Source organism: Sphingomonas sp. (genome assembly GCF_017304635.1).
Classification (GTDB): Bacteria; Pseudomonadota; Alphaproteobacteria; order Sphingomonadales; family Sphingomonadaceae; genus Sphingomonas.
In genome coordinates this window covers 222,779-277,614 of sequence record NZ_JAFKMA010000004.1, presented here as the reverse complement: position 1 = coordinate 277,614, position 54,836 = coordinate 222,779, and the positions used below count along the sequence as shown (strand labels likewise).

Below are 54,836 nucleotides of genomic sequence, written 5' to 3'. Positions count from 1 at the left end.
CCGGCGGAAGCCCGGCGGACGGCATGTCGATGACGGCGGTCGCGGCCCGCGTCTCGGTGTTGAGCGTCGGCGTGACCGCGCGCACGCGGCCTTCGACCGTCCGTCCATCGGGGAGCTCGATCACCGCGCGGTCGCCGGCTGCGAGGCGGCTCGCGTCGAGCGATCCGATCGCCGCCTCGATCTGCACCTCGCGCGGGTTGGCCACGCGGAACAGTTCCGTCTCGGGCTGGACGAAGGCGCCCAGCTTGGCGGTGATCGCGGTGACGCGCCCCGAGATCGGGCTGGCCACGATCACGCCGCGGCCGTCGGCCGTCACGTTCGCGGCGCCCGCCGTGGACCGGGCGCGCTGGGCTTCCGCCGCGGCCGTCGCGGCCTCGGCCTGCGCCTTCTCGTAGTCCGCGCGCGACGAGACCTTCTGCTCGTATAGGTAGCGCTCGCGCGCCAACGCCTTCTGCGCCAGCGTCGAGCGCGCGGCGGCGACCTTGATGTCCGAGGAGAACTGCGCGGCGTCGCGGCTTTCCACGATCGCGAGCGCCTCGCCCGCCCGCACCGGATCGCCCAGCCGCTTGAGCAGCCGAACGACCGCGCCACCGGCGCGTGCCGTGACGACGGCCTCGCCGGTCGGCGACGCCGACACGGCCGCCTGGGCGACGATCTCGGCGGACAGGCCGCCGGCGCCGACGGTCTCGGTCGCGATGCTCGCATCCTTGATCGCGGGGTCGGTCATGGTGACGGTGTCCGACGCCGCCTTCCCGGCCTCGGCGGGAGCTTCCGTCGCTGGCTTGGGCGCGGCGGGTGCGGTCAGCCGGGCGGTCAGGAACCCGCCCGCGGACGCGACGAGCGCGACGGCGGCCGCGCCGCCGAGCAGGCGCTTGTTGGTCTCGGTCATCGGTAGTCTCCGGATGGGGTGGCCGACGGCGCGGCGCTCGTCAGGCGGCGCAGGCGCGCGGTGGCGGTATGGAAGGCGATGAGGGCGTCGGTGGCCGCCGCGCGGGTCTCGGACAGGGTGCGTTCGGCGTCGAGCAGCTCGATCTGGTCGAGCTTGCCCTGGCCGTAGCCGATGCGCGCGATGCGCGCCGCCTCCTGGGCGGCCGCGAGCGCCGGGCCATTCGCCGCCCTCGCCGCGGTCGCGGCGTTGGCGACGTCCGCCATGGCGCTGGCGATCGCCCGGTCGGCATCGAGCCGCGCGAGCCTGAGCTGCGCCGCGAACTGGTCGCGTTCGGCCGTGGCCTGGCCGATGGCCGCCCGGCCGTTGTTGAACAGCGGTATCGGGATCGACACGCCGACGACCGCGGCGGTGTCGCGCGACGACTGCAGCCGCCGGGCACCCGCGCTGAGCGTGATGTCGGGGATGCGATTCGCGCGGGCCAGGCGGACCTGGGCTTCGGCGGTCGCCAGGTCCGCGGCGGCGACGGCGAGCGCCAGCGTGCCATCGGAGCTCGGCGCGATCGTCGGCCCGAACCCGCCGACGCGGTCGAACCAGGTCGTGTCGAGTGGCTCCGTGACCGGCCGCCCGATCAGGCGCGACAGGTTCTGGCGCGCCACGTCGGTCGAGCGCTCGGCGCGTTCGACCGCCACGTTCGCGTTGATAGCGATGACGTCGGCGCGCTGCTCGTCGATCGGCGAGGCCGCGCCGACCATCACGCGGTCCCGCGCGACGCGCAGGCCTTCCTTGGCGATCACGGCCTGCTGCCGCGCGACCAGCAGCCGTCGTTCGGCACCGACCGCCTCGACATAGGTCTCGGTGACCAGCAGCTCGAGGTCGGCGAGCGCGACGACCGCGCCGAGCTTGGCGCGGCCGATGCGCGTGTCGGCGACGGCCACGCGGGCCGACCGTTTTCCGCCCGTCTCGATCGGCAGCGAGAAGCCGACGGTCGTCTCGGAGCCTGACAGACCGCGATAGGGTCCGGTTCCGGCGACGTTCTCGGCCTGGCCTTCGAACGACGGGTTCGGCCTCAGGCCAGCCACCGTTCGGCCGGCCGTGGACGCACGGATGCTGGCTTCCGCCGCCTCCATGCCGGGGGAGTGCGCGCGTGCCGACGCCAGCGCGTCGTCGAGCGTGAGTGGGGCCTCGGTCGATGCGACCGGGGCCGTCTGCGCCACGGCGGTGCCGGCGCAGACGGTCGCGGCGAGCAGCGCCGCGAGAGTTCGGGACATGTTGGTTGGTCTCCTGACGTTCGCTTGGAATCCCGCGCCGGGGCGCGGGAGCGGGCGAGGTCAGGCGATCGGTGGTCTCAGGTCGCGGAACAGGTCGGCGGCGGCAGGCGGCACCGCGGCGCCTTGGCCAGATGGGAGCGTGCGTGCCTGCAGGTCCAGCGACGCGACCTCGGCCGCCGGGACGGCGAGTTCGTGGCTGTGGCCGACGCTGTGGTGGTGCGGCGTCGCCTTGTCGGAATCGCCGGGCACCTCGTCCGCGTCGCCCGCGGAATGGCCGGGAGCGTTCTCGTCGACGATCGTCTTGCTGCAGCCGTCGATCTCGGCCGCGTAGGCGGCCGACGACTGGAATCCCGAGCACAGGGTCAGGACCAGCATCAGGCTTGCGATCGAGGCGAGCAGCTTGCGCATTCCCGGCGCTCGTAGACGAAGCGCGGCGCGCGGCCAACCGTTTCCGCGACGTGCACGGGCGAGGCCGCGCGGGGCCGGCCGTCGGGGCGGCGTCAGGTTTGGCGACGGCGGCATGCTACTCGGCGGCGGCGTTTCTGAGCGCGGCAGGGTCCGGGAGCATGGACGCCTCGGTTTCCGAAGTCAGTTCCCCTCTAGCCTGGCGGATGATCTGCAGCCCGCCCGATACGCCGAGCGCCGCCATGATCGCGGCGACGGCGAGGTCGGGCCAGTGCGTGCCGGTGCCCAGCACGCCGACGGCCGCGGCAACCACCGCGAGGTTGCCGATCGCGTCGTTGCGCGAGCAGATCCAGACCGACCGCATGTTCGCGTCGCCCGTGCGGTAGCGGAACAGCATCAGCGCGACGGTGCCGTTGGCGACGAGCGCCAGGATGCCGACCGCACCCATGGTCTCGCCGTGCGGCACCAGCGTCCCGAATGCCGCGGCGAGCGTCGTGACGAGCACGTAGAGGCCGAACGCCAGGATCGTGCCGCCCTTGAGCAGCGCGGCGCGCGACCGCCAGCGAAGGGCTAGGCCAGCGACGCCGAGGCTGATCGCGTAGTTGGCGGCATCGCCGAGGAAGTCGAGCGCGTCGGCCTGGAGTGAGCGCGAGCCCGACGCGATGCCGGCGAATATCTCGCCGGCGAACATCGCCAGGTTGACCGCGAGCGCGATCCACAGCACGCGCCGCCAGCGGGGGTCCGGCTGGGCGGGTGCGTCGCTCGGGCAGCTGCTACAGGCCATGGCGGATCGCTCGTTTCGACGTCATGTGTCGGCCATGCACCCTGTAGCCGCTACAGGGTCAAGCGCTAACTGGTCTTTCGCCACGCGATGTTTCATCGCGCGGTGGCGACGGCCCGCCGGCGGTTGAGGGTGAATCCCGCTGCCACCGCGACGAGCATGGCCAGCTGGGCTGCGACCGACTGCCAGGTCGGGAAGATGCCGAGCATGCTTATGCGCAATCCGCCGGCGAGCGGCGCGATGTCGATGATCCCGGCCTCCTGCAACGCGGCGACGCCCTTTCCGGCCAGCACGACCGTCAACGCCGCCATGAGCCAGGCGCTGTAGGTGAAGAACTTGGCGATCGGAAGGTCGCGGCTGTAGCGCAGCATGGCCCAGGCGATCAGGCCGAGCAGCGCGATCGCCGATCCGGCACCGGCGAGCAGCATGCCGCCGTTACCCTGCGTCCACAGGGCGGCATAGAACAGGATCGTCTCGAACACCTCGCGGTAGACGACGACGAACGCGAGGCCGAACAGGAACCAAGAGGATTGTCGCGACAGCGCGTGCGACATCCGCTCGCGGATGTAGCGCTGCCACTGGTCCGCCTGGGCCTTGCCGTGCATCCAGATGCCGACCGACAGCAGGACGACGGCGGCGAGCAGCGATCCGAAGCCCTCGGTCAGCTCGCGGCTCGCGCCGCTGATCCCGATGGCGTAGGTCGCGACCGCCCAGGTGGCACCGCCGGCGAGCAAGGCGCCGATCCAGCCGCCATGGACGTATGGCAATGCGTCGGTGCGATCGCCTTTGCGCAGGAACGCGATCATCGCGACGACGATCAGAAGCGCCTCGAGGCCCTCACGCAACAGGATCGTGAACGCGCCGAGGAAGGTCGATGCGCTGCTCGCGGCGTCCGGCGACAGCGCGGCGTCGGCGTCGTCGAAGAGCCCGTTCAGGACCTGGACGCGCGTGGCGAGCTCGTCGGCAGGCCGCCCCTGCTGGATCGCGGCGCGGAACTCGCCCATCGCGCCTTCGATGTGGCCCATCAGCGTGGCGTCGCGGGCGGTGAGCGTCGGCTCGATCGGCTCGAAGCCGTCGAGATAGGCGGAAAGTGCGAGCTCCCGCGCCGTCAGGCGGTCGCCAGCCCTGTATGCCGCCACGCTCTGCGCCAGCTTCGCACGGGCGACCGTAAGCGATCCGGCCGCAGGCTGCGTCACCGCCTCCGGATGGCGCCTGAGATAGGCGATCACGGCGTCCGCCTCAGGCTGGCCGAACTGTCCGGCGAGCGCCTGCGGCGTCAGGCCCGCCAACGTGGTGAGGTCGGGGACGCGCGCACGGACCGAGGCGTCGCCCTTCCAGATCCGCTCACCCACGGTTGCCATCGCATCGGTGAATGCGAAGCGCCCCGCATAGAAGGCTAATGCCCAGCGGTCGTCGGACGGCAGCGATCCGAAGCTCTGCATCGCGGTGCCGTCGATGCCCTGCAGGATCACCTGGTAAAGCGCGAACGGGCTGCGCTGACGCGCCCGGCCGATGTCCGCGAAGGCGATGGGCGGCGTGGCGAGCTTCGCGGCGTCGGCGCCGCGCCCGTCGCCGTTCATGCCGTGGCAGCTGGCGCAGTTCTGCGCGAATAGGGTGGCGCCGCGCGACAGGTCGGGCGCTCGCGCCGGCGCGAGCGGGATGGGATAGGCTTTGAGCAGGTCGGCCGCGAGGCCATGCGCTAGCCAGGCGACGTCCTCGGGCTGGCCCTTCGCCGCGATCAGGGACCTGAGGCGTGCCGCGCCCGCGACAAGTCCGCCCTTCGCCGACGATGGCGGCAACGCGGCGATCCGCTCCGAGATGGAGGCGCCGAACTCTCTCATCTCGGCGTATTCGGACGCGCTCTTAACCTTGCCGTCGGCGACGGCGCCCGCATAGTCCACCGCGACATAGTCGAGCAGGCGCCAGGCCGTCGGCACGTCGGCGCCTTGGGCGTGGGCGGCACCGCCGCCGAGCATGCCGACGGATAGGGCTAGCATGGCCATCAAGCGAAAGGCCAAGCGCCGTGCGGACGATGGCAGGCTGCGGATTCGGGGGCGGACGAACGATGGCATCCGCGTCCGATAAAGGTTCTAGCGACTAGAGGGTCAAGCGGTATTTGCAAGTTAGTTGCAATAGCGTCTTAATCGTGAGCTAGGCATTCTCCTTCGCGCCCTGCGGCCCGAGCGACTCGATGATGCGGCATTCGGACACCGTCCCGTGACCGCACTGCACGATCAGACTGTCCAGTTCCGCACGCAACATCGTGAGGTCGGCGAGCTTCCGGTCGATGTCGGCCAGATGCTCGCGCGCAATCAGATCGACGGCCGAGCACGACCTGTCCTTCTGGTCGGCGAGCCCGAGCAGCGCCTGGACCTGTTCCAGCGAGAAGCCGAGCGAACGGGCACGGCGGATGAAGCTGAGCCGGGCGAGATGATCGGGCGAATAGACGCGGTAGTTCGCGGCAGTTCGTTCGGGTGCCGCCAACAGGCCGATCGACTCGTAGTATCTGATCGTCTCGACCTTGGTGCCGGTGGCTGCGGCGAGCTTGCCGATGCTCAGTGATGCAGAGGCCATTTCAGTCCGATAGGTTGGAGTTTCGGATCACGGGATTATTGGCGGTCGGAAGTCGCCCCTTCCTTAGCCGGGATCATCTCAATGCGCATGGCCAGCAGGTTCGGTCATCGCGAAGGGCAGTGCCTCCGCACGCCCGCCTTCGGCCAGTTCGAGGACCGCCTGGAACTCGTGCGGCTCCTTCGGTGCCACCGTGCTCTCGAACACGCGCGACCGGTTGGTCTGAACGAGGTGGAGCGTCTCGTATTCGCCACCGGGCCGGTCGATGACGACCTCGGCGACGATCTCGCGGGACGCTCGGGTGAATGTGACCCGCATCCGCTCGCCTTCGGGCGTGTCCACGATCTCCAGCACGCCCTGGGCCAGCTCTCCGCTGAACCGAAACGGGGCCGGGGCGTGGTGGTGACCCGAGCCGCCGGCCGGTTCCGACGCGGGCACGAATAGGTCCGAAGCGTCGAACGTGACGTTCGCGCTGCGCAGCGCTGGGATGTGCTCGAGCAGTTCGGCCTTCAGCCTGCGCGAGATCTCGACGCCTTCCGACATCAGCGACGCGTCGTCGACCGCGATGGCGACGTCGGCATGGAGCCGGTGTCCCATCCAGCGAGCCCTCGCGTCGAGCACCTCGACGATGCCAGGCACGTGCTCCGCCGCATGGCGGATCTCCGCCGTGATGCCCGGCTCGACGCCGTCGAGTGTCCGGGTGATGACCGCCCGTGCCGACTGCCAGACGATCCCCAGGATCGCGATCGTGATGAGCAGGCCGATGATCGGGTCGGCCAGCGGATAGCCGAACCACACGCCAGCCGCGCCGAGAACCACTGCAAGCGAGGTGAGGCCGTCGGTGCGGGCATGGTATCCGTCGGCGATCAATGCCGCACTGTTCATCTGCCGGCCGACCCGGATGCGGAAAACCGCGACGACCTCGTTGCCCACGAACCCGATCACGCCGGCAGCTGCCAGCCAGCCGAGATGCGTGACCGCCTGCGGATGGATGAGGCGACTGACCGCCTGGTAGCCGGCGACGATCGCGCTGAAGAGGATGATCAGGACGATGAGGATGCCGGCCAGATCCTCGACGCGACCCAAGCCGTAAGTGAACGTCCTGGATGGCTTGCGGCGCGCGAGGACGAACGCGAACCACAACGGGATGGCGGTGGTCGCGTCGCCGACGTTGTGGATCATGTCGGCGAGCAGCGCGACCGAACCCGACAGGATCACGACGACGAACTGCAGCGCCGCCGTGATCGCCAGAATGACGAACGACCATTTGATCGCCCAGATCCCGCGGTCGGTGGTCGTGAGCGAGGGGTCGATGACGCCGTGCGTGTGGCCGTGCCCACCGGCACCGCCGTGGTCATGACCGTGTCCGGCGTGACCGAACGCCTGCTCGCCGCCGAACCCCAGCCATTCGCGGACGCCCGTCATTCGGTCTTCCTCAAAGATACTTGGTGAGCGACTTGAGCTCGCGCAGCGCCTGCTCCGCGCTCATTCCCCCTTCCGCCACGGCGTCCGCCACGCAGTGCTCCATGTGGTCGTGGATTAGCGCACGCTTGACGGTGCGGATCGTGCTCTCGACCGCCTGCAGTTGCTGGGCGAGATCGAGGCACGACCGTTGTTCGGTCAGCATCGTGAGGATGGAGGCGAGGTGGCCCTGGGCCTGGGTCAGTCCGCGGCGGACTTCGGGATCGGATGGGTGGGACATCACCCCCCCCTACCCCCTAGGGGGGAGGGGGTCAATAAGGGCAGGTCTGGTCGGAGTGATGAAGTTCGACCGTCCGAAACGAACGTGGCAGCGGAACAACCGACATTCTGCATCGACAGCATTCGCGCGTCGGGGATTAACGCTGCCAACTTAGGTGGATTGGCCGAGCCGATGGTCGATCACCTCGTCTTCCGGCGTAAGCGGCTGATAAGTATTTTTCTCGCAGGCGCCCCCACATCTGCGGCGCCGCGCATCTAGCGCGCAACCAATCCGGTCCGACGCGCACGCGGCGTTGCCGTGCGGATGCTCGGCGCAAATCACCGTTCTGACGCGGCGCGGTATTACGATCGTCAGTGTCCTGGGCGTGGTTTGCGCCTCTTTAACCTATTTGCTCGATCACCGTTCAAACGACGGAGAGTTTAAGAGTGGCCAAGGAAAGGGATCTAAATGGGGACTGTCCCGGCTGCGGCAGACATCTCCGGCTTGTAAAGCATCACTGCCACACACAAGGCGTAGTTCGAGAAGGTCTCGAGGACGGCCTTCTAAAGCTGGGCGTAGAACCGACCGTTGTCGCGAAGGTGCTGAACGACAACCGCATGTGGGCCGAGGATCCAGTTACGGTGGCCGTCCGCCGCTTCGAGTCCGATTACATATGTGCGGGATGCAATCACCTCGACGGCCTCGACCCTTCTTCAATCCCGGAACCAGGTTTCTCGCTCACGCTCGCCGAAATAGCTGAGGTTCGCGAAAAGGCCGGCACATCGGAAAACAGTGGCGCTCGGTTCATCGAGGCGTTGCGCGAGGTTCGATATCGCGCTGGCTACGGCTTCAGGTATAAGTCCCGCTTGGCGCAGGCTGCCGGACACTCGCTTGCATTGCGGTTTTGGAGCGAGGGTAAAGTGGAGGCAGCACGCCAGAAGGTGGAGCAATAAGCCGGGGCTTCGATTATCACGGGATCGCTCACATGCGCCGGAGAATCGCCTTCATCTCATTGATCTCGTTGCGCTGGGACTTGATGATTCCCTCGCACAGCCGTTTGACCTCGGGATCCTGCAGCTTCGCCTTTTCGCACATGAGTATGGCACCCGAGTGATGCGGGATCATTGAACGCAAAAAGGCGGTGTCGCCAATCGTGGTTTGCGTGCGGATCAAGGCAAATGACCCGACGAACACGAGCACCGACACAGCGAGGATCGCGACATTCGCCCGTGTAGAGGGGAACATGTCTTTCATCGCGATGACCATCATCGTCATCGGAGCTGCCATCATAAGGGTCATGTAGACCATATTGAGGTTGTTGTAGAAGCTGCCGAGCCCATCAATCATGACGAACATCACCAGATACATTATCACGCCGCTGACGGCGGTCTGGACAGCCAGGCTGACGTAGCCGTTCTTCATACCCTTCATGTCTTCCAAGTCGCTTCTCCTGTTTTTCTCGCCCCCGCGTCACTTCATGCCCGGCATGTCCTTCATCATCTCGTCATGGTCGGCGGGGGCGCTGGCGACGAGCCGCTTGTATTCCTCGGGGGTCATGCCCGGCAGCTTGCGGACGAACGCGACCATGTCCCAGATCAGCGGATCGGGATGCGTCTTCCCCCACGCAGGCATCGCGCTCAGCTTGACGCCGTGCTTGATCACCCAGAACTGCTGGCCGGCGGTCAGGTCCTGCGCCTCGGCGAGGACGGGTGCCGGTGGATAGAGGCCCTTGCTGAGCTCGGACGCCTCGACGCCAGGCCCCAGGTGGCAGGACGAGCACATCTCGTTGTAGAGGCCTGCCCCCACCGCGACCCGCTGGGGCGACGCCAGGTCCGCCGGTGGCTGGATGCCGCGCGCGTGCACCGCGATCGAGCGGTCGCGCAGATTCTCGATCAGCGCGTAGACCGGCCGGGTGTGCGGCGCGTCGGCGGCGATGTTGTAGATGCCGAAGTATAGGAATGCGGCCGTCGCGACGACCAGCATGGCCGAGCTCGCGCCGACGAAGGTTACGCTTGGAAGGTGGCGTCGCCAGTCGATGCGCTTCATCCCCGTTCCTCCACGTTGGAATCCCAGATCCCTGTCTTCTAACCCGCCGGGCGGCTGCAACGTCAGGGCGCCTTCGGCCGCCGCGCGCTGTTGTGCATCGACACGATGCGCCATGCCCCGCCGGCTTTGCTGAGCACGCTTGTCGCCACGCCCAGCCGCTCGGCGGGATCGCCGACCTTCGGCGCGATGCGGAACCGGTAGGTCTCGGTCGCGAGCGCGACGGGTCCGACGAAGCGGACGTCGATCCGATAGTCGGAGAAGCTGAACGAGCGGAATTCCGCGAGTTCCGGTGCGAGGTGGTGCGCCAGGTATTCGGCGTAGGTCCCTTCCGCGCCGCCCGATTCGAAGATCTGGGAGTCCGGAGCGAAGAGCCGCTCGGTCCCCCGGACGTCGAGCCGCTCCATCGCGGCCTTGTAGGTGGCCAGGACGCTCGTGACGGCGCGCAGGTCCGACGACCGGTCGGCCGGCTGCGCCAGCGCTGCGACCGAAAGGGAGATGGTGCCGCCGATCGCGGTCGCCGCGATCGCGATGCGTCGCCGCGCGGCGGCCATCGTGGCCCGCGGCATTCCGGTCCGGTCGGTCGGGATCCCGTGCATGGCGGTCAGAACCCGAACCGGATGCCGGCGACCAGGCTGGCCGACCTCGGCTTCTGCCCATCGGCCCGCGCGTAGTCGGCGGTGCGGCCGGTCTTCGCCTCGTAGGACACGCCGACGTAGGGCGCGAAGCGCCGCGTGATCTCGTATCGCAGCCGTAGCCCCAGCTCGGCGTCGGTCAGCCCCGCGCCGATGCGCTGACGAGGCATGTCCTGCGCCGACAGGTTGATCTCAATGCGCGGCTGCAGGATCAGCCGCTGGGTGATCCGCTGGTCGTAGTAGCCCTCGAGCCGCCCGAGCACGTCGCCCTGCGGCGAGACGAACGCGGCGCCCTCGACCTCGAACATGTAGGGCGCGAGCCCCTCGAACCCGATCGTCGCGTAGGTGCGCGTGGGGCTCGGCTTGAAGTCGTGCCGCACGCCGGCCTGCAGGTTGAAGTATGGGCCGATCGCGCGGCTGTAGAGCGCCTGCACCTCGGCGCCGTCGATGCCTTCGCGGATCGTACCCTCGCCCTCGGTCTTGAGCGTGAACCGGTTGATGTCGCCACCGAACCATCCCTCGCCGTCCCATCGGTATCCGTCCCTTCCGCGCTTCGCCTGGAATTCGGCGAGGTTGAACAGCACGGTGCCGAACGGCCTGCCGCCCTGCTCGCGCATCATGTCGCGGCGCGAGCGGGCCATGTCGGGTGCCGGGAAGAAGCGGTCGGCGTAGTGGTCCGTCGGGGCGGGCGGTGCCGGCGCGTCGCCTGCCGAAAGGGCCGTGCCGGTCATCTCCATGCCGGTCATCTCCATGCCGGTCATCGCCCCGCCGGGCATCGCCATCCCGGGCATCGCTCCCGGTGTCTGCCCCTTCCCGGACATGTCCATGCCGGGCATCGCGTCCGCCGCGCTCGGCTTTCCGCCGCTCATGTCCATGCCCGGCATGGCGCCCGACGTGGCGGCCCCGGGCTTTGGCGGACCCATGTCCATACCCGGCATCGAGTCGGCGCGCGGGCTGGCTTGTCGTGGGGTCGGCTTCCTGGCGGCAACGCCCGGCTTCGCCTTGGCGGCGGGCTTACCGGCCTTCGCCCTGCGCGGTGCCGGCTTTCTGGCCGCCGGCTTCTTGGCCGGCATCGGCATCTTCATGCCCGGCATGCTCATGCCGCCCATGTCCTGCGCGGACGCGGGCGAGGTCAGGCCGAGGGCGGTGCCGGCGGCAAGGGTCGCGAGGAGCCGGCTCATGCCGCCGCTCCCTTCGGGCGCACGCTGACGGTGCGCATCATCCCCGCCATCATGTGGTAGAGCAGGTGGCAGTGGAACGCCCAGTCGCCGACCGCGTCGGCCGTGAAGTCCCAGGTCACCTTGCCGCCCGGCTGGACGATAACGGTGTGCTTGCGCGGCGCATGGTCGCCATGCCCGGTGACCAGCTCGAAGAAGTGCCCGTGAATGTGGATGGGATGGCCCATCATCGTGTCGTTGATCAGGTTGATCCGCACGCGCTCGCCCTCGGTGAACGGGAACGGCTCCATCGTGTCCGACATCTTCACGCCGTCGAACGACCACATGAATCGTTCCATGTTGCCGGTCAGGTGGATGTCGAGGCTGCGCGACGGCGCGCGAACGTCGGGATTGCGTTCGAGCGCCATCAGGTCCTTGTAGACGAGCACGCGGTGGCCGACGTCCTCGAGACCCTGGCCGGGTTCGCCGGTGCGGTCCATCGGCATCGGCGAGATCGTCTGGACCCCTGGTCCCTTCTTGACCTCTGGCGCGTAGGAGAAGTCGCGCATCTTCATGCCGCCCATGTCCATCCCCGCCATGTCGCCCGAGCCCGACATGCCCGCCATCTTCGAATGGTCCATGCCCGCCATGCTCGGCGGCATCCGCTCGACGCCGCCCAGCGCGGCCGAGCGGTTCTGCTCACTCGTCGGGTCGACGCCGCGCGCCTGCGGCATAGCCATGCCCGGCATGGCGCCGCCGGAACCGCCCGACATGTCCATGCCCGGCATCGGCTTCGACATGTCCATGCCGGCCATCTTGGAATGGTCCATGCCGGCCATGCCGCCGTTTTCGCCGCCCATGCCGTCCATCGACGACATGTCCATGCCCATGTCCTTCATCGTGGCGATCGGGCGCGGGCGTAGCGGGGGCACCACGGCGGCCATCCCGGCGCGCGGCGCGAGCGTGGCGCGCGCCATGCCCGAGCGGTCGACCGACTCACCGACCAGCGTGAAGGCCTTGTCCTCGGTCGGCGTGACGACCGCGTCGTAGGTTTCGGCGACCCCGATCTGGAACTCGTCCACCTCGACCGGCATCACGTTCTGCCCGTCGGCCTGGACGATGGTCAGCCGCAGACCCGGGATGCGCACGTTGAAGGTGGTCATCGACGAGGCGTTGATGACGCGCAGCCTGACGCGCTCGCCGGGCTTGAACAGTGCCGTCCAGTTGTCGGACGGGCCATGGCCGTTGACGAGGTAGGTGTAGGCGGCACCGGTCGCGTCCGAGACGTCGGCGGGGTCCATCCGCATGCCGCCCCACATGACGCGGTCCTTCAGCTTCTGGTCACGCCCCGCTAGCAGCCCCGCCAGCGTCTGGCGCTGGTAGTTGTAGAAGCCCGGCATGGTCTTCATGTTGCGGAAGATCGCCTCGGGGCTCGACTGGCTGTGGTCGGACAGCACGATCACGTGCTCGCGGTCGAACCTGACGGGATCTGCGCCGGCGGGATCGATGACGATCGGGCCGTAGTGGCCGAGCTGCTCCTGCATGCCCGAGTGGCTGTGATACCAGTATGTGCCGTTCTGCCGGATGGGGAATTCGTATAGGAACGTCGAGCGCGGCTTGATGCCGGGGAACGAGACGCCCGGCACGCCGTCAAACTGGGTTGGGACCAGCAGCCCGTGCCAGTGGATCGAGCTGTCCTCGTCCAGGTCGTTGATCACCTTGAGGCGGACGTTCTGCCCCTCGCGCAATCTGATGAGCGGCGCGGGCACCGTCCCGTTGATGCCGATCGCCCTCGACGGCCGCCCGTCGATCATCATCGTCTGGCGCGCGATCCTGAGCGTGATGTCTTCGCCCGAGACCGTCGGCAGGTCGGGGACGAGGCCGGCCGAGACAGTCTGCGCCCAAGCGGGCATCCAGGCTGCCAGCGCGAGTCCGCCGGCTCCGAGCCCCGCGCCTCGCAGAAGCGCGCGTCGGTCTATCGTGTTGTTCATTTCGGCCCCTGGCATGGAACGGCTTCCTTTCAATCCTCTACGCGGCGGTCCGGCTCACCCCTCAAGGAATCTGACGATGTTCTCGCGGTCTGCCGTTTGACATGGTGTAAGGGTCAAGCGCGCGGCGCCGGCACATGCGGGCGATCATGCCCGGCGCGGCCGACCTCTACCTGGGCGACGCGGTCAACCCGAAGTCATTCGCGGACGGTCGTGTCTTCCGGCCACTGCAGGTTGCGCGTCGCCATGATGCGCCCGCCGCTCCTGAACCTGTTCATCGTCGCCAGCAGCGGGCGTGCCAGCTTGCGGTCTTCATCGCGGATGAGGCCGACCGGCCTTACATAGACGTCGCTCCGGTGGATCATGAGCCCGCGCAGCGGAAGCCAACCCGCTTCGCCCAGGTTGCCGACAAGGCCGCGGCGCAGGGCGTTCGTCACGATGTCGACCAGTTCGAGCCCGGGTTCCGGATCGCACGAGAAGCGGAAGCTCTCGCCATACATCAGCTGGAGATCGACGCCGGCGCCGTAGGTCCGGTCGCCCGGCGGAGCGACCTCGCGAAGATAAGCCGGCAGTTCAGGCAGGATGAACCGCTGGAAATGCCGATAGTCCCCGCCGGGCAGCATCGCCCCGGGTCGCTGGAGCGACATCGCCTGCAGCCAGATGACGAGCGTCTTCGACCACCAATCCTCCCAGTCGGTGACGACGGTCGGGTCCTTGGCGTCGACCACCCAGTGGAATTCGGCGAGTTCCTTCGGGAAGCGCTGGCAGTGATAGACGATCATGTCCTGCATGACCCGGTAGAGCAGGTCGATCATGACCGCGCCCTGCACGTAGAGCTGGTCCGAGAAGCCGGCCATCCGGTCCTGCAGGGCGGCCACGCCGGCGCGCAGTTCCGGCGTGTGGCCGTCGGTGAGGTTGGCGGCCAGGCTTTCGCGGCGGCGATCCCGGTGTCCGGCGATGTCGTCGGCCGTGTGCGCGGCCAGGTCGATCATCGACGCGCAGAAGATCGCGCCGTTCCTGCGCAGAAGTTCGACGACGGCCGCGACCTGCGCTTCGCTGAGCAGGCTGCCCTTCACCTCGCCCTTGCGCTTCGGCAGGTTGGCGCGCAGCCGCTCGTATCTGCGGAGGAGCTTCGGAAGGCTGTGCGAGGTGAGGATGAGCGCGCCGATGGTCGAGACGGCGGGCGTCTCGCCGCCGATCCCGGTGAACGTGCCCGATTCGTCGATGAAGATGTGCAAGGGCAGGTCCCGCAGAGGCGTCCATCGGTATTGAGATCGAGCTTTAAGGCATCGAGACGCGGCCTGTCGCCATCGGATCGCAACTATGTTTGTCGGACCCGACGCCCTCTGGTCAGCGGCGGAGGCGCTCCGCCAGCTTGATCCGGGCGCGTCGCAGGCGCGTCTCGACCGCCTTCTCCGTGATGGCGAGGACGGCCGCGGTCTCGGCCTGGCTCATCCCCTCGACCGCGTGCAGCACGAGCGGTTCGCGCAGTGTCGCCGGCAGTTCCGCGACCGCGCGGCGTAGCCTGTCCAGCTCCTGCCGGTCGGCCGCGATGTCGTCATGTCCGGGGATGTCGGCGGGCACCGCCTCGGCGACCTCGTCGATCGGGCGCGCGAAGGTCAGGAAGCGCCTGACCGCGCGCCGCCGCCCCCAGTCGCGACACTTGTTGATGGCGATCGCCGCGAGCCATGCGCGCATCGGTCGCGCGGGATCGTAGCGACGCAGCGCGCGGTGCGCCGAGACGAACGTCTCCTGCGTAAGGTCGAGCGCCTCGTCCGGGTCGCCCACGTTGCCGACGACGAGGCGGTAGACGTGGCTGCGGTGACGGCGCAGGATTTCCGAGAAGGCGGCATCGCCCCCCGCCACGGCGAGCGTGGCGAGCTCCCCGTCGGGGAGCGAACCGTAGTCGGGCCTCACTGCGCGTCGGCGGTGAGCGACTTGACCACGGCCCGGTCGAACGCCGGCGCCTGGTCGGGCCGCAGGATTCCGCGCATCGCGAAGATGTGCGCGAGCGTCTCCTTCTGCAGTTGGCCCATCGCGGCATGCGATGCGTCCACGGCGGAGGTGACGCGCGGGCCGATGCCGTGTTCCGCCTCGATCGCGTCCGCCAGCCGAGCGTTGTCGGATCTGAGCTCGAGTTCCAACGCGCGGCGCCGGACGGCGAACCGCTGCTCGAGCGTCTCGAGCTTCGCCTTCTGGGCGTCGTCGAGGTTAAGTTGGTGGTGCAGCACCTCGTGCAGCTCGGATCCCTGCTGGCGGTGCGGCGGGATGAACGTGCGGCCGACCCACACGCCGGCGACCGCCGCGACGAACGCGATGACCGCGACGATCGCGGCGAGCCTCGCGGTCCTCACCGGTCGGCCGTCAGCAGGGTCGACGGGGCGAGCGGTGCCGCCACGCCGAACGGCGCGAGCGGCGCGGCGGACGCGGGCTGCGCGCCGGGGCCGGCCGCCACCGTCCCGAGCGCGATCGCGCCGATGCCTGCGATCGCCGCCATCCTCATCCCCGTGCGCGTCTCGCGCCCGGCGCGCACGCCCGTCATCACCGCGCCCTCGATCCCCCCGAGGCCGGGATGGTCGGTCGCTGATAGCCGGCGCAGCGCCGTGTCGATGTCGGTGTTCATCTTCAGCTCCAGTTCCTGTGGATGGCGATACGCACGCGGGCGCGTCCGCCCTCGGATTTTCCCATGTCGACCTTCCCGCGCTTCCTTGTGTCGAGGACCTTCTCCTTCCTGGCCCGCGCCCCGGTCAACATCGATCGAGGGGCGATGCCAAGTGCCGCGTATCCATCATGTCGGCGACTGGCCGGCCAATGGAGAACCCACTGATGCGTTTCGGCCTCGTTGCGGCGACCGCCGCCCTCTTTGCGGCAGCCCCTGCCGTCGCCCATCCCAAGCTGGTCTCGGCCACGCCCGCGCCCAACGCCGTCGTCGCCTCGCCGGCGAAGCTGCAGCTCACCTTCTCGGAAGGGCTGGTCGCCAAGTTCTCGGGCGTCGATCTGGTGATGACCGACATGCCGGGCATGAAGATGTCATCGCCGATGAAGATGACCGTCACGGTCGCGCTCGCGGCGGACGGCAAGACCGTCGTGGTGACGCTCGCCAAGCCGTTGCCGCGCGGTGCCTACAAGCTCGACTGGCACGTCGTCTCGACCGACACGCACCGCGTCGAGGGAAGCTACGCATTCAAGGTGAAGTGACCTTGCCCACGCTCGACGTCCTCGTCAGGTTCGCGCTCTACCTGGATCTGACCCTTGCGTTTGGCGTGGCGTTCTTCGCGCTCTGCGCGCCGCAGGTCCGTGGCGCGCTGCCGCTGCCGGGCGCGCTCGCATCCGCCGGACTGGCCGGGATCGCGCTGTCGGTCCTGGGTCTGGCGGTGCTCTCCGCATCGATGGCGGGCGTCCCCCTGTCCCAAGTCGATGCGGAGAGCGTAGCGGCGATCCTGACCGGCATGTCGCTCGGCAAGGCCTGGATGGTGCGAATCGGAGGGCTGGCGCTGTTGATCGCGGCAGCTGCCTTCCTGAGAAGCCGTCCTGTAGCCGCCTTGTCCGTCGCTTCCGTCGGCGGCGCGTTGGCGCTCGGCGGCCTCGCCTGGGCGGGCCACGGCGCGATGGACGAGGGTGCGGTCGGCTGGCTGCATCTGATGGCCGACATCGCGCATCTCCTGGCGGCGGGGATCTGGGTCGGCGCCCTGACGTGCCTCGTCCTGCTCGTCGCGCGCCCTTCGCACCGGGCGGACGCCGCGCACCTGTGGGCGACCCATCGCGCGCTCGACGGCTTCTCGCTGATGGGGACGACCGTCGTCGCCGTCATCACGGCGACGGGCTTGGTCAACGCTTGGCTGCTCGTCGGGCCGACCAACGCGATGTCGCTGCCGACGACGGCCTATGGCCAGCTCCTGATCGCCAAGCTGGCGCTGTTCGCTGCGATGCTCGGCTTCGCGGCGGTCAACCGCTACCGACTGACGCCCGCGCTCGCCGGCCGCATCGACGCGGGGGACCATCGCGGCGCGATCGTGGCGCTCCGCGTCAGCGTCGCGCTGGAAACGGTCTGCGTGGTCCTGGTTCTGGCATTGGTCGCGTGGCTCGGCATCCTGCAGCCGCCCGCGTCGGCGATGTGATGCAAGGGCCGGATCGATGCCCTCCATCGCATCGTGCCCTACGCGCTGATGGATGGGCCGGCGCTCATCGGCGAGACCGGCAGGATGCTCGTGGTCCTCGGGCTGATCTCCATAGTCCTGCTCGTCCCGATGATGATCGTGGGGCTGGTCGTCGGCATCGTGCAGGCGGCGACCTCGATCAGCGAGCAATCGCTTAGCTTCGTCCCCAAGCTGATCGCGCTGATGCTGTGCATTTTGGTATTCGGGGCGGCGGTTGTCGAGCTGCTCACGTCCTTCACCGCCGAGGTGTTCGACCTGATCGGGCACATGGGGCGCTAGCAGCGCCGCCGATCGGATGGCATTGCGGCGTTGTGCCACATCGCGTCGCTGTCGGCGGTGCCGGTCAAGCACTGCCCATACCAAGGTCCTCCGGCATTTCGGGTTGATCCACCTGTTGGCAGCCCCGTAGCCGGATCTCGAGCGCCGGATTGAGCCGGCGACGAGGGTTCCGGGAGCACGCACGCCGTGACCGGCCACGTTTCGCTCCCCGCGGGGTCAGACCCCCGCGCTCGCCTCAAGCGAGGCTAGGCCGCGCGCCAGGATGTTCCTGGCCGCGTTGACGTCGCGGTCGAGTGTCAGTCCGCAGGCTTCGCATGCGTGGGATCGGACGACGAGCGCCTTGGCCACCCGCACGCCGCACCCCGAGCAGTCCTGCGACGTGTCATGCGGATCCACCTTGATCAGCCGGCCCCCGGATCGCTCCGCCTTGTAGGTCAGCATATGTATCAACTTGCCCATGCCGGCGTCGAGCACCGAACGGTTCAGGCCCGACTTCGCCGCCACGTTCGTGCCAGGTGCGTCCGCCATGCCCTTGGCTGAGCGCGTCATGTTACGAAGGTTCAGATCTTCGACGACGATCGTCGAATACATCCGAGCGGTGATGGCGCTCACACGGTGAAGATGCGTGGCGCGGGTGTTGGCGACGCGCAGGTGCAGCCGCCCCAAGCGCGCGCGAACCTTCTCGCGCCGCCGCGACCCGCGCCGGCAGCGCGCCAGTGCGCGCTGCGCACGCCGCATTGCGTCAGCATGATGCCGTCCCGGAGCAACTTTTAGGAACGTGATGCCATCAGAGAAGGTCGCGACGCTGGCGACGCCAGCGTCGACGCCGAGCGCTCCGCCTGTGCCGGTGTGCCGCTCGACGATGGCCTCGCTCTCAATCGTAATGTTGGCGAACCAGCGCCGCCCCTTGCGGGTTATCGACGCGCACTTCGGCACCGCGTCGGCCGGCAGCGGGCGGTGCATGTTGATGCGGATTCCACGCTCTAAGCCCTGGATGCGCAGCCTGTCGCCGACAAGCCGAATGCCGGACCACTCGGCGAACCCCAGACTGTGCCAACGCTTATAGGAGCGAAAGCGCGGGAAGCCGGCGCCAGCCTTCGAACTCTTCACGCGACGGAAAAAGCCCTTCATCGCGTCATCGAGGCGCTTCAGCGTCCAGCGCGACATCGCCACTGACGCAGCGCCATAGCCATCGATGTCGTCGGCTCGGATCAGGGTAAGCGATTTCATCTGGTCGTATAGCGAGATCGAAAGGCCGAACTTGCGCCACGCGTCGATCCGCTCCTCCAGTGCCGCGTTGTAGAGTTGCCGTTGCAGCTCCAGCGCCCGTTCGAGCAGGCGATGCTGCGCGCGTGTCGGACGCAATTTCCAGGACCAGGTCAGCAGCACTCGGCCAGCGTTGCGACGGAACGGTTAACGACTCACCCAAGCCAATGCATCAACCCGATATACCGGAACCCCTGTCCAAGGCGCCGGTCCGCCGCCCGCGGCGGATCGGTTTCAGCCGACCTTGGTGGCGGTGAGGATGCTGATCGAGCCCGAAGGCGTCGGGATGACCATCGATTCGGCGACATCGGCGAAGCCGGCCCCGGCGATGAGCCGGGGCAGGACGCCGTCCGCGTTGGGCTGCGTGTCCTCGCGCCCATCGATGCGCTGCACGGTCAGGCGGAACAGCGCGCGCATCAGCGGCAACCGCTGTTCCGAATAGTCGGCCAGCACCAGCCGGCCGCCGGGGCGCAGCGCCGCTTGCATTGCCGACAGGCCGACGGCCTTGCCGGCGAGCGGCACCTGGTGGAGCACCAGTGTGCACGTGACGACGTCGAACGCGCTCGCGCGGCCGTCGAGGGCGGCATCCGATGCGAATCCGATCCGCCAGGCGATGCTTTGCCGAACTCCGGCGGTCTTTCGCGCGGCGATCGCGAGCGCCTCGGTATCCGGGTCGAGGCCGGTGACCAACGCGCCGGGAATCCGGCTCGCCATGCCGATGGCCAGCGTCCCGGTGCCGCAGCCTACGTCGAGCACGGTCCTCGGGTTCGCGGCGGCGACCGCGTCCATCACCGCGCCGCGCCAACGGCGCTCGCGCGTGAAGACGCGGAGCGCGGCGTCGTAGAGCCTCGTCGGCCCCCGGCCGAGCGCCGGCGTGAATGCGCGGTCCTGTCCCTCTTCGGTCGGCATGGTTTGTTTGCCCTTCGCAAGGGGATACGCGCCGCGATGCGTAGTCCCTCATGGGCGGGTGCGCGGAATGCCTCTTGACCCTGACACGATGTCAAACGCCATTTGGGGTGCCGGAGGACCGATATGCACGATCACGGACACGGCTCGATGAACGCGGGACACGCCTGCTGCGCCGGACACGGCACGGCCAAAGGCGAGACGGTGAAGGATCCCGTCTGCGGCATGGACGTGGACCCGGCGGCGACCGGGCATCACGCCCGGCACGACGGCACCGACTATCACTTCTGCTCGGGCGGTTGCCGCGCGAAGTTCGTCGCCGACCCCGGGCGCTACCTGGGCGACGGACGCCTGGTGGCGCCGACGGCTGCCCCCGGCGCGATGTGGACGTGCCCGATGCATCCAGAGATCCGCCGCGAGGGCCCGGGCACGTGCCCGATCTGCGGCATGGCGCTCGAGCCCGAGGAGCCGTCGCTCGACGACGCGCCCAATCCCGAGCTGGTCGACTTCACGCGCCGGGTCTGGGTGGCTGGCGCGCTGACCGTGCCGCTGCTGGCGGTGTCCATGGTCGCGGAGATGCTGGGCGTGGCGCTCGTGCCAGCGGCATGGAATCCCTGGGTCCAGCTGCTCTTGGCTGCACCGGTCGTGCTGTGGGCAGGGCTGCCGTTCTTCCAGCGCGGCTGGACGTCGATCGTCACCTGGCACCTCAACATGTTCACGCTGGTGTCGATCGGCGTCGGCGCGGCGTTCGCCTACAGCGTCGTGGCGACGGTCGCGCCCGGCCTTTTCCCGGATACCTTCCGCATGCACGGGATGGTGCCGGTCTATTACGAGGCGGCGGCCGTGGTGGTGACGCTCGTCCTGCTCGGCCAGGTCCTCGAGCTGCGCGCGCGCGCCGCGACCGGGCGAGCCATCCGGGCGCTGCTCGACCTCGCGCCCAAGACGGCGATCAGGATCGGCGCCGATGGGGCCGAACAGGAGGTGTCGCTGGACGACGTCGCCGAGGGCGACCGCCTGCGCGTCAGGCCCGGCGAGGCGGTGCCGGTCGATGGCGTCGTCGTCGAGGGCCGATCGTCGGTCGACGAGGCGATGCTGACCGGTGAGCCGGCACCCGTGCTGAAGGAGGCCGACGCGGAGGTGACGGGCGGCACGGTCAACGGGACCGGGTCGCTGCTGATCGAGGCGCGTGCGGTCGGCTCGGACACCGTGCTGGCGCGCATCGTGCGAATGGTCGCGCAGGCGCAGCGCAGCCGTGCGCCGATCCAGGCGGTAGCGGACCGCGTTTCCGGCTGGTTCGTGCCGCTCGTCGTCCTGGTCGCGGTCGCGACGTTTGTCGTGTGGAACCTCGTCGGGCCGGAGCCGCGCTTCGGGCACGCCCTGCTGAACGCCATCGCCGTGCTGATAATCGCCTGTCCTTGCGCGCTCGGGCTGGCGACGCCGATGTCGATCATGGTCGGGACCGGACGCGGGGCGCACGCCGGGGTGTTGGTGAAGGACGCCGAGGCGCTGCAGCTGCTCGAGCGCGTCGACACGCTGGTGATCGACAAGACGGGCACGCTGACCGAGGGCCGGCCAAGCCTCGTCGACGTCGAGGTCGCGACCGGATTCTTCCGTGCGGACGTCCTGTCTGCGGCGGCGGCCGTCGAGGCGCGGTCGGAGCATCCGCTGGCGCGCGCCATCGTCGACGCCGCGCAGGACGATGGGTCGGAGGTGCCCGAGGTGCGCGATTTCGAGTCGCAAACCGGACTTGGGGTGACCGGAAGGGTCGATGGTCGGACGGTTGTGGTCGGCAGTGCCGACCAAATGGTGCGGGTCGGCGTCGACGCGGCTCCGCTCCAGTTCGCGGCCGAGCGTCACCGGGGCACCGGCGCCGGCGCGATGTTCGTGGCCATCGAAGGTCGTCTCGCCGGGCTTCTCGTCGTCGCCGACCCTGTGAAGGAATCCGCGGCACCGGCGATCGCCGCCTTGCACGGGGAAGGGTTGCGGATCGTCATGCTCACGGGCGACGCCGAGGCGACCGCCAAAGCGGTGGCAGCGTCGATCGGCGGCATCGACGAGGTGCATGCCGGCCTGAAGCCCGAAGACAAGGCGCGGATCGTCGCCGAACTACGCGCGAACGGCGCGGTCGTGGCCATGGCGGGGGACGGCATCAACGATGCGCCGGCGCTCGCGGCCGCGGACGTCGGCGTCGCCATGGGCACCGGCACGGACGTCGCGATCGAGAGCGCGGGCGTGACGCTGACCAAGGGTGACCTAGCGGCGATGGTGCGCGCTCGCCGGCTCGCGAAGGCGACGATGCGCAACATCCGCCAGAACCTGTTCTTCTCGTTCCTGTTCAACGGCATCGGCGTGCCGGTCGCCGCCGGTGTGCTCTATCCCGTCGCCGGCATCCTGCTGTCGCCGATGATCGCCGGCGCCGCGATGGCGCTGTCGAGCTTCACCGTGGTGACGAACGCCCTGCGGCTGAACGCCACGCGGCTCTGAAGCGGGACGGCGCCGCGACCTTGGCCGTCGGCATCGCCACCCCATATCGGGCGGCACTGGAGGAAGTCATGGCCTACACCATCCTGGCGCAGGGGCCAGGTTACACCGTCGCGCAGGACGACGAGGCGCACTCGTCCATACCCTATGGCGCCGTCGATCGCGAGAACGGCGACCGCAACCACGGCTTCGTCGACCTCGCCGACCGGCCCGAGCTCGCGGCCGAGATTCCCGAGGCGAAGCGCTCGGTGGGCCTGCGCACGCTGCTGGAGACGGTCAACGGGCGCGGGTCGCCACTCATGACGCTCGGTTGCGAGTGCGGGATGTTTACTCGGGAACCGGAATCGGAAGGCGAGCCGGACCGCTACGTCGGGTCGTATGTCGCGATCGCCTTCCGCGCGGCCGGGATGAACACCGCCGCACGCATATACGAACTCGCGCGCGCCGTGCTGGGCCGCACCGCCGGCAGCGACGCGCACCACTACACCTTCGAGATCACGATCACGCCGCTGCGGACGTTCTTCGGGAATGCGGGGTGCCTCGAGATGCACACCAATGCGATCGGCTACGGCCGTGACGACGCCCAGGCGTGGGCGGCCTTCGACGCGGCGTGCCTCGCGCTGTCGTCGGCCGTCGAGGGCGTGATCGCGCTGCCGCCGGACGACGCACTTTTCCAACCCTAGCTCCGGGCTGCGCCTCGACCCGATCGCACCATCCCGGACCGGCCCCCTTGACTCGCGGCGGCGATCCGCGACGATCCTGCCATTCGGGGGGATTTCAATGCCTAAGGTCATATACCTGACCGGCGCGCCGGCGTCGGGGAAGAGTTCGACGACGAGGATGCTCGCCGAGCGTGTGCCCGGGCTGCAGGTCTGGGAATACGGCGCGCGATTGACCGAGCATGTCCGCGCGCGCAGCGATGGATTGGTTGACCAGGACGAGTTGCGAACGCGCTCGGCCGGCGTAGTCACGCCGGGCGACGTCGACGAGGTCGACGATGCCCTGATCGCCTTCGTCGAGGATCACCGCGGCCGCAGCGACGTCCTTATCGACAGCCATCCGGTCACCAAGGAAGAATACGGATACCGCATAACGCCATTCTCGCTCGCGCGCTTCGCGCAGCTCGCGCCTGACGAGATATGGGTGCTCTACGCCAGCCCCGAGGAGACCCGGCGGCGCATCGCGGAAGACGCGGGCGGGCGACCGATGGTGACGGTGGAGGAGGCGAGGACGCACACCGCGTTGCAGTCGTCGGTGGCGGCGACCTACGGCATGTCCCTCGGCCGGCCCGTCTTTCTCTTCGACACCGCGGCGGAACGCGGCGTGCTGGTCGACCGCCTTGCGGCGAGGCTCGCATGACCGGGGTGCTTGGGTGGATCGGCGGCATCGTCCGCGGCGGCGGTCAGCAGCCGGAACAGTTGGTGCAGTCGGCGCCGCAGGAGCGGCGGCGAGTCGATCTCCGCAAGGCGATCAATGCGGTGTCGGACGTCGTGCAGAACCGGCCTCGGCCGCTGCGCGTGTTCGACCAGATCCACATGAAGACCGGCGACATGGTGCTGCAGAGCGAGATGATCGCCGACTGGGCCGACGGCAAGCGCCTGGCCTTCATCGGCGACGGCGATGCGATCAGCGTCTGCGTCGCCTATTTGCGCGCACGCGACGTGCTGAACTTCGGACCGTCGCACATCACGGTGTTCGACTTCGACGAGCGGACCGTCGAGGCGGTGATGAACTTCGCCGACCGCGAGCGCATCGCGAACCTCGACGCGCGGCTCTACAACGTCCTCGACGCGATGGAGCCGGGCGAGCTGTTCGACTGCTTCTACACCAACCCGCCCTGGGGCGCGTCGAACAACGGCGAGAGCGTGAACGTCTTCGTCGAGCGCGGGATGGAGGCGACCGGCCACGCCGGCGAGGGCGTGGTGGTCATCGCCGACGACGATGATCTCGACTGGCCCAAGCAGGTTCTCGCCAGCGTCCAGGGGTTCGCGGCGCGCCAGGGCTTCTACGTGTCGCGCATGCAGCGCAAGCTGCACGAATACCATCTCGACGATGCGCCCGAGCTGAAGTCCTGCAACCTCTACCTCGCCGCGCTACCGGGCAATCCCGCGCGCGCGGCGAGCGTCGGGATCACCGATCCCGCCCGCCTGGAGCACTTCTACGGTCTGTCGCAGGAGCCGCGGGTCCGCTACGTAAGGGCACGCAAGCGGCTCGACTACGGGGTCGCGCACGAGGACGAATACGAATTGGAGTTGCTGGACAGTGGCCGTGAATGACATCGTAAAGCCCGGGGCGGGTCTGCTCTTCATGAAGATCGGGACGCATGCCCGCGAGGACCTCGCGGCGATCATCGCGCGCAAGACCGAGGAGATCCGTCAGACCGGGTTCGGCATGTGGGGCTATGGCGGCAACACCTGCCACCCGTCCTCGATGGTCCAGCCGTTCGCCAGGTCCTTCGCCTCGCGCGACCGCACCATCCACCTCTGCATGGAGCAGATGGAGTCGAACCATTTCGCCGAGCCTCTGTGCGCGGCCGAATATTCGCCCGACGGCGTGACATGGAAGGAAATACCGGAGACGATCCAGGTCAGAGGGTCGCGCTACGCGCTCGTCATAGATCGGCTGCACGAGGAGCGCTTCATGCTTCCGCTGGATCAGACGCGGGTGCCGGTCGGGCCGAGCACCGGCCGGCTGGGCAGCCGCTACATCAAGGGCCGGGTCGACAAGGCCTGCCTCGAGGTGCTCGACGCGCCCGAGCTCACCAACGACGTCGATCCGCGCGAGATCGAGATCAACCTGGTTGCGACGCTCCAGGCCCCTTACGCGGTGTTCCTTCGGGGCCAGCGCTGACCGCCTGGATTGTGTCGCGGGCGTAGAGGCGATCGAACGATGCCGAGCCTAGCCGGCCCGGCAGCAGGGGTCCGCGCCCGAGATGCGCGATTCCTGGATCGGTGGACACGGCACCGTTCCGAAGGAGCAGAAGACGCAGCAGTCGTCCGCGTTCGGGCGGAGCACCGCCGCGCAGCCCTTGCAGTCGTAGAAGAACTGGCAGGCGTTGGTGGGCATCGTCTCGGTCTCGACATGTCCGCACTTGGGGCAGGTCAGGGTGGATTGGGGTATCATGGTCGGCCCTTCGTCGGCGGCCGGTCGCCCATCGCACCGATGGGCCACGCGGCACCGTGGTTCAGGTCAATGGTTTCGCCGGGAATCCGACGTTGGTCGACGCTGCCGCGATCGTGGACGGGTTGGCCTTGGTCGGATCGTAGGTGACCGTGGCGGTCTTCGCCGCGAAATCGACGGTGACCGTCCTGACCCCCGCGACGCGGCTCATCGCGGTCTTCACGGTGATCGGACAGGTCGCGCAGGTCATGTTGCCCACCGCGAACGTCCGGGTAACTTCCCGCGCGGGCGCGCTCGCGGTCGCTGGTGCGAGCGTGAGCGCGGCGACGCTGGCGGATGTCGCCAACAAGACGGCGAAGACGAGCGTGCGGTTCTTCATTTGCTGTTCCTAGTAGAAGAGGGGCGCCCACCACGACATCGTCATCGCGGCGAGGACGAGGGCGGTCGCCGTCCACAGCGCCGCCTTGGTGAATATCGCCGAGCTTGGCCGTGCGCATTGGCTTCCCGGCGGGCAGGCGGGCCGGGGGCGTAGATACACGTGCCAGAAGCCGCCGGCGAGGCAGGCCAGCGTCATCGCGACGAAAAGTGGATTGTATGGTGCTAGCGTCGACAGATTGCCGATCCAGGCACCCGACACCCCGAGCGTGACGAGGACGAGCGGCAAGATGCAGCACGACGAGGCGAGCAGCGCCCCGACGATCCCGCCGGCCGCCAACCACCGCCCGCCGCCGGCGGGCGTCTTCCTGGTCGGTGCCGCGTCCATCCGTTCCATACTCGATCAGCCTCCGACGATGGTATAGTTCCTGTAGCTGCTACAGGTTCAAGAGGTTTTTTTTCATGGGTTTCGTCGCCACCGGCCAGGCACTCAAGCGGGGCGCGCTCGCGAAGCTCTTCTCGTGCAACATCGAGACGATCCGCTACTACGAGACGATTGGCCTTCTCGCGGCACCCGACCGGACCCGGGGCGGCCACCGCGTCTATGCGCCGCAGGATCAGGCGCGGCTGGGGTTCATCCTGCGGGCGCGCGAGCTGGGATTCTCCGTCGACGAGTTGCGCAGCCTGCTCGGGCTGGCCGATTCGCACCGATACACCTGCGGGGAGGTGCTGGCCTTGACCGAGCGGCACTTGCAGGACGTGCGTAGGCGCATCTCCGACCTGCGCCGGCTGGAGCGCACGCTCGCCGACATGTCGTCGCGCTGTGCGGGTGGCGACGTCCCGGAGTGCCCGATCATGGATTCGTTGAACGCCGCGTAGCCGATATGGGCGGCGGCGATGTCCGTCGCCCCGGCCGCCCGCCCCCGCTAAGCGCGGACGTTCCGCAGGTCGGTGCCTGGAAGCAGCACCCCCGGGGCCGTGCGATCGAGGTGGGCCGAATAGCTGGCCAGCCCATCCAATACGTCCTCGTCTCGCGGGGGAGCGGTCGTCGAGCATCCGAAGCAGGCGGTGATCGCTCGATCCACCTGCGCCTCGGCACATACGCGTGCGCGCGTCACAGCGGCACCGGTGCCGGTCACGATGTGCGCCATCAACTGCTCCAGGCAGGCAACCCTGCCACCCGCGACGCCGACGGCGACGATCGCCATCGCCGCGATCGCGCGCTTGTCGCCGGTGATCAGCAGCTTGCATGCGCGGTTCGCGAGCATCGCAAGGAGCTGACTCTCGCCACCGTCTAGCTCGAGGTCGCGGCGGTTGGCCTCGGCTTCCAGGTCGGCGGCCGCCGCCATCTCGGCATCGTCGGGCTCGACGAGCAACATCGCCGCCAGCATGCGCTCGAACGCAGCGGTCGCGCGTGCGCGATCGGCGATGTTCGGGGCGCGGGCGAGCCTGCCGCGGACGACGAAGCGCCCGACGCCCAGCATCGCGGGCGGGATGTCGTCGATGGTGGCGGCGGCGACCGTCTCTTCGACCAAGGCGTAGCACGCGACCTTGAGGACCACGTCGTTGTCCAGCAGGACGCGCTCAGGCATTGTCGCCGATCATGACGTTCCGCAGATAGTGGGCGGCCTCGTCGCCCAGCGCGTCCCAGTCGAGTTCGCCGTCGGCGATCCCGTTCACCTCGCGCCAGGCCGGCTTGCGTTCGCCGTAGATGAAGCCGAGCGCGGACATCGCGACCGGCCACAGGCCGCGGCCGTGCGCGAGGCAGAGAGCCAGCGTGCCGGGCTCGACCCCGTATTCGCCCGACGCGCGCAGCACCGCCGCGGCGAGCGTCGGGGCGTTGAAGTGGTCGATGTCGGTCTGGATGTCGGGTTCGGGCGAGCCGGTGAGCAGCGTCAGCGCGAACCGGTCCGCCTCCTCCTCCTGCTCGTCGCCGTCGCGCGCGAGGGCCGGATCCTCCAGGTCGATCAGCGCCGGCGCGTCGGCGAGGTGGCCGAGCATGACGTGGCCCAGTTCGTGCGCGAGGGTGAAAGCCACCGGTGCCGGATAGGCCGCGTCGCGCCCGAGCAGGATCGCGAACCGCCCGTCGACGCCCACGACCATGGCGTGCATCGACTTCGCCTCGAGCGGGAAGACGCGCAGGTGGATGACCGGGATGCGCAGCGCCCAGCAGGTGCCGAGCAGCGATCCGAGATCGACGAACGGCGACCCGGCCATGATGGCGTCGCGCAGCGCTTCCGCCGCGATCCGATCGGTCGGCCCGGCTGGCGTGGCGCGCAGCAGCAGCCGGCCGACCGACATCCCGAACGACGTCAGCGCGGCCTTCTGTGCGTCGTCGTGGGTGGACAGGTGCTTGAAGCGCGCCTCGTCGTTCCAGACGAACTCGACGCGTTCGCCGAGGAGCGGCTTGGGTTCGAGGCCGAGCCGGCGCGCGAGCGCGAACCGCAGCTCGGCGCGGCCCGACGGGGTCTCGCCGGCCTCCTCGGTCCACCACGACGGCCATGCCGCGCGAATCGCGGCGCGGCTGAACCCCGCCTTCCGCAGCCGCTCGATCAGGTTGTCATCGTCTCCCGCCACCGTTCCCCCTGGAGCGCCAGCTCCCCGGCTAGCACAACGCGAGTCCGTCGCGAAGGACGGTCGTCAGACCAGCCTGCCGGGCGCGACGGCGACGGCGGCAGGTGCACCGCGTATCCGGGCGACCAGGTCGCACCAGCTGTCGAGCGGCTGGCGCGGTATGTCGGCGAGGATGGCGAGCCGGTCGGCGTCGAGTTCGTCCGGATCGGTGAGGCGGACCCAGTAGCTGTCCGCCAGCCAGGCCGTCAGATTGGCCTCGTAATCCGAGCGGTCGTGGTCGAACTGCACGCGCCGCAGCAGGGCGGTCACCTGCGAGAAGCCGACGGGCGCGCCCGACCCGCCGGCGTTCCTGAATGCCGCCGGATCGAACGCGTCGCCGCGTCTGATGGCGAGGGGCGTGTCCGACCTGCACATCAGGGCGTGATGGACGCGCTTGGCTCCGCCCGCGCTGTCGCCGCGGCTGGTGACCAGCGCATGCGGCGGTAACGGCCGCTCGACACCCTGAGCGTCGACGTAGCGGCGCCAGATGACGGTGCGCGACGGCGAGACGTCGACGGCCTTCGGCCGCGTCTTCATCACCGAGAACACCGCGCGGACAGGTATGCCGGCCCGCGCCAGCACGTTCGTCACCTGGGCGGGCGCGTTGCCCACGCCCCAGAGGAACGAGCCGCCGCCGGCCTGACGCTCGCGCTCCTTGCGTTCGACGATCGCGTCTAGCCCCTGGCCGGCCTCGGCCTGCATGCGCGACCAGCAGACGTATTCCTCCCGAGGGGGAATATCGGTTCGGGGCCGGACCGCCGCGGTCGGTGCGGCCTCCATCGTCAGGGTCATCGTCCAGTCCTCATGATGGTCCCTGTCGCATCCCGGCACGCGCGGCTCAACGACGGTGATGCCCTTCCGCGAATTAGCGGTGGAAGGAGCTGTGGACCACGTTGTGGATGAACATTCCGGCGGGATCCGCGGTTGCCCCGTTCGACCGGTCACCGATTCATCTCGACGCGTTCCCATCAATACGTTCCTGTTATGTTCTAGCGCAGGTCGCGGTTGACCGCAAGCATCGCGCTCACCCTGTTCTGCGGATCCGTTCGTAGAGGTGCGCGACGTGGTCGATCGGCGATCGCCGCAACGCGTCCGGCGACAACGGCAGCCATCGCGCCAAGCGGCGGTCCGATTCCCGCGCGCGCGCGCCCACATCGATCGCCACGGCTGGAGGGCCAGCCTCATCTGGCCCGTCCATGGGAGCGGACCCCGCATCGCGCGGCCGAGCCCGATCAAGGCGTCGGCCAGGCGGACCCTGACCTCGTCTTCCGAAATCCCGCATCGCAGCGCGATGTCGTCGTAGGGCATGTCGTCGATGGCGCTCAGCAGAAGGACCGCGCGGGTCAGCTTCGGCAAGCTGTCCGCCGCACGCTGGAAGCGGACCGGATCGTCGGCCGGTGTCGGCGAGGCCGTCGGATCGCCGGCGGTCACTGGCGGCGTCCGCGATGGGCGCGACGGGGATGCCCGGTCGCCTGCCTGACGTGGTCGAGCAGGCGTCGGGTCGTCGCATGCGCGATCGCCGCCATCGCGACCTCGCCGGCGTTCGGATCGGCCGGGGCCGGGTCGCGCCATTTCGAGTATGGCGACAGCGCGGTCGCCAGCCTGCCTATGTCGCCATCCGTCGCCGCCAGGCCCGTGGCGTTCGCCAGGCGCAGCGCCTTGCCGACGTCGAGCCCGACGTTCCTGCGGCACCAGTCGTCGTCGAAGCCGACGTCGAGCAGGTGCGAGCTGATGGCGAGCTGGAAGACGATCCTGGCGCGGTAGAGGCGGTCATTCGGACGCATGCCGACGGCCGGGTCCAGACCCAGGAAGAAGCCCTCTGCGTTACGGTAGCGAAACCGGCTCAGCGCTCGCTGTTCGCGGTTCCGCGTCAGCGTGGGGACCGCGTCGCTATCGGTGGTCTTTTGGGCCGCCGGGTTACCGGCGGCGGGCGCCGCCACCGCCACGGCGGCGGGCACGGACGCCAGGCCGACCAGCATCGACCTGCGGGAGATCGCGGCCAGACGGTCGGACGGATCGATCGGGCTTACCGCGTCCCGCGCCGGATAATGGTCGGACGGGGTGGGCGGCCGGGTCGTTGGAACCTGATTCATGACTGGTCCTTTCAGGCTTGTCGGCTGGGGAAGAGACACGCCCTCTCTGGCCCCGCCATTCCCAGAAAGGGGGATATTATCCGGTATCGGTATGTGCAGGTGCACGCGGCGGCGGCGCTTTCGGCCGGCGGCTGCGGTGCGGGCTAGGACGCGGCTCGGCGGCCTGCCGGGGTAGGCGCGTCGTGCATTCGACTGGCACCCGCGTCGTCGGCCCGCCTGGGGCCACGGGCGATTCCCTGGACGGCGCCGGTCGCGATCCGGCCCGTGGTCATCGGCGACCCGCCGCGTTCAGGCCTGATGGATTCAGTCGCCCGTCGCGCCTGCACCGATGGCGATGGCGGAATGGTCCTCGGCGATCGCCCGCAGACCGGCGCCCTTCCGTTCCGAATACCGGTCGACCAGCTGGTCGGCATGGGGCCGCACTAGAACCGTAAAGCGGACGAGTTCCTCCATCACGTCGACGATGCGGTCGTAGTAGCTCGACGGGCGCATCCGGCCAGCCTCGTCGAATTCCTTGTAGGCCATCGCGACCGACGACTGGTTGGGGATCGTGACCATCCGCATCCAGCGGCCGAGCAGCCGCAGCGTGTTGACGGCGTTGAACGACTGCGATCCGCCCGACACCTGCATCACGGCGAGCGTGCGCCCCTGCGTCGGGCGCATGCCCTTCATCTCGAGCGGCAGGTGGTCGATCTGCGCCTTCATGATGCCGGTGATCTGGCCGTGGCGCTCGGGACTGCACCACACCATCCCCTCGGACCAGAACGCGTGCTCGCGCAGTTCGTGGATGGCGGGATGGTCGTCGTCCTGTACCTGATCGGGAAGCGGAAGGTCCGACGGGTCGAAGATACGCGTTTCTGCGCCGAACAGCCGGAGCAGCCGCGCGGCTTCCTCCACCGCCAGCCGAGAGAACGAACGCTGACGGAGCGATCCGTAGAGAAGGAGGATGCGCGGTGGCGGCTGGTCGTCACCGAGCCCCGCGGCCGGGCGGGAGATGACGAACGCCTGGTCGAGCGCGGGCATGACGTCCGCGTCGACCAGCTGGCGGAGGCGGGTCATGCGATTCCCTTGACGAGATAGGCCGCGCTTCCGGGGCACAGCGATGAGAATTGCGCCGTGGACCGTATCGCTACGGGCGCGGTGGCACGGTCGGCGTCGCGGTAGCCGCGCGCGCGGAAGAAGTCGGCGACGGTCGTCGTCAGCAGGTGGAGGCGCTCGACGCCGTCCCGGTGCGCCACCGCCTCTGCGTGCGCCAAGAGGACGGATCCATACCCGAGCCGCTTGCGGCTCGGCAGCAGGACGAGCGAACGCAGCAACCGGTCCGGACCATCGCCCTCGATGCCGACGAAACCGATCGGCCCGTCGGCGTCGGACAGCTTGAAGAAGCGACGACCGGGATCGTTCAGGTCGTCGGTCGGGAGCCGCGCCGCGTCCAGCGCCAGGCGCAGGACGTCGTCGCGCGCATCGGGCATCGGCGAGAAGGCGACCGTCATTCGCCCTCCCGCGCATGGTGCGCGAAGAACGCGTCGGCGACCAGGTGGGCGGCGAGCGCGCCGGCGATCTGGGCGGCGACGAAGGCGGGCACGCAGGCCGGCGCGATCCCCGCGAACGTGTCGCTCATCGAGCGCGCCACGGTGATGGCGGGATTCGCGAAGCTGGTCGACGACGTGAACCAATAGGCGGCGGTGATGTAGAGCGCGACGCCCGCCGGCACGGCGGCGGGCCGGGCCTGCGTCGTTCCGAGGATGGTCAGGAGCAGGCCGAAGGTCGCGACCGCTTCGCCGATGAGCTGCCCGGCCCCGCCGCGCATCTTGGTGGACAGCTCGAGCATGGGCACGTCGAACATGGCGTGCGCCAGCCAGACCCCCACGACGCCGCCCGCGAGTTGCGCGGCGACATAGCTCAACGCCATGCGCGTCGTTAGGTGGCCGCGCAGCCTCATCACCAGCGTGACCGCCGGGTTCAGGTGGGCGCCGGAGACCGGCCCGAACATCGTGATCAGCACGAACAGGATGGCGCCCGTCGCGAGCGTGTTCCCGAGCAGCGCGATGGCGACGTTCCCGCCAGCGAGCCGCTCGGCCATGACGCCCGAGCCGATGACCGTCGCGAACAGCAGGAGGCTGCCCAGCGCCTCGGCGAGCAGTGCGCGGCGCCTCACGCGGGAGAGACGCGGTCGCCCGCGGCGTCGACGACCAGTTCGCCGTCTTCCTTGGCGAAGGTGCCGCGCTGCCTCTCGGGCAGGATGTCCAGCACGGCCTCGGATGGACGGCACAGGCGGACGCCAAGCGGCGTCACCACCAATGGCCGGTTGATGAGGATGGGATGCGCCATCATCGCGTCGATGAGCGCGTCGTCGGACAGCGAGGTGTCGCCGAGCCCGAGATCGGCGTAGGGTGTGCCCTTTTCACGCAGCAGGGCGCGTGCCGACATGCCGGCGCGTTCGATCAGCTGGATCAGCAGCGCGCGCGCCGGCGGCGTCTTCAGATACTCGATCACATGCGGCTCGATGCCCGCGTTGCGGATCATCGCCAGCGTGTTGCGGGACGTGCCGCAGTCGGGGTTATGGTAGATGACGATGTCGGTCACGACTTGATCCTTCAGCAGCAGGCGAGATCGGCGAGCAGCGGTTCGCACAACTCGGCCCGGCCTTGGCAGCAGTCCTTCGCGAGGAAGACCATCAGGGCGCGGAGCGTGTCCATGTCGGCGCGCTGGACCAGGTTGCGTCCGCGCTTCTCGGATTGGACGAGGCCGGCCTTGGCGAGCACGGCGAGATGGGTGGAGAAGGTGCTCTGGCTTAGTCCTGTCGCGTCGACGAGCTGACCCGTCGTCATCCCGTCCGGCTCGTGGCGGACGAGTATCTGGAAGGTGCTGAGGCGTGTCGGGTGGGCTAGCGCGGCTAGCGCGACCAAGGCTGCTTCGGCGTCCATCCATCGGAAATGTCCGATGGAATGTGGTTCGTCAACACCTATCGGGAAAAGTCGATGTATATTTTGCCGGGATGCCGGGCCGCGACCGTGCAGTCGCCATCGGCTACGAACGCTCCCAATGCTATGGTGCGATCTGCTCGCGATGGGAGCGAACGATCGGCGCCCTGCAGCTAAGTCATCGTTGGCCCTGGTGTCGTCGCCAACGATCACGCGCCGCTCGAGGCGGCGGTTCGCCCCATGGCGACCCGCCGCCTGCCTTCATGCCACGGTCGCAGCTTGCCGGCGTCCAGCTTTCGCCTCCGCCTTGGCGCGGCGGCGGCGCTCGGCGCGATTGCCGGCCGGCCTGTCCTCGGCCAGGCGGTCGAGCGCCTTGCCGAGCGCGAGCGCGCCTTCCGCGTATCCGAGTCGTACGAGTGCGTCGATGGCGTTCACGTTGTCGTCGGAATACATCCAGTCATAGAACCGGTCGCGCGCGGCGGCAGACGCGAAGCGATGGACGTATAGGGGTTGGTAGAACAGCCCCTGCGGACCGTGCATGGATTCCGAGATCGCGATCTCGTGCGCGTCATCCAGGCGGGTCACCATCGTGCCGATGCATTCCGCCGGCGGCTCGGCCTCCATGCGCTCGCGCATGTGCTGGTAGAAGGCTGCGGGACCGAGATGCTCGGCAAGCTGGCCCCACTCCTGCCAGCGGTCGCGTCGGATCGCGACCCAGCGGAGCAGCGCGGCCATCGAACGCGCGTCGCCGGCCTCGCGGTCCCAGAGCGGTTCGACGGGTCCTTTGGCCTCGAGCATCGCCTGCGTGGCGAGCACGATGCGCAGCGGGTTCCGGTGGTCGATGAGGATGCGGTAGTGTTCGTCGTTGTCGATACGGTCCTGAAGCATTTCACTGTCCTTCGATGGTCATGTCCGGCCATCGACGTTCAGAAGCCTTTTTTCCTCCTGTTGCCGTTGGCAACCAGTCCTATCCAACTTCTCTTGGAAACGGTCCGCGACCGGTTGGGCGGACATGGCGCGTCTTGCGCGCCACGGATGGGCGTGACGTGACGCGCGTCCGTCACGTCATTCCCCATCCGCCGCGGTCGCGTCGCCTTCGCGCCCGATCGCGCCGAGGCGGAATTCGAGCACCGGGCTGTCGCCCCATTCGAGAACCTGGCGGAAGCCGACGACGAGGCTGCCGACGGTGGCCTCGGCGCCGTCGTCGAGTTCGTAGGCGAGGCTGACCCGGCCGCCGGCGACGGGTGCGTAGCCGATCCGCCGCAGGTGCCACGCCGAGGTCAGCCAGGCGGTGCCTCGCGGGATGTCAGCCGCGAAGACCTCGACACCCTCGATCGTAACGACGTGGCGCCCGCGCTCACGCGGCGTCCGCTGGTATGAGACCGCGAACCCGGCGAGGGGGTCGTCGCGCCCGAACCGCAGCCGGCCGAGTCGGTCGATCGCGTCCTGGTGCGCCACGATCAGGACCGGCCGGTCGCCGACGCGGCGCACGAGATCCGGCATCGCGCGCCAGAAAGCCGGATCGTCAAGTTCGCCGACCGCGTCGACCGGTTCCCTCGGCATCCGTGCGAACACGGCGAACGCGTATCCACCCGCCGCCTCGCGGGCGTGCTTGGCGATGAACTCGGTCCAGTTCGAGCTCGCCTGCTCCATTTCCGGCCGAACCAGCTTGCCCTTCGCTATCCCGTTGAACAGCGTCCGCCGCTCGTCGCCCCGCCCCTCGTCGGCGAGGAATACGCCGACCTCGTCGAAAACCGGGACCACCGCGGGCTCGGCGAGCATGTCGGCCTCGATGGCCGCCCGCAGCTCCTCCATCGCGGGCGCGTCGATCTCCTTCGCCAGCAGCCGTTCGCGGCGGCGGCACGCGATCGTCGCAGTGGCGTCGTCCATCACGCGGACGAGGTTCGCGATGGCGGTCACGGCGTCGGCGTCCGGCGCCAGCGCCTGGATGGCGCGCGGCAGGCCCGGCGGCTGGGTGGCGAGCATGTGCCGGTAGCGGTCGAACTCCATCAGGATGTCGCGCAGCGACCGGTCGCCGAGCGGTGGCAGCGCCTCGTCCGCCGCGATCGCGTCCAGGTCGTCGGCGACGCCGGCGGACCCCTCGCCGGGCGCGAGCGCGGCGATCAGGGCCATGTCGCCCATGACCAGCTGCTCGCGGTCGTGCATCGTGGTCGGCGTGTAGACGCGACCGGGGACGACGGCGTCCTCGCGCATGCTGTCCATGCTGGAGACCAGCCTGTCGAGCCAGTGCCCGTGGGTCCCGTCCTGATAGCGCTCGCCGACGAGCTGGAGCCTGATCAGGCCCTCCACGACCGTCTTGAAGTCGAGGCCGCCCGCGTTCGGCTCCGTCGGGTCCGAGCCCGTGCCGCTGACCAGTTCGCGCGCCGTGACTGCGGCAAGATCGCCGACGGCGCCGCCGCCGATCGACCAGACCAGCATCATCGACGCGGTGACGAGCAGCACATCCTGCCGCGCCCCGTCGACGATCTCGGCGAAGATGCCGCCGGGCGCAGGTTGCGGCAGGAACGGATGGTCCACCCTCGCCGATCGGCCGGCCGCCGCGGCCCAGGCGCCTTCGAGCAGTTCGGGCATCAGCAGCCAGGGGAAGCGGTCGAGCCCGTCGCGCTGCACGTCGAGCAGCGCCGAACCCGGCCAGCGGACAAGGGCCTCGCGGAACAGGCGCGCGCCCGTCTTGTCCCCGTTCCACACCGCGACCGCCAGGCAATATGCGGTGTTGGCGAGGTGCTGGCGCAGGAAGGGCCACGCCGAGACGTAGCGCGCCCATGTCTCTTCGGCGGTCGTGTCGGCCTCGACCTGCCATCCGTAGACCGGCGACGCGGTGTTGAGGTTCGCCTCCCACGCGCCGATCATGCCCGGCATCACCTTGGCGAGGGCGCGGGCGTCCGAACCGCTCAGTCCGACGCGCTCGCCAGCGGCGTTGGCGTCGCCCTCGATGATCGACCGGCGGGTCACCCAGGCCTCGATCGCATGCATCAGTATGGGCTGGAGATCCAGGATGCCCTCGACGACCGTCTTGGACAGCCGGACGCCGGGTTCGGCGTCGAGCAGGCGATAGGGAACGTAGGCGAGCGCGTCGAGGAAGCGCTGCTCGTCCGGGATGCGCTCGGCCGCGCGGTCGAACAGCCGGCGGTATTGGCGGATCCAGTCGATGTGGGGGGCGTGCCAGGCCGCGCCGCTCACCTCTGCGTAGCTGAACGGCCGCCCGTCCTCAGTCTCGGTGGCGTGCAGGCCGATCAGGAAGCGGTGGTAGCGGACGAGTTCGTCGAGCGCGCCCTCGAACGCGACGGGCGCGCGGCGGTCGATCTGGGCGATGGCGCGGTCGGCCAGCTCCTCCATGATCTGCTCGGGTGCCGGCAGGTCATCCCTCATCGCGGCGCTCCTCGAAGCGGAACGCGCGGCGCAGCGCCCACCGCTCGAACGCGGTGAGCGGCACGCCACCATTCCGCCGGCACCATGCGACCCTGCCCCGCATCGAGCGGTCGAGCGCCGGCGTGAACCAGATCCGCGGCCCGGAGCGCGCGGCGCCCCCGGCCGATTCAGGTTCAGCCGAGCAGCGCTTCGCCCATCTGGCCAGCACCCAGCGCACGACGCCCATGTGCACGTCGACGAGCATCGTGTTGGGCGCGAACTCGCGCTCGATCTCTATCTCGCTGCCGGTGCCGAAAGAGTAGCCGAAGAAGGCGCCCGGCATTCCCGGCTCGACCCGACCGCCGGCCGCGCCATAGACCTGCTGGCGAAGGCGGTCGGAGAGCTGCCGCGGCACGACCACGTTGGCGGTGTATCGCTCCCGCAGGCGTTCACGGGCCGAACGCTGCACGAAGCGGAACGTCACCGACACGAAGTGCGCGACAGCCCACAGGTTGACGACGAACCAGGCGGTGTGGGCCGCGACCAGCGCGAGCTTGAAGGCCGGCGAGGCCGAACCGCCGCCCAACCGGTGGAGCAGGGTCTGCAGCGGCCAGAGGAACTGAACGGACAGGACCGCCGCCAGCGCGATGCCGCTCGCAGTGATCCCGAAGAACATCGATTCGTGATAATAGATTTTCACGTCGGTGGTCGCATCGTCGCGCTGCGCAATCAGCGTCACCAGCGCCAATGCCAGCGATATCACCCCGAGCAGGCCGATCTGCGCGCCGAGCAGATAGCTCGGCACCGTCTTGACGATGTCGATGGCCTGCGCCGCCAGTGACGCGGGGATCGCCGGCGAGCCCGGGGCGACGATCTCCGACCAGGCTTCGACATCCAGCATGGCGAGGTCGACGATCAGGTACCGGGCAAGCAACAGGCTGAACGGCGCACCGATGAGGCCGCGGAGAACGCGGTGGTCGACGGGATAGCGCGCGCGACGCGCGACCGGGTTGTCCGCGAGCTGCCGCCGGACCTCGTGCGCCACGAACCTGTTCACGCTGTCGGTCGGGCCGCCCGGGCCCCAGCCGATCCCCATCCTACGCCACGCCCCCAATTCGTCCCGTTGGCGTCATCGCGGGTGATGCCGCACCGTTCGGGTTTTTCCGCTTCTCGCTGGAATGGCGCCGTCATACAACATCGCCAATGAACATCGGCCAGGCATCGAAGGCGAGCGGCGTCTCGCAGCGGATGATCCGCCACTACGAGAAGCTGTCCCTGATCCCGGCCCCGCCACGCCGCGACAGCGGCTATCGCGACTATTCGGATTCCGATGTCCATCGGCTGCGCTTCATCGCCAACGCGCGCGACCTGGGCTTCCCGATCACCGAGATCGCCGACCTGCTGTCGCTGTGGCACGACCGCGACCGGGCGAGCGCGGACGTGAAGGCGCTGGCGCTCGCGCGCGCGGCTGACCTCGGCCGCAAGGCGGTCGCCCTCGAGCGCATGCGCGCGGCGCTCGTCGACCTGGCCGGCAAGTGTCATGGAGACGGTCGGCCTGACTGCCCCATCATCGACGAATTGGCAGAGAAGTGACCTCAAGCCGGTGAGATGAAACCGGGTTTCCGTTCCCTCCGTTCCCCATGTCTCAACTGCCATCGGGATACCCAAATCCCGCCGTTCTCCATTCGTTCTTGACATAACCTTGACATCATGTCAGAGTTTAACTTGCACGGGTGGTCCTGTGCATCGGCGCTTCTGCGTGCCGGGACGACCGAAGGGAACTGACGAAAGGGAACACCGATGCAAGAGAATGCCATCGCGGAGGCGCACGGCCTGCCGCAGCTCATGGACATGCTGACCAACGTGGTCGTGACGCTGGACGCCGTCGGGGCGGATTCATACTCCGACGTCTTCCTCTATGTCGCGGGGTGCCGCGACGGCCGGCCGATGGGCGAACTCTCGCTCGAGCGCGGCGACATGTGGATCTCCACGCATGCGGATCATCGCCCGACGCCGGGCTTCGTGCGCGCCAACGACGTCGCCGATCGGCGGGCGCTGCTGCTCGCCGATCTCGTCTACCTCATGTGGCACTGGCGCTGGGACAGCGCCGAGGCCGCGCGGGTGCTCGGCGTCGGCGAGCAGATCCTCGACCGTTGGATCGGCCAGGCCATCGAGGACGGCGGTGACGGCATCCCGCCCATCGTGGCGCAGCGCGCACGTCGCCTGATCGTCGTGGAGCAGCTGCGCCTGATCGCCGGGGTGGAGGATGCGGCGACGGCCGCCTGGGTGCGTGACGCGCGTGCGGCCTTCGGCGGGCGTTCGATCCGCGACCTGCTCGTCGACGACGGCGAGGTCGGGTTCCGGCGCGTCCTGCTGCTGCTCCTCAACCAGGTCGCCGCGACCAGCCACACGGTTCATTGAGGGTCGCGGCGTGGACAGGCAGAACGAGGTGGAGGTCGAACGCGCGCGGCGGTTGCTGCTGGCCGATGGCCGGTTCAGGGTGCTCGAGCGTGTCGCGCTGCCCACCCGCCGGGTGTCGCTCGGCCCGACGGCGGGATCGTGGATCGGCGTGTGCCTCGACACCGAGACGACCGGCCTCGATCCGGCGAACGACGCCATCATCGAACTGGCATTGCGGCGGTTCAGGTTCACGTCGACCGGGGAGATCGTCGCGCTGGACGCGCCGTTCGCCTGGCTGGAGGATCCGGGCCGGCCGCTGGATCCGGCAGTGTCCCGGCTTACCCGCCTTTCGGACGCCGACCTCGCCGGCCGGACGATCGATGACGGTGCCGCCGTCGAGCTGATGCTGTCCGCCTCGCTGGTCGTGGCGCACCATAGCCGGTTTGACCGCCCGTTCGTCGAGAAGCGCCTGCCGGCCGTCGCCGGTTTGCGCTGGTCCTGCAGCATGGAGGAGGTCGGCTGGGCCGAGGAGGGTTACGAAGGCCGCGCGCTGCGCTGGCTACTCGTCCAGGCGGGCTTCTTCTACGAAGCCCACCGGGCGGGTGACGATGTCGATGCGCTGATCGAGCTGCTGCGCCACCGGTTCAGCGACAGGTCGACGGTGCTGTCCCACGTCGTCGCCGGTGCCCGGCGGACGGGCTGGCTCGTCCGTGCGAGCGGCGCGCACTACGACCGCAAGGACGCCCTCCGCCGCCGCGGATATTTCTGGAATGGCGCGTCCGGCGAGTGGATGCGCGAGGTCGCCGACGAACTGCTCGACGACGAGCGCGAGTGGTTGCGGCTGGAGGTGTATTCGCCCGGTCACCAGCCGCGGGCGCCGGGACCGACCGTCGACCGGATCGACGCCAGCAGCAGATACCGCCGGCTTCAGTGACGCGGCGCCGGGTTCACCGCCACGGCGATGCGGCGAGGTCGGACCGGTCGTGCCCGGGCAGGATCGCCGAGAACCTGCTCGGCAGGCGGGCCAGCGAGCATTCGGGCACATCGATGATCGCTCGCGTGTAGCTCGGCCCGGTCCAGGCCTTCAGCACCTCGTATCGACGTTGAGCCAGCAGCGGATGCCCGACCAGAGCCGAGACCGGCCTTCCGCTCAGGCCCACGGCGATGGTCGCTGGAATGCGGCGGCCGCGCGCGACGATTTCATGCCGGGTCGACAGGAACGTGTCGTCGCCACCCTCACGGTAGACGACACCGCCGCCCAGGTCGATCGTCGCGCGCAGCAGGTCGCCGATGGGTGGGCGCTCTACGCGAAGCGACGCGATCCACGTCGGGGTGCCGGTCGCTGGATCCCTGAGGTGAATGTCGATCGGCAGCGCGTTGCTGTGGATGGGCGCCCACCGCACCCGGTCGAGCATGTCCTTCGCGGGCATTCCCGCCATCGCCAGCGCGTCGCGCAGGACCCGCGAGCAGCGCCAGGCCCACGCCGGCGGGTCCCATGGCAAGCTGCCGTCGATCGTTATCAGGCTTTCGCGGATCTCGGCACCGCGACCTGCCCGCAGGATATCGGCGAATTCCTGCAGCCGCCTGGCGCGGCGCTTGGGCCCGAATGCGTCGGGGACGATGACCCGACGCTGGTCGACCTGGAGAAGATATCCCAGAGGGTGGCCGCATCCGACCGTCGATGGTGGCAGCCTGGTGAGGCCGGCGCCCGCGATCGCCGCCGCCACCTCGTCGTGCCTGTGCGCCGGCAGCAGGTCGAGCAGCCATTGGATTTCGGGATGTTGCGGCATCCGCCGAGGATAGGCGGACGTCGCGGTATATTCGGTTAATGGGAAGCGCTCAGTCCCGGTCGTCTGCGAGGTCGAAGAGCAGCGGCCGACCGCCGCTCTCGCCGAGCCGTTCGACGAGGAGGGTCGCGAGGTTCGTGACGATGACGGACTTGGCTTGCTCCAGCGAAAGGACGGGATGCGTCGCCGGATCGAAGCCTGCCGTGGCGCCATCCTGCTCGTGACCGGCGCGGGCGAGCAGGCGCAGCCGGCCGAGACGCGGCCCGATCAATCGGGCGGTCGGGGCGCCGAACGGAAGTTCGGGCGACCGGCGTCCCGACATCACGATGCCGGACGACTGGAACCGCTTGATCAACCGCGTCCAGTCGGCGGCATAGCTGGATCCGAAGACGATCCGCGGCCGCACGGGGCCACCGGACAGGTTCGCTGACCGGAGCGTCGCGTCGTCGATGGCGGCGACGACCATGTCGGCGCTTGGCGGGGTCAAGGCGACGGCGTGGCCGATCGGCGCGCCCGTGAACAGGTCGATCGCCAAAGTGAGGGTCGGACGCCTTGGAAAAGGCCGTTGCTCGGCGAAGATGTCGACCAGGCAATGGTCGAAGACGATGACCTCGCCGAACCAGCGCGCCACCTCGTTCGCCTCCCGTCGGATCACCTCGCCGTTCTCGGTCTCCTCCTTGGCGATGGCCTGCAGCACGAACCGGCGCAGCGTCTCCCGCGCCGGCGGCTTGGTCTGATCGCCCCAGCCGCGCGCGACGGCGTCGACGATGACGTTCGGGGTGCGGTCGCGGGTCGAGCCGAGGGCACTGCCGATCCTGGCCTCGATCTCGGCGACGCGCTCTGCCTTCACCGACGGCCGCTTCGGCACGACCGGTTCGCTGTATGGCGCCAGTGGGGCGGGCGATCCCGTCCGCTCCCACAGCTTGCATAGACCGTAGAAGCGCGACCGGCCGATCCCGAGTTCGGCGGCGAAACGATCGGCCTGTTCCGCCGAACGCCTTTCCAGCGCCAGGTAGCGCTTGATCACCTCCATGCGTGTCAGCGCCACCGCGCGCTTCTCGAGCGTCAGCTCGAGCCAGCGCGGGTCGTCCCGCCAGTCCTCGCCATCAGCCGTCATGAACGCCCCTGCATCATCGCGCGCGACGATAGGCGATCGTTCCTGTGGCAGCAAGAAGCGCGCCAGTGCGCGCTGCCAAGAAGGAACGTGATCGGAATGGGATTGACAGGGCACGGCTTTTCCTCTCTTATTACTACCACGTTCAGGCAGGATGAGTCGCTTGATATGAGTGGAATGGAATGTGCAGTTGCGACGGTGCGACTGATGACGAGACTGGTTCCGACGATGCCGCCTTCCGCAAAGGGCATGGTGGAGCGCCACCACCGCGCGATGGTGTTCGAGCAGGCTCGCAGGGCGATGTCGGCGACGGCGTCGGAGCCGGGGTCGGGCGTTCTCGGCCCGCTCGCCATCCACGCCACGCTTCGCCCCGTCGGCTCGTTCGCCACCGAAGCCGTGCTGGCGCTGCTGGGGGAATCGGCGGCCCCGGTGCCGTTCGACGCCATCGTCGCGGCTCTCGGCTCGCGCGTCGCGGCGCGCTTCGCGGTGCTCGAGCTCGTCGGGCGCGGGGCAGTCCGCGTCCTGACGCCCGGCTATCTTTCCGGCGCGACGTTGGTGGAGGCCTGCCAGCATTCCGCACTTGCGGGAGGTGGCGGATGGCACTGAGGTTCGACGGATGGACGTTCGCGGGCGGACGTCTCAGCGAAAGGGTCGAGCGGGTGCTCGCCCACGCGATCGGCACCGAGTTCCTCCCTTCGATGCCGCCCTGCGCCAAGCAGGCGCACGACCGAGCGCTCAGGGAGCTCCGCGATGCAGGGCTGCCCTACGTGTCCTACGAGGCGGTGCGGCGGCGGATGGCGGTGATCCAGCGCTGGCTCGATCTGCGCCGCGAGATGCGCTGGACGTTCAACCGCCAGATCCCGATCGACCTGATCGTGGTTGACGCGGACGGCGCGCCTATCGGCAGGCCGCTCATCACGCTCTCGGGGTTCGTTAGGGTCGAGGGGGATCAGGGCTGGCTCGACGCCAGGGCCGAGGTCAGCTTCCCGAGCGCCGCGTCCAGGACGCCGACGGGCGTGCGGCGCGCCACGGAGTGGAGGGACGGTCCTCCCCATTTGAAGGACAGGGCGGCGGAGTGGGGCGTCGGTGACGCTCGCGGCGGGTCGGGACGCGCCACCTTCCGCCGGCGCGCCCGGCTCGCGCGGGTGGTGGACGACGCGAAGTCCGTTCTGGGCACCTTCCACCAGCGCGGCCGCGCCCTGTCGTTCGGATTCCTGGTGTCCGAGCTCGGCTCGCGCTGCGGGGTAGAGGCCGCCGTCCGCCACCTCATCCGGGAAGGCAAGCTCTGGTCGCCCGAGGAGCACGAGTTCAGCGACGACAGCATGATCCACCTGTCATCCGACGATGCCTACTAACGGCGCGTTGGTTGCGAGTCCGGATGGACCGCAGGAACCGATGCCGGTCCCCGCGCCGCGGAACCGGCATGGTGCGGGTGCCGGCTTCCTGCTGCCGGACCTCGCGTCCGATCTCGTCCGTGATCCGTCGCGCCGCACCAGTTCGCAGTCCTGCACCGGCGAGTTCATGTCGTTGACGACCTCGAAGCGGCTGGTGTTCGAGAGCGCCGGCGAGCGCGACCTGCTGGTCATGCTGGACGTCGACTACCGCACGGTCGAGCTGGTCTCGCAGCCCGAGCGGTTCCGCGTCCACAACGGCTCGCGCTGGACGACCTACGTGCCCGACGTGTTCGCGGCGTCGGTTCACGGCGAGCGCTGCTACTTCCAGGTCAAGCCGGGCGCACGGTTCGGCGCTGACCCCACGCTCAAGGGCCGGCTCGAGTCCATCGAGGCCGAGAGCGCCGCCCGCGACGCCGTCCACCGCCTCTGCCCGCGCGAGGCGCTGCGCGTGGGCACGCGGCTCTCCAACGCCCGGTGGATCCATGCGGCGGCGACCGCGATCGATCCCCTCGAGGCGCGCAGGGTCTACGCCATCCTGCGCAGCTTCGCGTCGCCTTGCCGCATAGGCGACCTGCGCGCCGCCGGCCTCGACGTTCGGCTCCGCAACTGCCTGCTCGGCCTCGTCGGACACCGCGAGGTCGCGATCGCGCTCGGCGCGGTCATCGACGACGAACTGGAAGTCTACTGGTGATGGAACACGCTCCCTCCAACAGGCTGGCGATCGGCGTCGGCGACACCCTCCAGATCGGTGAGCCCTCGGACAATCTCCTCAAGGTCGTCCGGCGCACGCGCGGGGGTTGGGTCGTCCAGCCGCACGGTTCGGACACCACGGAATTCGTGGCGGATCTCGATCTGGTGGTCGCCTACCACGGCCGGCGCCTTAGGCGCTGGGCCTGCGATCTCGAGGGCCTCGACGAGCGCGTCGCCGCCAAGCTCAAGTCGGCGTTCGACGCCTGGCCGCCGCACTGCCAGCGCGAGTGCCTTCGCCGGCTCGCCTTCGTGGAGTCGCTCGATGCGGTTCGCGACTGCCACCGCAGCGTCGATGCCGCGGCGATGGCGGTGGTCCCGGACGTCTGGGAGCGCATGTCGTCCGAATGGCAGGACCGCGAACGCGAGGCCGCCGCGGCCGCGGCCGCCAAGGTGCGGCGACGTGACGGCGCGGATCCCGACGCCGAGCCGGCGCGGATGAAGGTTGTCGTCAAGCCGCAGCCATCGACTGTCGCGACCTGGTATTCCACCTGGATCGACTCCGGACGCAACGAGTTGGCCCTGATGCCGGACTACGGAAGGCGGGGCCATCGCGATCCCCGCTACCCGGTGGCGAAGTCAGAGGACGAGACGGACACCTACCAGCTCATGGAGGAGGCCGCGAAGGGCGCGTATCTCGACCTCATCAAGCGTTCCAAGCAGGTCGCCTACGAGTTCTACCGCAAGCTCTGCGAGGCGAGCGGCATCCCGATCGTGGCATCCCGCACCTTCCGGCGCTTCCTGAAGAGGCACTACGACGACTACGACCGCTGCGTCGCGCGCGAGGGGAAGAAGGCGGCCTGGCTCAAGTTCGGGATCTTCGTGCTCCGCGAACTGCCCGACCGCCCGCTGGAGGAAGTGGAGGTCGACCATTGCCTGGTGGACCTGATCGTCGTCGACGAGAACGGCCGCCCGATCGGCCGGCCCTGGATCACCGTGTTCCTGGACCGCGCGACCAAGTGCATCGTCGGCATCCACGTCAGCTTCCTGCCTCCAAGCTACATGACGATCCAGCGCGCCCTCGCGCACAGCATGTATGAGAAGGACCTGTCGGCCTTCCCGGGGCTGAAGAACGACTGGCCCTGCTTCGGTCTGGTCGAATGGCTGATCAGCGACCGCGGGAAGGAGTTCCTGAGCCGCAGCTTCCGCACGGCATGCCTCCTCCTCCACGTTTACCCGATCGCGCTGCCGGGCCGAAAGCCTTGGTTGAAGGCGGCCGTCGAGCGGATTTTCCGCACATTCCATGCGCGCGTCTTCGATCTCCAGGAAGGGACGACGAAGGCGTGGAACCCCGACACCTACAATTCGGCGAAGCGCGCGAAGGTCACCAGGCCGGAGCTCGACCGGCTGATCGTGGAGTGGATCGTCGACGACTACCACCAAACGCCCCACCCCGCGCTCTTCCGCAAATACGGCCGCGAGATGACGCCGCACCAGGCGTGGACCATGCTCGTCGATCGCTACGGCGTCCGCTGGGCGCCCGACCCCGACAACGCATACCGCATCACCGGCGAGATCTTCGAGCGCAAGATCCTGTCGACCGGAATCCACATCAAGAACCAGATCTACGTCGACGAGCCCCTGCTCGCGCGCCTCCTGCGCCGCACTGGCGCGAAGGACCGCATGTGGACGTTCCGGCGCGACCGGGCCGACCTGGGGCGCATCTGGATCCTCGTCGAGGGCGAGGGATGGCTGGAGATCCGCAACATCGACTTCGCGCTGACGGACGGCGTCTCCGAGCAGCAGTATGCGATCTGGAGGGGCGACGCCATCGATCACATCGGAAGGGACGAGGTGCCCTGCATCGAGGATCTGGCCGAGGCCCGACTCCGCGTGGAGGCGGCGCGCGCGCGGGCCCTGGAGGGCGGCACTACGCTCGCCACCGCGCTGAAGTGGGCGCGCTATGGGGACATGGGCGACACCTTCACCCCCGTGCCCGGCTTCGGATCGGGCGATCGGCTATTGGCGGCACCGGCGCAGGCCCTGCTCCCGGCACCGCCGGCGGACGCCACGCCCGCAGACGATGAGGTCGACCCCGCCGACGAGGTCGACGACACGCCCGCCGTCGCGACCCTGGAGGCCGACGCGTCGCTGCTGGCCGACATCGAATCCGAGGCGATGCGGCTCATCAGGGAGATGCAGTCGTGAACGAGTTGACGGGATACGAGCCGGGCGAGGTTGCTGCGGCGACGCTCGCGGCCAGGCTCGAGAACGGCATCATCCCCCATCCGTCCATGAAGACGGCGCAGAAGGCGCTGCGCATGCATCAGCTCCGCAGCTTGCCCCTGGATGGCCGCGGGCCGCAGCCCGGGCATCTCTTGATGCTGACCGGCGCGCCGGGCGCCGGCAAGACCACGCTGCTGCGGCAGCACAAGCGGCAGTTCGACGATGTGCGCGACGAGGACGGTCTTCGCATCACCGCCGTGCTCGCGGAGATGCCTAGCCCATGCACCAAGAAGGGCGTGGTCGAGGCGATCTTCCGCGCGATGCGCCACGAGGTCCCGCGCGACTGGAACTCGGCGGACATCATCGAGGAGATCGCGAATCTGGTCCAGAAGCACCACACCCTCCTCATCATGCTGGATGAGGCCGACCGCATCTTCGGCGTCGACACGGAAGCGGTCGCCAAGTTTCTCGTCTCGCTGCTCAACGTCGTGAAGGCCCAGTTCGTGCTGGCCGGCGCGCCGCGCATCCTCAACCTCAACACCGGATATGGGCTTGAACGCCGGACCGAGGAGGACATCGTGCTCGCGCCCTACCGGTGGGACACGTCGGAGGGGCAGCGCAACTTCCGCGCCCTGCTCGAAGTCTTCGACATGCGGCTTGGGCTGGGGGCGCCGGTCGGCTTGAAGGAGTTCGACCTGGCGCGTCGGATCTACGTCGCGACCGGAGGCCACGTCGGGATCGTGTCGAAGCTGCTCGTGGCGACCCTGCGCCGCGCCGCGGAGGGCGGACTGGCGTTCGACCGGAAGCTGCTCGGCGAGGTCTGGATGGACCTTCGCCGGAAGGATGTCGAGCAGGAGGCTATCGACTTCGACTGCGACGTCCTGCTCAACCCCGCGAAGCCGCAGCCTTCCGTCCCGCCGTCCCAGAACCCGTTCCTGTGCAAATCGGAGAAGGTTAAGGACATCTGGGTCGCGCAGATCGAGGCGGCGGCGCGGGCGGCGGCGGACGCCGAGGCTCAGCGCAGGGCTCGGCGCAGGATCGGCCAGCGGTCGGTCGCGAAGGCCTGAACGGTGGACGGACGCTTCCCCCTCACCCTTCGCGGTCGTGAAGGTGAACCGTGTCACGCGGCGGCCGCGCGACTTGGATCGCGGTGGGGTGTCGGGGACGGCCTCCGGTTGGCGAGGGATCTCGGTCACCCCATGCCGGACATGGTCAGGGGTGTCGGCGTCCGCCCGTTCGCCGAGAAGGCCGGCCTCGATGCGGACGTCGTCCATTCCCACTCGCCGGTGATCGAAGCGGCTTCGCGCACCGTGCGCCTGCGCGCCCAGGTGTTGAGGCTGGGCGACTGGTCCGTCCGTTCGCGACGACGCTGCCCGCTCTGCGTCGACGAGGACAAGGCCCAAGCGCGCAGGATGGGGATCGAACCGGACTGGTGGGCGACCAGCCTCGCCTGGTGGGACATCCGGTCGGTTGACGTGTGCCACCGCCACGGCGTCCGCATGACCGACGAGTGCGCGGCGTGCGGCGCGAGACAGACATGGCGACGAGGCCTGCTCCGTTGCGGCTGTGGGGCCGAGCACACGTCGAACGCGGCGGAGGAAGGCGATCCCGCAGTCGCGTCTTACATTCTCTCGCGCCTCTCCTACCTGCCTGCCGCGGCCGTCCCGGCGCTCGACGGCATGGATTTGGTGGACGCCATCAGGACGATGGAGTTGCTCGGCGCGGCGCGGCTCGAGTGGCGACCCGTCAAGCCGCGCCGTCCAGACGCCGACCTGCCCGGTGATCGCATGCACGGGCTCCGGCTGGCCGCGGACTGGCCGATGGGCTTCCGCACGCTGCTGGACGGGCTCGTCGTTGCGCGACCGGCCGATTCGGCGGATGGGCTCTTGTCCGCCTACGGATGGCTGTATTCCGACATCTGCGTGGGCGACGCACCGCGCGCGACCGCAGAGCTTGTCGCTCCCGTCCTGCGCGAGCATGCCGTAGCCAACGGGATCATCGCGCGCGACGAGGAACGGCTTGGCGCCGCCGTCCCGCATACCATGAACGCCACGGCTGTCGCCCGACGCATCGGCCGATCCTATGCGACCACACGCCGCTTGCTGGAGGCGACTGACTTGATCCCGGAGGGTTCCCGCCGTGGCGTGCCATTCGCGTTGGATTTGGCTTTGGTCGACGATCTGCTCGGGGCGGTGGCCCCGACGGCGGCGCAACAGCGGGCGGCCTTGGGGGTCGGGCGCAGCCAGGCGCGCCGCCTCGTCAACGACCCGATCGTCCTCGGCTCGCTGCCCGCCGGGGCCACGGCTGTCGCCGACGCGCTCCTCCACGAGGTTTTCGCTCGGGCAGAGCCGCGGCCCGGGCACGAGCTCGTTTCACTACCGCTCGCCTGCCGCAACATGTCCGTCCCGCTGAATGTCGCTTGCCGCAAGGTGCTGGAGGGTAAGCTGAGGGTGTCGAGGTGTGGAACGGCGGCCGACGGGCTGTCGGCCGTCTCCGTCGTCCAGTCGGACCTGGCTGCGTTGCGCGCGACGAAGGATTCCCTGTATGTGCAGGATGTCGCCAGGCTGCATGGCATCCACCATGAGGCGGCGCGCAGCCTCGCCCGCATGGGCGCGTTCGGTGCGCGGGATCCTGATGGTCGAGTGAGTTCGTCATCGGTGTCGGATTTCTTCCGCGACCATGTGACCGCCGCCGACTACGCCCGCGCACGACGGACCTCGCCGAAACGCATTCGCCAGACGTTGGAACTTCTGGGGATCCGCCCGGTATTCGCACCTCCGTCCTGTCGGCAGCTCATCTACCGCCGCGACGACCTTCCAGTTATCCACTGATGTCCAATCGTGGGTTCGTCCGGACCGTCGATCCGTCGCGGGTCGATATGGCGCCGTTGACCGTCCGGTTTCGCCCCGACGAACCGGCGGCGTCCCTGCTGACCCGCCTTGCCGTGAGGCGGGGGAGCCGGACCGTTACCGGATACCTTGCGACGCTGCCCTTCTGCCCGAGCCGGCTGGCCGCCGACGTCCGGACCGGGCGCGCGCTCGACACGCTCGCGCGGATATCCGGTATTGCGGTGTCGCTGATCGAGGCATCGACTCCGGTCAGGACGCCGCAGGGATATTCGTTGAGCGGCGTGTTGCTCGAGGACCGTGGATGTCTCGCGCATCCCCGCACGCTCGGCCGCGTGTGTCCGCAGTGCCTGGCGGAGGACCGCGATGGCCTGGACGGTCCGGTCGAGTGCAGAACCCATCGACGCTTCTGGTGGGGTTCCGAGGCGATCAGCGGCTGCCCGCGCCACCGGGTTCCTCTGCTTGCGACCTGCCCGCATTGTTCCGCACCGCTCTCGCTCAAGAACCTGCGTCCGGACGTCTGCTCATGCGGTGCGAAATTCGCCGACTTGAAGGCGGATCATGAGGTCAGGGGCTATGACGCGCAACTGCTCGCCATGATGCGGGGCGTTGAAAGCCCGCTTTGGGCCGACGGGCTCAGTGTCGACCTCGCCGCCGGCCTCGCCCTACGGACCGGGATCCTCGATGAGCATGGCTCGAAGGTCGGCCTGGTTAGGACCCTTCCGCTCGGCGATAAGATGGAGTTGACGGCGCGGGGCGGCTCAATCCTCGAAAAGGGCCAGGAAGGGTTCTTCGACGCGCTCGACCGGGCAGCCCGCCGCGGGCTCCTGAGGACGCCTGGAGAGGCATATGGCGATCTCTACAAGTGGCTCGACCGCAGGGACGCCGCGACGCTGTCGCCTTTCCGGGAGGCCGTCTTCCAACACGCCAGTCGATCGCTGAAATGTGGTCCCGCTACTCGACTTTTCGGACGCGCGATTCAGCAAGCGCCTACTTCCGCCGCCGCCGCTCCGTCCGACGAGGCGCCTTTGTTGTCGGGACGTGCGGCGCTCGAACAGGCCATAGCCCGCGCCCGCGCCGTGTTCGGCCTTGGTCGCAAGTCCGATGTGCAACAGATTCTTGGATTAAGCCGCAACCAGTTCCGTGGCGTGATGGAAAGAGGTGGCAATCCTGACCTGCTGCCGGGGGCTCGCCCTTCGACCCCCAAGACCCACTTTTACGATCTGGATGGCGTCATCAGCCTGTTCGAGCATGCGCTGAGTACGCCGGTTTTCGAAGTCGTTCCGCCCCACCTGATCCGTGTCGTGGATGCCAACAAGCTGTTTCGACGCTGGGTGGCGGTCTACCGCGCGCTGCGCGAGGGCAGGCTGCAGGTCGCCGGCACGCTGTCTAGCGGATCGGGCCTGTCGGCCTTGTTGGTGGAGCGCAAAGAGGTGCTCGCCTCCGTTTCGCCCGGACGAGCGGCGGACGACGAGCCGTCCATCACCCCTGCAGAAGCGGCCGACATGACTGGACTGAACACGGTCACCCTGTCCAAGCTGCGCGCGGCGGGGCATCTACGGTTCGCCAGGCGCGCGGCGCGCAACGGTCAGATCGCGCATGGACCCGCGCTGGCTTCGCTCGCCGATCTCGAGCGGAATTTCATATCGATTGGCGCCTTGGAGAGGGCGACGGGGGTGGCTAGGAATGTTTTGCTGTCGGCGCTCGCCGACGCTGGCGTGCGATCAGTCGTGTCGGGGTCGAAGGATGTGCGGCCCATTTTCCCGCGCCCAGAAACGCTCGCCGTTCTGAAGACCAGCGTATTTGAGTCCAAGCGCGATCCGAAGTAGGTCGAATTGCGACCAAGGAGGCTCTAATCATGGCCAAGATGGGCAGTTTGGTGCAGCTTAATTGGGTCTGTTAAGATCGCCGCAGCGGATTAGCGCCCGCTAATCCGCGTCCCGGCGGCGAGGCCGGCCGGCAGCGCCCCCGGGGCGCTGTCCGACGAAGCGGCTTTGCCGCTTCGGGCCCGTTCAGTGACGTCGAACCCTAGCCCCGCTCGTCACGCAACGGTCGCGCCAGCAGCGCGCCGATCACGGCGGCGACCGGCGCGCCCTCGAGCAACTGGCAGACCGCAGTGCACACCGGCATGTCGATGCCCGCCTCCGCCGCCGCCTCGCGCAACACCGGCGCGGTGAACGCCCCTTCGGCGACGGTGCGGCGATCGGCCAGCAGCTCGGCCGCCGACTTGCCCTGACCGAGCCCGACGCCGAGCGAGAAATTGCGGCTGCTGGTCGAGGAGCAGGTGAGGACGAGGTCGCCGAGCCCCGACAACCCCGCCATCGTCTCCGCCTGCGCGCCGCGCGCGAGCCCGAACCGCGTCATCTCCGCGAAGCCCCGCGCGATCAGCGCCGCGCGCGCGTTCTGGCCGAGCGCCGCCCCCTCGACCACGCCGCAGCCGATCGCCAGCACGTTCTTGACCGCCCCGCCGATCTCCGCCCCGATCACGTCGTCGGTACCGTAAGGCCGCAAATTGGTGCCCGTCAGCCGCGTCGCCAGCGGCAGATACATGTCGATGTCCGAACAGGCGAGGGTCACTGCCGTCGGCAAGCCCGCGGCGACCTCATGCGCGAACGTCGGCCCGGATAGTACGGCGATCCGCGCGCCCGGCTGCACTTCCTGCACGACTTCGGACATCAATTTGCGCGTGCCAGCCTCGATTCCCTTGGCGCATAGGACAAGCGTCGTGGTCCCGAAATCGACCGTGCTCAGCACCGCGCGGACATGCTGCGCCGGCGCCACCACCAGCACGGCGTCCGCGTCGCGCAAGGCGTCGAGATCGTCGGTCGCGGTGATCGTCGGCGACAGCGGCACGCTCGACAGGAACAGGTCGTTGACGTGGCGGTGGTTGATCGAGTGCACCACCTCCGGCTCGCGCGCCCACAACATCACGGGTTCGGCCCCTTGCGCCGAGACCTGCGCGAGCGCCGTACCCCACGCCCCGCCGCCAATGACGCCGATCTTCATGCCTTCACTCCCGCGCCGCGCACCTTTTCCGCATCCGGGTCGAGCGGCCAGCGCGGGCGCGCCACCGTGTCGAGCGGATCGCTGAACCCGGCCGCGAACCGCTCGGCCCCGGCCCAGGCGATCATCGCGGCATTGTCGGTGCACAGCCATTGCGGCGGCACCGCGAACGGCAGGTCATAGTCGCCGGCTAGGCTCTCCAACGCCGCGCGCACCGCGCCGTTGGCGGCGACCCCGCCGGCCACGACCAAAGCCGTCGCGTCGATCTCCCCCAATTGCCGCCGCGTGCGATCGACCAGACAATCGACCGCCGCCTGCTGGAAGCTCGCGGCGATGTCCTCCGTCGCCCACGTTCCCGCCTCGTACGCGCGCAGCACCGCGCTCTTGAGGCCCGCGAACGAGAAATGCGGCTCGGCCGATCCGAACAACGGACGCGGCAGCGGCACGATCGGCTGGCCCAGCGCCGCCGCGCGCTCGACCGCCGGCCCGCCGGGAAAGCCGAGCCCCAGGATCTTGGCGGTCTTGTCGAACGCCTCGCCCGCCGCATCGTCGATCGTCGTCGCCAGCCGGCGATAGCGCCCGACGCCCTCGACCAGCAGCAGCTGGCAATGCCCGCCCGACACCAGCAGCAACAGATAGGGAAAATCGAGCGCGGGATCGGCGAGTCGCGGGCTCAGCGCGTGCCCTTCCAAGTGGTTGACCGCGACCAACGGCTTGCCCGCCGCGTGCGCCAGCGCCTTGCCGGTGACCAGCCCGACCATTACCCCGCCGATCAGCCCCGGCCCGGCGGTCGCGGCAATCGCGTCGACCTCGGCCAGCGTGACGCCGGCCTCCGCCAGCGCAGCCTCGACCAGCGGCGCCAGCACCTCGACATGCGCGCGCGCGGCGATTTCCGGAACGACGCCGCCGTACGGCGCGTGCGCCGCCTCCTGCCCCGCCAGCTTGTGCGCGAGGATGCGGCGGTCACCGGTCACCAGCGCCGCCGCGGTCTCGTCGCACGAGGATTCGAGGCCCAGGATCAACATGGCTGCACAAGCATGGTCTTTCCTCTACGCCCCTCGCCCGGTAGCACAAGCCATGCCCCCGATCCGTCTCGGCACGCGCGGTTCGCCGCTCGCGCTCACTCAAGCGAACATGGTCAAGGACGCGCTCGCCGCCGCGCACGGCGTCGCGGTCGAGATCTGCGTCATCAGGACGACGGGCGACCGCGTGCAGGATCGCGCGCTGGCGGAGATCGGCGGCAAGGCGCTGTGGACCAAGGAGCTCGACCGCGCCTTGCTCGGCGGCGAGATCGACATCGCGGTGCATTCGATGAAGGATGTCGAGACGATCCGCCCCACGGCGATCGTCATCGCCGCGATGCTCGAACGCGCCGACGTGCGCGACCGGCTGGTCGGGGCCGACAGCCTCGCCGCGATCCGCCCCGGCGGCGTGGTCGGCACCAGCAGCCCGCGCCGCCGCGCCCAGGTGCTGCGCGCGCGGCCCGACGTGTCGGTCGTGCTGTTCCGCGGCAATGTCGATACGCGTCTGGCGAAGCTGGCGGCGGGCGAGGCGGATGCGACGTTGCTCGCGGCGGCGGGGCTGAAACGGCTCGGGCGTCATGACGTCGGATCGGCGATCGCGGTCGCGGACATGCTGCCGGCGCCCGCGCAGGGGGCGGTCGGGATCGAGTGCCGCGCCGACGACGCGGCCGTGCGCGCGATGCTGGCGGCGATCGACCATGCGCCGACGCACCGGGCGGTGGCGTGCGAGCGCGCGTTGCTCGCGACGCTGGAGGCGACCTGCCATTCGCCGGTCGCCGCGCTGGCGACGATCGACGGGGAGACGGTGACGTTGCGCGCGGAATTGTTCTCGGAAGACGGGGCCGAGCATGTCGCGGCCGCCGCCGCCGGGGCGGATGGGATGGCGCTCGCCGCCGACCTCGCCCGCGCGTTGCTCGACGCCGCGCCGACGGCGGTACGCGCCGGGTTCGGCGGATGAGCCGTGCGGTCGCGGTGCTGCGTCCGGAGCCGGGCAATGCCGCGACGATCGCCCGGCTGGACGCGATCGGGCTGGCGACGATCCGCCTGCCGCTGTTTGAGGTGCGCGCGCTCGACTGGGCGCCGTCCGATCCGTCGGTGTTCGACGCGCTGATCCTGACCAGCGCCAATGCGGTTCGCTTCGGTGGTGCGGGTCTGGCCGAATTGCGCGACTTGCCGGTTCATGCCGTGGGCGCCACGACCGCCGCTGCCGCGCGCGAGGCGGGATTCACGATCGCCGTGACCGGTGACGCCGATGCCGCCGCACTGGTCGATCGGATGGCAGCGATCGGCGTTCGCCGCGCGCTGTTGCTGGCCGGACGCGAGCGCAAGCTCGACGCCGGCGGCATCGTCGCCCAG

60 protein-coding genes and 1 pseudogene (2 of these 61 running past the window's edge) are annotated in these 54,836 nt (G+C 69.1%); 22 read left to right on the top strand and 39 right to left on the bottom strand.

Annotated features, from left to right (window positions below; all coding sequences use genetic code 11):
* From J0I47_RS13160 to J0I47_RS13125, 8 genes are all read right to left on the bottom strand, one after another.
* Positions 1-889: the 5' portion of an efflux RND transporter periplasmic adaptor subunit gene (locus tag J0I47_RS13160; RefSeq protein ID WP_294047442.1), read on the bottom strand. It extends 272 nt beyond the left edge of the window; only the first 889 of its 1,161 coding nucleotides appear in the window; the start codon lies at positions 887-889; its stop codon lies off the left edge, out of view.
* A complete protein-coding gene (locus tag J0I47_RS13155; protein ID WP_294047441.1) occupies positions 886-2,157 on the bottom strand; it encodes a TolC family protein in 1,272 nt (423 codons plus the stop codon). The genes J0I47_RS13160 and J0I47_RS13155 overlap by 4 nt, the downstream gene beginning before the upstream one ends.
* Positions 2,158-2,217: 60 nt before the next feature.
* Positions 2,218-2,565: a hypothetical protein gene (locus tag J0I47_RS13150; protein ID WP_294047440.1), complete on the bottom strand. Its 348-nt coding sequence runs from the start codon at positions 2,563-2,565 to the stop codon at positions 2,218-2,220.
* Positions 2,566-2,680: 115 nt separating this feature from the next.
* Positions 2,681-3,346 carry a cation transporter gene (locus tag J0I47_RS13145; RefSeq protein ID WP_294047439.1) on the bottom strand — a complete coding sequence of 222 codons (666 nt, stop codon included), beginning with the start codon at positions 3,344-3,346 and terminating at the stop codon, positions 2,681-2,683.
* 92 nt (positions 3,347-3,438) lie between these two features.
* Positions 3,439-5,340: a cytochrome c/FTR1 family iron permease gene (locus J0I47_RS13140; RefSeq protein WP_366810176.1), complete on the bottom strand. Its 1,902-nt coding sequence runs from the start codon at positions 5,338-5,340 to the stop codon at positions 3,439-3,441.
* Positions 5,341-5,494: 154 nt separating this feature from the next.
* The gene (locus J0I47_RS13135) at positions 5,495-5,917 is read right to left on the bottom strand and encodes a helix-turn-helix domain-containing protein (RefSeq protein WP_294047437.1); all 423 of its coding nucleotides are present in this window, start codon (positions 5,915-5,917) and stop codon (positions 5,495-5,497) included.
* Positions 5,918-5,995: 78 nt separating this feature from the next.
* Positions 5,996-7,339: a cation diffusion facilitator family transporter gene (locus tag J0I47_RS13130; RefSeq protein ID WP_294047436.1), complete on the bottom strand. Its 1,344-nt coding sequence runs from the start codon at positions 7,337-7,339 to the stop codon at positions 5,996-5,998.
* Positions 7,340-7,349: 10 nt separating this feature from the next.
* A complete protein-coding gene (locus J0I47_RS13125; protein WP_294047435.1) occupies positions 7,350-7,616 on the bottom strand; it encodes a metal-sensing transcriptional repressor in 267 nt (88 codons plus the stop codon).
* Positions 7,617-8,194: 578 nt separating this feature from the next.
* Here J0I47_RS13125 and J0I47_RS13120 point away from each other — a divergent pair.
* Entirely contained in the window at positions 8,195-8,548 is a 354-nt protein-coding gene (locus tag J0I47_RS13120) for a hypothetical protein (RefSeq protein WP_294047434.1), read from the top strand.
* Between the two features lie 28 nt (positions 8,549-8,576).
* Here J0I47_RS13120 and J0I47_RS13115 read toward each other — a convergent pair whose 3' ends face one another.
* The 9 genes from J0I47_RS13115 to J0I47_RS13075 all read right to left on the bottom strand — a co-directional run bounded on the left by J0I47_RS13115 (position 8,577) and on the right by J0I47_RS13075 (position 16,041).
* Entirely contained in the window at positions 8,577-9,026 is a 450-nt protein-coding gene (locus J0I47_RS13115) for a DUF305 domain-containing protein (RefSeq protein ID WP_294047535.1), read from the bottom strand.
* Positions 9,027-9,065: 39 nt separating this feature from the next.
* Entirely contained in the window at positions 9,066-9,641 is a 576-nt protein-coding gene (locus tag J0I47_RS13110) for a cytochrome c (RefSeq protein ID WP_294047433.1), read from the bottom strand.
* A gap of 62 nt (positions 9,642-9,703) precedes the next feature.
* On the bottom strand, positions 9,704-10,192 hold the full coding sequence (locus J0I47_RS13105; protein ID WP_294047432.1) for a nuclear transport factor 2 family protein: 489 nt from the start codon (positions 10,190-10,192) through the stop codon (positions 9,704-9,706).
* Between the two features lie 50 nt (positions 10,193-10,242).
* Positions 10,243-11,454: a copper resistance protein B gene (locus J0I47_RS13100; protein ID WP_294047431.1), complete on the bottom strand. Its 1,212-nt coding sequence runs from the start codon at positions 11,452-11,454 to the stop codon at positions 10,243-10,245.
* On the bottom strand, positions 11,451-13,421 hold the full coding sequence (locus tag J0I47_RS13095; RefSeq protein WP_294047430.1) for a copper resistance system multicopper oxidase: 1,971 nt from the start codon (positions 13,419-13,421) through the stop codon (positions 11,451-11,453). Before J0I47_RS13095 ends, J0I47_RS13100 begins: the two co-directional genes overlap by 4 nt.
* Positions 13,422-13,615: 194 nt before the next feature.
* Positions 13,616-14,656 (bottom strand): hypothetical protein, encoded by a 1,041-nt coding sequence (locus J0I47_RS13090; protein WP_294047429.1) that lies wholly within the window; start codon positions 14,654-14,656, stop codon positions 13,616-13,618.
* 112 nt (positions 14,657-14,768) lie between these two features.
* Positions 14,769-15,335 carry an RNA polymerase sigma factor gene (locus tag J0I47_RS13085; protein ID WP_294047428.1) on the bottom strand — a complete coding sequence of 189 codons (567 nt, stop codon included), beginning with the start codon at positions 15,333-15,335 and terminating at the stop codon, positions 14,769-14,771.
* Positions 15,332-15,772, bottom strand: coding sequence for a periplasmic heavy metal sensor (locus J0I47_RS13080; RefSeq protein WP_294047427.1), 441 nt, complete (start codon positions 15,770-15,772; stop codon positions 15,332-15,334). The genes J0I47_RS13085 and J0I47_RS13080 overlap by 4 nt, the downstream gene beginning before the upstream one ends.
* A complete protein-coding gene (locus tag J0I47_RS13075) occupies positions 15,769-16,041 on the bottom strand; it encodes a hypothetical protein (protein ID WP_294047426.1) in 273 nt (90 codons plus the stop codon). Before J0I47_RS13075 ends, J0I47_RS13080 begins: the two co-directional genes overlap by 4 nt.
* A 203-nt stretch (positions 16,042-16,244) precedes the next feature.
* On the opposite strand from J0I47_RS13075, the gene copC reads away from it, so the two are divergent.
* From copC to J0I47_RS13060, 3 genes are read left to right on the top strand one after another with little or no spacing between them, the layout of a single operon-like run.
* Positions 16,245-16,616: a copper homeostasis periplasmic binding protein CopC gene (gene copC / locus J0I47_RS13070; protein ID WP_294047425.1), complete on the top strand. Its 372-nt coding sequence runs from the start codon at positions 16,245-16,247 to the stop codon at positions 16,614-16,616.
* Positions 16,617-16,618: 2 nt separating this feature from the next.
* A complete protein-coding gene (gene copD, locus J0I47_RS13065) occupies positions 16,619-17,536 on the top strand; it encodes a copper homeostasis membrane protein CopD (RefSeq protein WP_294047424.1) in 918 nt (305 codons plus the stop codon).
* Between the two features lie 33 nt (positions 17,537-17,569).
* Complete coding sequence (locus tag J0I47_RS13060) at positions 17,570-17,854, top strand: flagellar biosynthetic protein FliQ (protein ID WP_294047423.1); 285 nt, start codon at positions 17,570-17,572, stop codon at positions 17,852-17,854.
* Between the two features lie 216 nt (positions 17,855-18,070).
* Here J0I47_RS13060 and J0I47_RS13055 read toward each other — a convergent pair whose 3' ends face one another.
* Together J0I47_RS13055 and J0I47_RS13050 are read right to left on the bottom strand one after the other, a co-directional pair.
* Complete coding sequence (locus J0I47_RS13055; RefSeq protein ID WP_294047422.1) at positions 18,071-19,243, bottom strand: transposase; 1,173 nt, start codon at positions 19,241-19,243, stop codon at positions 18,071-18,073.
* Between the two features lie 111 nt (positions 19,244-19,354).
* A complete protein-coding gene (locus tag J0I47_RS13050) occupies positions 19,355-20,029 on the bottom strand; it encodes a class I SAM-dependent methyltransferase (RefSeq protein ID WP_294047421.1) in 675 nt (224 codons plus the stop codon).
* A 147-nt stretch (positions 20,030-20,176) separates the two neighbouring features.
* Between J0I47_RS13050 and J0I47_RS13045 the strand changes: the two genes are divergently transcribed.
* From J0I47_RS13045 to J0I47_RS13025, 5 genes are all read left to right on the top strand, one after another.
* Positions 20,177-22,510, top strand: a complete 2,334-nt coding sequence (locus tag J0I47_RS13045) for a heavy metal translocating P-type ATPase (protein WP_294047420.1) — start codon at positions 20,177-20,179, stop codon at positions 22,508-22,510.
* A 68-nt stretch (positions 22,511-22,578) separates the two neighbouring features.
* Positions 22,579-23,190 carry a hypothetical protein gene (locus J0I47_RS13040; RefSeq protein ID WP_294047419.1) on the top strand — a complete coding sequence of 204 codons (612 nt, stop codon included), beginning with the start codon at positions 22,579-22,581 and terminating at the stop codon, positions 23,188-23,190.
* A gap of 97 nt (positions 23,191-23,287) precedes the next feature.
* A complete protein-coding gene (locus J0I47_RS13035; protein ID WP_294047418.1) occupies positions 23,288-23,866 on the top strand; it encodes an ATP-binding protein in 579 nt (192 codons plus the stop codon).
* Positions 23,863-24,783, top strand: a complete 921-nt coding sequence (locus J0I47_RS13030) for a bis-aminopropyl spermidine synthase family protein (RefSeq protein ID WP_294047417.1) — start codon at positions 23,863-23,865, stop codon at positions 24,781-24,783. Before J0I47_RS13035 ends, J0I47_RS13030 begins: the two co-directional genes overlap by 4 nt.
* Complete coding sequence (locus tag J0I47_RS13025) at positions 24,776-25,357, top strand: hypothetical protein (protein ID WP_294047416.1); 582 nt, start codon at positions 24,776-24,778, stop codon at positions 25,355-25,357. Before J0I47_RS13030 ends, J0I47_RS13025 begins: the two co-directional genes overlap by 8 nt.
* Positions 25,358-25,405: 48 nt before the next feature.
* Here the strand turns inward: J0I47_RS13025 and J0I47_RS13020 are convergent, their stop codons facing one another.
* The 3 genes from J0I47_RS13020 to J0I47_RS13010 form a co-directional block, all read right to left on the bottom strand.
* Positions 25,406-25,630 carry a GDCCVxC domain-containing (seleno)protein gene (locus tag J0I47_RS13020; RefSeq protein WP_294047415.1) on the bottom strand — a complete coding sequence of 75 codons (225 nt, stop codon included), beginning with the start codon at positions 25,628-25,630 and terminating at the stop codon, positions 25,406-25,408.
* Between the two features lie 61 nt (positions 25,631-25,691).
* Positions 25,692-26,006, bottom strand: coding sequence for a heavy metal-associated domain-containing protein (locus J0I47_RS13015; RefSeq protein ID WP_294047414.1), 315 nt, complete (start codon positions 26,004-26,006; stop codon positions 25,692-25,694).
* Between the two features lie 9 nt (positions 26,007-26,015).
* Positions 26,016-26,399: a mercuric transporter MerT family protein gene (locus J0I47_RS13010; RefSeq protein WP_294047413.1), complete on the bottom strand. Its 384-nt coding sequence runs from the start codon at positions 26,397-26,399 to the stop codon at positions 26,016-26,018.
* A gap of 65 nt (positions 26,400-26,464) precedes the next feature.
* Here J0I47_RS13010 and J0I47_RS13005 point away from each other — a divergent pair, with 65 nt between their 5' ends.
* The gene (locus tag J0I47_RS13005; RefSeq protein WP_294047412.1) at positions 26,465-26,881 is read left to right on the top strand and encodes a helix-turn-helix domain-containing protein; all 417 of its coding nucleotides are present in this window, start codon (positions 26,465-26,467) and stop codon (positions 26,879-26,881) included.
* A gap of 47 nt (positions 26,882-26,928) precedes the next feature.
* Here the strand turns inward: J0I47_RS13005 and J0I47_RS13000 are convergent, their stop codons facing one another.
* From J0I47_RS13000 to J0I47_RS12945, 13 genes and pseudogenes are all read right to left on the bottom strand, one after another.
* The gene (locus J0I47_RS13000; RefSeq protein WP_294047411.1) at positions 26,929-27,594 is read right to left on the bottom strand and encodes a hypothetical protein; all 666 of its coding nucleotides are present in this window, start codon (positions 27,592-27,594) and stop codon (positions 26,929-26,931) included.
* A complete protein-coding gene (locus J0I47_RS12995; RefSeq protein ID WP_294047410.1) occupies positions 27,587-28,579 on the bottom strand; it encodes an ImmA/IrrE family metallo-endopeptidase in 993 nt (330 codons plus the stop codon). The genes J0I47_RS13000 and J0I47_RS12995 overlap by 8 nt, the downstream gene beginning before the upstream one ends.
* Positions 28,580-28,642: 63 nt before the next feature.
* On the bottom strand, positions 28,643-29,407 hold the full coding sequence (locus tag J0I47_RS12990; protein ID WP_294047409.1) for a hypothetical protein: 765 nt from the start codon (positions 29,405-29,407) through the stop codon (positions 28,643-28,645).
* Between the two features lie 453 nt (positions 29,408-29,860).
* A pseudogene (locus J0I47_RS15785) lies at positions 29,861-30,046 on the bottom strand (sigma-70 region 4 domain-containing protein); the annotation flags it as partial.
* Positions 30,043-30,708 (bottom strand): hypothetical protein, encoded by a 666-nt coding sequence (locus J0I47_RS12985; protein WP_294047408.1) that lies wholly within the window; start codon positions 30,706-30,708, stop codon positions 30,043-30,045. The pseudogene J0I47_RS15785 and the gene J0I47_RS12985, both read right to left, overlap by 4 nt.
* A gap of 303 nt (positions 30,709-31,011) precedes the next feature.
* Complete coding sequence (arsH, locus tag J0I47_RS12980) at positions 31,012-31,767, bottom strand: arsenical resistance protein ArsH (protein ID WP_294047407.1); 756 nt, start codon at positions 31,765-31,767, stop codon at positions 31,012-31,014.
* On the bottom strand, positions 31,764-32,201 hold the full coding sequence (arsN2, locus tag J0I47_RS12975) for an arsenic resistance N-acetyltransferase ArsN2 (RefSeq protein WP_294047406.1): 438 nt from the start codon (positions 32,199-32,201) through the stop codon (positions 31,764-31,766). The genes arsH and arsN2 overlap by 4 nt, the downstream gene beginning before the upstream one ends.
* Complete coding sequence (locus tag J0I47_RS12970) at positions 32,198-32,866, bottom strand: MIP/aquaporin family protein (RefSeq protein ID WP_294047405.1); 669 nt, start codon at positions 32,864-32,866, stop codon at positions 32,198-32,200. Before J0I47_RS12970 ends, arsN2 begins: the two co-directional genes overlap by 4 nt.
* A complete protein-coding gene (gene arsC, locus J0I47_RS12965; protein ID WP_294047404.1) occupies positions 32,863-33,294 on the bottom strand; it encodes an arsenate reductase (glutaredoxin) in 432 nt (143 codons plus the stop codon). The genes J0I47_RS12970 and arsC overlap by 4 nt, the downstream gene beginning before the upstream one ends.
* An 11-nt stretch (positions 33,295-33,305) precedes the next feature.
* Complete coding sequence (locus J0I47_RS12960; RefSeq protein WP_294047403.1) at positions 33,306-33,635, bottom strand: metalloregulator ArsR/SmtB family transcription factor; 330 nt, start codon at positions 33,633-33,635, stop codon at positions 33,306-33,308.
* Positions 33,636-33,893: 258 nt separating this feature from the next.
* A complete protein-coding gene (locus J0I47_RS12955) occupies positions 33,894-34,520 on the bottom strand; it encodes a hypothetical protein (RefSeq protein WP_294047402.1) in 627 nt (208 codons plus the stop codon).
* A 177-nt stretch (positions 34,521-34,697) separates the two neighbouring features.
* Positions 34,698-37,022, bottom strand: a complete 2,325-nt coding sequence (locus tag J0I47_RS12950) for a hypothetical protein (RefSeq protein ID WP_294047401.1) — start codon at positions 37,020-37,022, stop codon at positions 34,698-34,700.
* The gene (locus tag J0I47_RS12945) at positions 37,012-38,097 is read right to left on the bottom strand and encodes a hypothetical protein (protein WP_294047400.1); all 1,086 of its coding nucleotides are present in this window, start codon (positions 38,095-38,097) and stop codon (positions 37,012-37,014) included. Before J0I47_RS12945 ends, J0I47_RS12950 begins: the two co-directional genes overlap by 11 nt.
* A 107-nt stretch (positions 38,098-38,204) precedes the next feature.
* On the opposite strand from J0I47_RS12945, the gene cueR reads away from it, so the two are divergent.
* The 3 genes from cueR (at position 38,205) to J0I47_RS12930 (ending at position 40,335) form a co-directional block, all read left to right on the top strand.
* Positions 38,205-38,594, top strand: coding sequence for a Cu(I)-responsive transcriptional regulator (gene cueR, locus J0I47_RS12940; RefSeq protein ID WP_294047399.1), 390 nt, complete (start codon positions 38,205-38,207; stop codon positions 38,592-38,594).
* Positions 38,595-38,846: 252 nt separating this feature from the next.
* Entirely contained in the window at positions 38,847-39,422 is a 576-nt protein-coding gene (locus J0I47_RS12935) for a hypothetical protein (protein WP_294047398.1), read from the top strand.
* Between the two features lie 28 nt (positions 39,423-39,450).
* Complete coding sequence (locus J0I47_RS12930) at positions 39,451-40,335, top strand: 3'-5' exonuclease (protein ID WP_294047397.1); 885 nt, start codon at positions 39,451-39,453, stop codon at positions 40,333-40,335.
* Positions 40,336-40,348: 13 nt separating this feature from the next.
* Here the strand turns inward: J0I47_RS12930 and J0I47_RS12925 are convergent, their stop codons facing one another.
* Both J0I47_RS12925 and J0I47_RS12920 read right to left on the bottom strand, forming a co-directional pair.
* Positions 40,349-41,191, bottom strand: a complete 843-nt coding sequence (locus J0I47_RS12925; RefSeq protein WP_294047396.1) for a hypothetical protein — start codon at positions 41,189-41,191, stop codon at positions 40,349-40,351.
* A 49-nt stretch (positions 41,192-41,240) separates the two neighbouring features.
* Positions 41,241-42,305: a hypothetical protein gene (locus tag J0I47_RS12920; protein ID WP_294047395.1), complete on the bottom strand. Its 1,065-nt coding sequence runs from the start codon at positions 42,303-42,305 to the stop codon at positions 41,241-41,243.
* A gap of 204 nt (positions 42,306-42,509) precedes the next feature.
* Between J0I47_RS12920 and J0I47_RS12915 the strand changes: the two genes are divergently transcribed.
* The 7 genes from J0I47_RS12915 to J0I47_RS12885 all read left to right on the top strand — a co-directional run bounded on the left by J0I47_RS12915 (position 42,510) and on the right by J0I47_RS12885 (position 51,284).
* Positions 42,510-42,908 carry a hypothetical protein gene (locus tag J0I47_RS12915; protein WP_294047394.1) on the top strand — a complete coding sequence of 133 codons (399 nt, stop codon included), beginning with the start codon at positions 42,510-42,512 and terminating at the stop codon, positions 42,906-42,908.
* Positions 42,899-43,657 (top strand): hypothetical protein, encoded by a 759-nt coding sequence (locus J0I47_RS12910; protein WP_294047393.1) that lies wholly within the window; start codon positions 42,899-42,901, stop codon positions 43,655-43,657. The genes J0I47_RS12915 and J0I47_RS12910 overlap by 10 nt, the downstream gene beginning before the upstream one ends.
* A gap of 40 nt (positions 43,658-43,697) precedes the next feature.
* A complete protein-coding gene (locus J0I47_RS12905) occupies positions 43,698-44,387 on the top strand; it encodes a hypothetical protein (protein WP_294047392.1) in 690 nt (229 codons plus the stop codon).
* Entirely contained in the window at positions 44,387-46,591 is a 2,205-nt protein-coding gene (locus tag J0I47_RS12900) for a hypothetical protein (RefSeq protein ID WP_294047391.1), read from the top strand. The genes J0I47_RS12905 and J0I47_RS12900 overlap by 1 nt, the downstream gene beginning before the upstream one ends.
* Positions 46,588-47,676, top strand: a complete 1,089-nt coding sequence (locus J0I47_RS12895; RefSeq protein WP_294047390.1) for an ATP-binding protein — start codon at positions 46,588-46,590, stop codon at positions 47,674-47,676. Before J0I47_RS12900 ends, J0I47_RS12895 begins: the two co-directional genes overlap by 4 nt.
* Positions 47,677-47,808: 132 nt before the next feature.
* The gene (locus tag J0I47_RS12890; RefSeq protein ID WP_294047389.1) at positions 47,809-49,440 is read left to right on the top strand and encodes a TniQ family protein; all 1,632 of its coding nucleotides are present in this window, start codon (positions 47,809-47,811) and stop codon (positions 49,438-49,440) included.
* Positions 49,440-51,284 (top strand): TniQ family protein, encoded by a 1,845-nt coding sequence (locus tag J0I47_RS12885; protein ID WP_294047388.1) that lies wholly within the window; start codon positions 49,440-49,442, stop codon positions 51,282-51,284. The genes J0I47_RS12890 and J0I47_RS12885 overlap by 1 nt, the downstream gene beginning before the upstream one ends.
* A gap of 199 nt (positions 51,285-51,483) precedes the next feature.
* Here the strand turns inward: J0I47_RS12885 and J0I47_RS12880 are convergent, their stop codons facing one another.
* Both J0I47_RS12880 and tsaD read right to left on the bottom strand, forming a co-directional pair.
* The gene (locus tag J0I47_RS12880; RefSeq protein ID WP_294047387.1) at positions 51,484-52,461 is read right to left on the bottom strand and encodes an NAD(P)H-dependent glycerol-3-phosphate dehydrogenase; all 978 of its coding nucleotides are present in this window, start codon (positions 52,459-52,461) and stop codon (positions 51,484-51,486) included.
* The gene (gene tsaD, locus J0I47_RS12875; protein ID WP_294047386.1) at positions 52,458-53,483 is read right to left on the bottom strand and encodes a tRNA (adenosine(37)-N6)-threonylcarbamoyltransferase complex transferase subunit TsaD; all 1,026 of its coding nucleotides are present in this window, start codon (positions 53,481-53,483) and stop codon (positions 52,458-52,460) included. Before tsaD ends, J0I47_RS12880 begins: the two co-directional genes overlap by 4 nt.
* A 52-nt stretch (positions 53,484-53,535) precedes the next feature.
* Here tsaD and hemC point away from each other — a divergent pair, with 52 nt between their 5' ends.
* Positions 53,536-54,438, top strand: a complete 903-nt coding sequence (gene hemC, locus J0I47_RS12870) for a hydroxymethylbilane synthase (protein ID WP_294047385.1) — start codon at positions 53,536-53,538, stop codon at positions 54,436-54,438.
* Positions 54,435-54,836: the 5' portion of a uroporphyrinogen-III synthase gene (locus J0I47_RS12865; protein ID WP_294047384.1), read on the top strand. Its footprint extends 273 nt past the window's final position; the window shows 402 of its 675 coding nt (coding positions 1-402); the start codon lies at positions 54,435-54,437; the stop codon falls past the right edge of the window. The genes hemC and J0I47_RS12865 overlap by 4 nt, the downstream gene beginning before the upstream one ends.

Excerpts from the sequence above, each read along its gene's own strand:
- J0I47_RS12950 (WP_294047401.1), bottom strand. The coding sequence starts at position 37,022 with ATGAGGGATGACCTGCCGGCACCCGAGCAGATCATGGAGGAGCTGGCC.
- J0I47_RS13115 (WP_294047535.1), bottom strand. The coding sequence starts at position 9,026 with ATGAAGGGTATGAAGAACGGCTACGTCAGCCTGGCTGTCCAGACCGCC.
- J0I47_RS13155 (WP_294047441.1), bottom strand. The coding sequence starts at position 2,157 with ATGTCCCGAACTCTCGCGGCGCTGCTCGCCGCGACCGTCTGCGCCGGC.
- J0I47_RS13005 (WP_294047412.1), top strand. The coding sequence starts at position 26,465 with ATGGGTTTCGTCGCCACCGGCCAGGCACTCAAGCGGGGCGCGCTCGCG.
- J0I47_RS13035 (WP_294047418.1), top strand. The coding sequence starts at position 23,288 with ATGCCTAAGGTCATATACCTGACCGGCGCGCCGGCGTCGGGGAAGAGT.
- J0I47_RS12910 (WP_294047393.1), top strand. The coding sequence starts at position 42,899 with ATGGCACTGAGGTTCGACGGATGGACGTTCGCGGGCGGACGTCTCAGC.
- J0I47_RS13075 (WP_294047426.1), bottom strand. The coding sequence starts at position 16,041 with ATGAACACCGACATCGACACGGCGCTGCGCCGGCTATCAGCGACCGAC.
- J0I47_RS13095 (WP_294047430.1), bottom strand. The coding sequence starts at position 13,421 with ATGAACAACACGATAGACCGACGCGCGCTTCTGCGAGGCGCGGGGCTC.
- J0I47_RS13150 (WP_294047440.1), bottom strand. The coding sequence starts at position 2,565 with ATGCGCAAGCTGCTCGCCTCGATCGCAAGCCTGATGCTGGTCCTGACC.
- J0I47_RS12905 (WP_294047392.1), top strand. The coding sequence starts at position 43,698 with ATGCCGGTCCCCGCGCCGCGGAACCGGCATGGTGCGGGTGCCGGCTTC.
- J0I47_RS12960 (WP_294047403.1), bottom strand. The coding sequence starts at position 33,635 with ATGGACGCCGAAGCAGCCTTGGTCGCGCTAGCCGCGCTAGCCCACCCG.
- arsH (WP_294047407.1), bottom strand. The coding sequence starts at position 31,767 with ATGACCCGCCTCCGCCAGCTGGTCGACGCGGACGTCATGCCCGCGCTC.
- J0I47_RS13145 (WP_294047439.1), bottom strand. The coding sequence starts at position 3,346 with ATGGCCTGTAGCAGCTGCCCGAGCGACGCACCCGCCCAGCCGGACCCC.
- J0I47_RS12935 (WP_294047398.1), top strand. The coding sequence starts at position 38,847 with ATGGACATGCTGACCAACGTGGTCGTGACGCTGGACGCCGTCGGGGCG.
- J0I47_RS12880 (WP_294047387.1), bottom strand. The coding sequence starts at position 52,461 with ATGAAGATCGGCGTCATTGGCGGCGGGGCGTGGGGTACGGCGCTCGCG.
- copC (WP_294047425.1), top strand. The coding sequence starts at position 16,245 with ATGCGTTTCGGCCTCGTTGCGGCGACCGCCGCCCTCTTTGCGGCAGCC.
- J0I47_RS13015 (WP_294047414.1), bottom strand. The coding sequence starts at position 26,006 with ATGAAGAACCGCACGCTCGTCTTCGCCGTCTTGTTGGCGACATCCGCC.
- J0I47_RS13105 (WP_294047432.1), bottom strand. The coding sequence starts at position 10,192 with ATGGCCGCCGCGCGGCGACGCATCGCGATCGCGGCGACCGCGATCGGC.
- J0I47_RS12955 (WP_294047402.1), bottom strand. The coding sequence starts at position 34,520 with ATGCTTCAGGACCGTATCGACAACGACGAACACTACCGCATCCTCATC.
- J0I47_RS12985 (WP_294047408.1), bottom strand. The coding sequence starts at position 30,708 with ATGAATCAGGTTCCAACGACCCGGCCGCCCACCCCGTCCGACCATTAT.
- J0I47_RS12990 (WP_294047409.1), bottom strand. The coding sequence starts at position 29,407 with ATGACCCTGACGATGGAGGCCGCACCGACCGCGGCGGTCCGGCCCCGA.
- J0I47_RS13110 (WP_294047433.1), bottom strand. The coding sequence starts at position 9,641 with ATGAAGCGCATCGACTGGCGACGCCACCTTCCAAGCGTAACCTTCGTC.
- J0I47_RS13130 (WP_294047436.1), bottom strand. The coding sequence starts at position 7,339 with ATGACGGGCGTCCGCGAATGGCTGGGGTTCGGCGGCGAGCAGGCGTTC.
- J0I47_RS12885 (WP_294047388.1), top strand. The coding sequence starts at position 49,440 with ATGTCCAATCGTGGGTTCGTCCGGACCGTCGATCCGTCGCGGGTCGAT.
- J0I47_RS13045 (WP_294047420.1), top strand. The coding sequence starts at position 20,177 with ATGAACGCGGGACACGCCTGCTGCGCCGGACACGGCACGGCCAAAGGC.
- tsaD (WP_294047386.1), bottom strand. The coding sequence starts at position 53,483 with ATGTTGATCCTGGGCCTCGAATCCTCGTGCGACGAGACCGCGGCGGCG.
- J0I47_RS13020 (WP_294047415.1), bottom strand. The coding sequence starts at position 25,630 with ATGATACCCCAATCCACCCTGACCTGCCCCAAGTGCGGACATGTCGAG.
- J0I47_RS13040 (WP_294047419.1), top strand. The coding sequence starts at position 22,579 with ATGGCCTACACCATCCTGGCGCAGGGGCCAGGTTACACCGTCGCGCAG.
- J0I47_RS12915 (WP_294047394.1), top strand. The coding sequence starts at position 42,510 with ATGACGAGACTGGTTCCGACGATGCCGCCTTCCGCAAAGGGCATGGTG.
- arsN2 (WP_294047406.1), bottom strand. The coding sequence starts at position 32,201 with ATGACGGTCGCCTTCTCGCCGATGCCCGATGCGCGCGACGACGTCCTG.
- J0I47_RS13135 (WP_294047437.1), bottom strand. The coding sequence starts at position 5,917 with ATGGCCTCTGCATCACTGAGCATCGGCAAGCTCGCCGCAGCCACCGGC.
- J0I47_RS13000 (WP_294047411.1), bottom strand. The coding sequence starts at position 27,594 with ATGCCTGAGCGCGTCCTGCTGGACAACGACGTGGTCCTCAAGGTCGCG.
- J0I47_RS13100 (WP_294047431.1), bottom strand. The coding sequence starts at position 11,454 with ATGAGCCGGCTCCTCGCGACCCTTGCCGCCGGCACCGCCCTCGGCCTG.
- J0I47_RS13010 (WP_294047413.1), bottom strand. The coding sequence starts at position 26,399 with ATGGAACGGATGGACGCGGCACCGACCAGGAAGACGCCCGCCGGCGGC.
- J0I47_RS12945 (WP_294047400.1), bottom strand. The coding sequence starts at position 38,097 with ATGGGGATCGGCTGGGGCCCGGGCGGCCCGACCGACAGCGTGAACAGG.
- J0I47_RS12925 (WP_294047396.1), bottom strand. The coding sequence starts at position 41,191 with ATGCCGCAACATCCCGAAATCCAATGGCTGCTCGACCTGCTGCCGGCG.
- J0I47_RS13050 (WP_294047421.1), bottom strand. The coding sequence starts at position 20,029 with ATGCCGACCGAAGAGGGACAGGACCGCGCATTCACGCCGGCGCTCGGC.
- cueR (WP_294047399.1), top strand. The coding sequence starts at position 38,205 with ATGAACATCGGCCAGGCATCGAAGGCGAGCGGCGTCTCGCAGCGGATG.
- J0I47_RS13140 (WP_366810176.1), bottom strand. The coding sequence starts at position 5,340 with ATGCTAGCCCTATCCGTCGGCATGCTCGGCGGCGGTGCCGCCCACGCC.
- J0I47_RS13030 (WP_294047417.1), top strand. The coding sequence starts at position 23,863 with ATGACCGGGGTGCTTGGGTGGATCGGCGGCATCGTCCGCGGCGGCGGT.
- J0I47_RS12920 (WP_294047395.1), bottom strand. The coding sequence starts at position 42,305 with ATGACGGCTGATGGCGAGGACTGGCGGGACGACCCGCGCTGGCTCGAG.
- hemC (WP_294047385.1), top strand. The coding sequence starts at position 53,536 with ATGCCCCCGATCCGTCTCGGCACGCGCGGTTCGCCGCTCGCGCTCACT.
- J0I47_RS12900 (WP_294047391.1), top strand. The coding sequence starts at position 44,387 with ATGGAACACGCTCCCTCCAACAGGCTGGCGATCGGCGTCGGCGACACC.
- J0I47_RS13125 (WP_294047435.1), bottom strand. The coding sequence starts at position 7,616 with ATGTCCCACCCATCCGATCCCGAAGTCCGCCGCGGACTGACCCAGGCC.
- J0I47_RS12890 (WP_294047389.1), top strand. The coding sequence starts at position 47,809 with ATGCCGGACATGGTCAGGGGTGTCGGCGTCCGCCCGTTCGCCGAGAAG.